This window comes from Flavobacterium johnsoniae UW101, from assembly GCF_000016645.1.
Lineage (GTDB): Bacteria > Bacteroidota > Bacteroidia > Flavobacteriales > Flavobacteriaceae > Flavobacterium > Flavobacterium johnsoniae.
The window spans coordinates 6,053,704-6,096,872 of sequence record NC_009441.1 but is presented as its reverse complement, the minus strand read 5'-3'; the positions used below and the strand labels follow the sequence as shown (position 1 = coordinate 6,096,872).

Below are 43,169 nucleotides of genomic sequence, written 5' to 3'. Positions count from 1 at the left end.
TTTATTTTTGTAGATATAAGTGAATAAATAAAATGAAAAATTGGGTTATCAGAAAGATTGAAAAAGAAGACAATCAATCAGTTGCAAAATTAATAAGATCAGTTTTTAATGAAATGGAAATTCCAAAAGTAGGTACCGCTTATGAAGATCCATATTTAGATTTAATGTTTGAAGAGTACAGCAAACCAAAATCGGTTTATTTTGTAGTAGAAAGTGAAGGTGAAATTTTGGGCTGTGCAGGAATTGCTCCTTTAGAAAATGGAGATCCTAAAATTTGTGAATTACAAAAAATGTATTTTTTACCAAAAGTGCGCGGATTAGGAATTGGAAGCAAAATGATGGATGAATGTTTGGAGAGCGCAAGAAATTTTGGATTTGAAAAATGTTATATCGAGACAATGCCGTTTATGCATGCTGCTCAAAAATTATATAGAAAATCAGGATTTGAATATTTAGACGCTCCGTTAGGTTGCACCGGGCATAATTCCTGCCCTGTCTGGATGTTGAAAAAATTATAAGCCAATGAAAAAAAATGTTTTTGCCATTCTTTTAGTTTCAGTATTGTTTTCTTGTAAAGATGCTAAACAAGAAAAAACGGCAGATAAAGCCGTAGTTGTCAAAGATTCAGTTGTTAAAACTGAGGAAAGTGAAAGTACAGCCGTTACAGAAGAAGTCTTTAAAAATGAATTCGATATTTTAATACCCCAAACGTATCGAACTTATGATAACCAAAATCCTGTAAAAGCTTTAAACCAAAAATGGGTTGAGTTGTACGAGGAAAATGGAGAATTTTTTTTAGGAAAAGCAAATTTTAAAATTGAAAAAGGATACAGTGAATGTTCAGGCGATTCTACGCTTTCTATTATGCCTGAAAAAAAGGTGCTGCTTTTAATGGACGATCCTAAATTGAAAACCGGAAAAATAAAATCGCTGAAAATTGAAAGAGATAAAATCTGGCCCAAAGAAAAAATGAGTTTTACTTTTAATAATGTCAATTATACTTTACGCGGAGAAGGAAAAGTTTTATCTGAAGAAAAAGTAAGCACAGATGATGATAAAATTGAAATCTTTAAAAAAGTAGAAGATTATAAATTATACTTAACCATTGGTAATAATCCTGAAAAACTGATTTTGACCGAAGCATCTTTTAATGACACCTTTGTGGAGTTTCTTTTTGCAGGAGATATTGACGGCGACGGAAAACTCGACTTTGTTTTTGGAGCAAACAGAGATTATGAAGAAGAGCGTGTGATTTTATTTCTTTCGTCAAAAGCTGAAAATGAAAATTCAGTAAAAAAAGTTTCAGAAATAGCAGTACAATTTGACTGCTAACTAACTAAAATATTATCTAATAACAGATATATAAAATGAAAATCAAGCAATATCGTACTCAGTTTATTAAGGAATTATCTTCTTTGTACGATGCGTACGAAGCAGAGAGTTTTTTCTATTTAATTTTAGAAGATAAACACAAACTGCGTCAAATAGATTTAGCATTAAATCACGAATTAGCTTTTACAGAAGAAGATTTTGTTGTTTGGGATTCATTGTTAGCCCAGCTGAAAAAAGAAGTTCCAATTCAATATTTATTAGGAAAAACAAATTTCTACGGTTTGGATTTTGAAGTAAACGAAAATGTTTTAATTCCGAGACCCGAAACCGAAGAGTTAGTCGAATGGATTATTAGTGAAAATAAAGGAATTGATAGAAAAGAAAAAATAAAAATTCTTGATATTGGTACCGGAAGCGGCTGTATTGCTGTCTCACTCGCTAAAAATCTGCCAAATGCAGATGTTTATGCTATCGATGTTTCAAAAAAAGCAATCGAAACTGCGAAGCGAAATGCCATTAGAAATGATGTTAATGTAACTTTTATATTTCAGGATATTTTACAAGCCGAAGAATTAAAATGTAAATATGATGTCATAGTTTCTAATCCGCCTTATATACGCAATCTTGAAAAAGAAGAAATCAAAAAGAACGTTTTGGATTATGAACCTCATTTAGCACTTTTTGTTGATGACAACGATGCTTTACTTTTCTACAGAAAAATAGCTTCGCTGGCACAAAACAATCTTTTGGCAAAGGGACAGCTTTATTTTGAAATCAATCAATATTTAGGAAAAGAAATGATAGAACTTCTGGGTAAAATGGATTTTATCAATATTGATCTCCGAAAAGATATTTACGATAACGACCGAATGATAAAAGTTAATATTTAAATTTTAGTTTTTAGTCGCAGTATTCAGTCACAGTATTCAGTCACGGTTAAGCTGGGAACTGCGACTGCGACTGAAAACTAAAAAAAATTACTCGTATCGCAAAGCCTCAATAGGATCTAATTGAGATGCTTTTATGGCAGGATATAAACCAGAAACTATTGCTACCATAAAACTAGTTGCAAAAGCGGCAAAAATTGCCATCCACGGAATCACAAAAGCAAAACTCATTGCAGCCGCAAAAGCAAAACCAATCAGGATTCCCAGAACAATTCCAACTAAACCGCCAATTTGTCCAATTAATAAAGTTTCGATAAAAAACTGAACAGAAATTGTAATTTTTGTTGCCCCAAGCGCTTTTCTAACTCCAATTTCGCGTGTACGTTCTGTAACCGAAACAATCATAATATTCATTAAAGCAATTGAAGATCCTAAAATTGTAATGATAGAAATAATCCAGGATGCCCAGCCTAAATATTGTGTAATACCTAAAATTCGATTGATTAAATCGTCGCTTCGGCCAATGCCAAAATTATTGTCACGAACTGGACTTAGTTTTCGAACCCTTCTCATTGTGCTGGTTGCATTGTCAACGGCTTCGTCTAAAAGTTCTTTTTTAGAAACCATAACACTGATAGTATAATTGATATTGGGTGCTGTAAATAAAGATCTGGCAACCTGTATAGGAATTAAAACCCGTAAATCCTGACTGTTTCCAAAAGTTGAACCTTTCTCTTTTAAAACGCCGATAACTTTAAAACGGGCACCGCGAATAGAAATTACTTTATCAATTGGGTTGACATCTTTTAATAAGCCCTTTTCAAAATCTGAACCTACAACACAGGTATAAGTATTGTTGTCAATGTCAAATTGATTAAAAGATCTGCCTAAAGTAGTTTCTAAACCTGAGTTAGAAATAAAATGTTCGTCGACACCCAAAATTGTAATTTCAGGATCAGTTTTAGTATCTAAAAATTTTACTTCGGCTTTTGATGTTGCAGTAAACGAAAGAGAAGTCTCGGTAAAAGGGTATTTGTATTTGTTTTTAAAAGCAACGGCTTCCGGATATGAAATAATTGGGTTGATAATTTCACGTTCATTTCCGCCGCGATTTCGAACCGTGTTTTCGTATTGGTTAATGTTAAAAGTATTAGCTCCCATTGATGCAAAATTTGTCGAAACAGTATTTTCAAGTGCTGTTACAACTGTAAGAATTCCAACCAAAGCGGTAATTCCGATCGCAATAATTAAAACCGTAAGAATGGTTCGCAGTAATTGAGTTTTGATGGAACCAAAAGCAATTCGGATATTTTCTTTAAATAATTTTAGCATCATGACCAATTTGTCACGAAAATACGGTTTTTGTTACAAGTTTGTTTTCGAAGTGTTATTATTTATTTTAAAAAGTAAGATATTTGCAGACTTAAATTAAGTCGAAAGCTGGAAGGTCATAAAGTCGAAAGTCTAAAGAACCAGCAATCAAAAAATAATAAATAAATTAATCTTAAAGGTTTTTGAATTTGAGTTTCAAAAGAAATCTAAAATCTAAAATCAACAATCTAAAATAAAGAAGATGGCTTCAAAACCAAGTATACCAAAAGGAACAAGAGATTTTTCACCAGCAGAGGTGTCAAAACGTCAATATATTATTCAGACTATAAAAGCTAATTTTGAAAAATTTGGTTTTCAGCCAATCGAAACGCCTTCGTTTGAAAATTCAGATACCTTAATGGGGAAATATGGAGAAGAAGGAGATCGTCTGATTTTTAAAATTTTAAATTCAGGTAATTTTTTCTACAATAAAAGTAAAATCGAATTGCCAGAATCGATCGAAGAATTACAGCTAAATTCTGCTGAAAAAATAACTTTAGAGCAAAGAATTGAGCTGAATAAATTCACAGGGAAAATTTCTGAAAAAGCGTTGCGTTACGATTTAACAGTGCCGTTTGCAAGATACGTTGTACAACACCAAAGTGAAATCGAATTTCCTTTTAAAAGATACCAAATCCAACCGGTTTGGAGAGCAGATAATCCGCAAAAAGGTCGTTTTAGAGAATTTTTTCAATGTGATGCTGATGTTGTAGGTTCAAAATCTTTATGGCAGGAAGTAGAATTGGTTCAATTGTACGATACTGTTTTTACTTCTTTAGGTTTAGAAGGAGTTACTATTAAAATCAATAACCGAAAAATTTTATCTGGAATTGCTGAGGTAATTGGCGCTTCAGATAAATTAATCGACTTTACAGTTGCCCTTGATAAATTAGACAAAATTGGTGAAGACGGCGTAAAGAAAGAAATGATCGAAAAAGGAATTTCTGAAGATGCTTTAGTAAAAGTGCAGCCACTTTTTAATTTCTCAGGAACTTTTGCAGACAAAATTGCACAGCTTTCGGACTTATTGTCTTCTTCTGAAGAAGGAATGAAAGGAGTTGAAGAATTGAAGTTTATTTGTGACAATGTTGCAGATTTAGGTTTGTCTACTGCAGTTTTAGATCTTGATGTGACATTAGCTCGTGGTTTAAATTATTATACCGGAGCTATTTTTGAAGTTGCAGCGCCAAAAACCGTTGCAATGGGTTCTATTGGCGGAGGCGGAAGATACGACGATTTGACGGGTATTTTTGGTTTGAAAAATATGAGCGGTGTTGGAATCTCTTTTGGATTGGATAGAATTTATCTGGTTTTAGAAGAATTGCAATTATTTCCTGAAACTGTAGCTGCTACTTCAAAAGCAATATTCTTGAATTTTGGAGACAAAGAAGCTTTGTATGCTTCAAAAGCCATTCAGAAATTAAGACAGGAAAATATAAAAGTAGAGTTATATCCGGATAATGTAAAAGTAGGTAAACAATTTCAATATGCAGATAAGCGTTTGATTCCGTTTGCTGTATTAGTTGGAGATCAGGAAATTAATTCAAATTCTTATGCGCTTAAAAATTTAGTGACAGGAGAACAGGTGTCTGTAGATTTTGAAGGATTGAAAAAAACTTTGTTAGGTTAACTGTCTGTAGCGAAGGTTTTTGCTTTAGATTGCGGTCATTTAAAGGATTTTCTTTTTAAATCTCTGCCTAAAATAGTTGCCTGTAAAGAAAAAAAACTTTTAATTTGCCGACCTTAAGTTACGGGCGTAGTTCAAGGGTAGAATAGCGGTCTCCAAAACCGTTGATGGGGGTTCGAATCCCTCCGCCCGTGCAAAATTAAATAGTTAAGTATAAAAAAAAGCTTCGTCTCTATAAAGGCGAAGCTTTTTTTAATATAAGGTAAACTTGAATTAATAATTATTTAGAGGCCGAAGCCAACCCTTAAATTCAATTTTGTTAGGTAATAATTTAATTATACTTTGGTACTCAAATATACGACAACTAAAACGTAATAGTCTTAAAATTATAATAAAATTTCACGGACTGTTTTCTGTTTTTAAAAGTCTCATAACTAATAAAGTGACAATTTGACATTTTATGAGATTTGGCAGTACTTTTGCAATCCAAAAGAAAGAAATAAAAAATGAAGTTTAAGAATATTTTTAAAAATAAAAGTAATATGACTACGGAAAATACAGAATTCGATCAGGAATTAGACGATGTAACGTTAGAGAACAATGCAAACGGAGAGCAGTTAATTGTTGAAGAATTAAGTGTTGAGGAGCAATTAGCCCAAGACTTGGCGAAAGAAAAAGATAAGTTTCTGAGATTATTTGCTGAATTTGAAAATTACAAAAAAAGAACTTCAAAAGAGCGTATCGATTTATTTAAAACGGCAAACCAAGAAGTTTTATTGGCTATGCTTCCTGTTTTAGATGATTTCGACAGAGCAGCTGTAGAGATCAACAAATCTGATGATGAAAATTTGAAAAAAGGTGTTGAACTGATTCACGAAAAATTAAAAAGCACTTTAGTTTCTAAAGGCTTAGAGCAGGTTGAAATTCAGGCAGGAGATGCATTCAATGCTGATATTGCTGAAGCAATTACCCAAATTCCAGCTCCATCGGATAAATTAAAAGGGAAAGTTGTAGATGTTATTGAAAAAGGATACAAATTAGGAGAAAAAATTATTCGTTATCCTAAAGTTGTTGTTGGAAACTAAAAAATGCAATAAATTTCAAAAGCATTTTTTGGATTTTGGAATTTTAAGATTTGGAACTTAATCTAATTATGAAAAAAGATTTTTACGAAATACTAGGCATTTCAAAAAATGCTGATGCTGCCGAAATTAAAAAAGCATATAGAAAAAGTGCTTTAAAATACCATCCTGATAAAAATCCAGGCGACAAAGAGGCAGAAGAAAACTTCAAATTAGCAGCAGAAGCTTATGAGGTTTTAAGTGATCCGCAGAAAAAAGCAAAATACGATCAATATGGACATCAGGCATTTGATGGTTCTGGCGGATTTGGCGGTCACGGCGGTATGAATATGGATGACATTTTCAGCCAGTTTGGTGATATTTTTGGAGGTGGATTTGGCGGTTTCGGAGGCGGAGGCGGAGGTCCTCGCCGTGCAAAAGGAAGCAATCTTCGAATTAAAGTAAAACTTACTTTAGAAGAAATTGCAAATGGAGTTGAGAAAAAAGTTAAAGTAAAACGTAAAGTTCAGGCTAAAGGTGTAACGTATAAAACATGTACAACTTGTAACGGTCAGGGACAAGTAATGCGTGTAACCAATACTATTTTAGGAAGAATGCAGTCTGCATCAACTTGTCCTACCTGTGGTGGTTCTGGTCAGATTTTAGATAAAAGACCTGCCGAAGCAGATGCTCAGGGAATGGTTCAGGAAGATGAAACGGTATCAATCAAAATTCCTGCGGGAGTTGTTGATGGAATGCAGTTAAAAGTTTCTAACAAAGGTAATGATGCGCCAGGAAATAGTATTCCGGGAGATTTAATTGTTGCAATTGAAGAAGTAGAACACGAATTTCTAAAACGTGAAGGTGAAAACGTTCACTTTGATTTATACATCAGTTTTCCAGAAGCAGTTTTAGGAGCTTCAAAAGATATTGAAGCTATTAATGGAAAAGTTCGCATTAAATTAGAAGAAGGAATTCAGTCTGGAAAAATTTTAAGATTAAAAGGAAAAGGAATTCCAAGTTTAAATGGTTACGGAAGCGGAGATTTATTAGTTCACGTAAACGTTTGGACTCCAAAAACATTAAACAAAGAACAAAAACAATTCTTTGAGAATGCCTTAAACGATGAACACTTTGTTCCAAGTCCTGAAAAATCAGAGAAATCATTTTTTGAAAAAGTAAAAGATATGTTCTCATAATCTAAACTTTCTCTAAAAGGTTTATATAAAACAAAAACCCATTCTATACAAATAGAATGGGTTTTTTGCGTATTATAATGCAGATTCGCTATGAATTATTTACTTTTACAGATTGTTGGCTAAAATAAAAAAAGCCGCTAAAAGAAAACCTAAAAAATAAAATGAGCAACTTACTAGAAGTACATAAAGTCGTAAAACAATATGGCGATTATGTAGCGCTTAACGAAGTTTCATTAAATGTGCCAAAAGGCAGTATATATGGACTTTTAGGTCCAAATGGAGCTGGAAAAACATCCCTTATTCGAATCATAAATCAAATTACACTTCCGGATAGCGGTGAGATAATTTTAGATGGAGAAAAATTACAGCCAAAACACGTGCAGACAATTGGTTATCTGCCGGAAGAAAGAGGTTTGTACAGTTCAATGAGAGTAGGGGAACAATGTTTGTATCTTGCTCAAATGAAAGGACTTTCTAAAGCCGAAGCCAAAAAACAATTGGATTATTGGTTTGATCGTTTAGGAATTCAAGGCTGGTGGAACAAAAAAATTCAGGAACTTTCTAAAGGAATGGCGCAAAAAATTCAGTTTGTAGTTTGTGTTTTGCACAAACCAAAACTGCTTATTTTAGATGAGCCTTTTTCTGGATTTGATCCTGTAAATGCCAATGTTATTAAAGATGAAATTCTGGCATTAAAAGAACAAGGTTCTACTATAATTTTTTCTACGCACCGAATGGAAAGCGTAGAAGAGCTTTGTGAAAACATTGCCTTAATCCACAAATCAAATAAATTAATTGAGGGAAAAGTTGTTGATGTAAAACGTCAATTTAGAACGAACAGTTTTGAAGTGGGAATCCTGACAAATAATGTTGAAGGTTTGATGTATGACATTACACAAAAATTTACTGTTTCTCCTGCGAGTTTTAAATCTTTAAATGATGATTTAAAATTGAATATTCAAATAGGAAATGCTTCACCAAACGAATTATTAAATGTTTTGACGCAGCGCGGACAAGTAACACATTTCGTGGAAAAAATTCCAAGCATTAACGATATTTTTATTCAGACTGTTACAGAAAATAAAGTTTAGATCTCAGTCCCGAAGCCTCAGGATAGATTTCAGAATTAATCCTGAAATTTAAAAATCTAAAGTCAACAATCTAAAATCTAAAATCAAGAAATGAGTATTATTTCATTAATTATAAAAAGAGAATTTATTGCCAAAGTCCGCAATAAATCTTTTGTTGTCATGACTTTTTTGAGCCCGCTTTTATTTGTGGCTATTGCTGTTTTTATCGGCTATTTAAGTTCAATGAAAGCCGAAACGAAACGAATAGCGATTCATGATGAAACCGGACTTTTTGCTGCCGATTTTTTGAAAGAAAACAAAAACAGTTCAGAGTTTAAATATTATAATTTATCTGAAATTGATGTAAAAGCTTTAAAAGACAGTATTACAAAAGAAAATTTCAGCGGTTTAATTGTTATCCCAAAAACAAATGATAAAAAAGATTTAGAAAGTAAAATTGAATTTATTTCTAATAACAGCCCAAGTATTTCTTTTATCGAAAACACACAGGATATTATTGGAAATAAAATTACAAAACTAAATCTCGAAGAAGCTAAACTAGATACGCTGGCAATTCAAAAAGCACAGTCAAATGTTAATATCCATTTGGTGAAAGCTTCCGGAGAAGAAAGTCTAAAAGGATTAAACGAAATTAAAATTGGAATTGGCGGTGCATTTGGATACTTGATTATGATGTTTATTATCATTTATGGAAATATGGTAATGCGAAGCGTAATCGAAGAAAAAACAAATAGAATTATCGAAATCATTATATCATCAGTAAAACCATTTCAGTTAATGATTGGTAAAATTGTAGGAACTTCACTGGCCGGAATTTTACAGTTTATGATTTGGGCTATTATTGGTTTGGGATTAATGTTTGCTGCTTCGGCATTTTTTGGCGTAAATGTAGGGCCAACGGCGAGAATTTCGCCAGAAATGATGCAGTCAGCACAGCATGAGTTTTCAGGATCGGCGCAAATGTATATTGCCGAATTATGGAATCTGCCAATAGCAAGTATTATAATTGGTTTTGTAATTTATTTTATTGGAGGATATTTTCTATACAGTTCATTCTATGCAGCAATTGGAGCAGCAGTTGATAATCAAACAGATTCACAGCAGTTTTTACTGCCAATTTTAATGCCGCTGATACTAAGTGTTTACATCGGATTTTTTACTGTAGTAAACGATCCGCACGGAACTATTGCAGTTGTGTTTTCAATGATTCCGTTAACCTCGCCAATAGTTATGTTAATGCGTATACCGTTTGGCGTGCCGTGGTGGCAAATCGCAATTTCGGTATCATTATTGTTTGCTTCATTTTTCCTTGTTGTATGGTTCGCAGCTAAAATTTACCGAGTAGGTATTTTAATGTACGGCAAAAAACCAACCTGGAAGGAATTGTATAAGTGGTTGAAGTACTAGTTCTTTAAAGTTGCAAAGGTCCAAAGAAACAAAGGTTCAAAGATTTTTGGATTTTTAGAAACTTAGGATATACAACTTTTAGAATTACGCTAAGCATAAAAGAGATATTACTAATAACAGGTTAAAAGGTAAATGACGACAAAGATTTAAAACTTTGCACCTCTGTGCCTTTGTAACTTTGAACCTTAGAAAAAAAATGAGTAAAATACTAATTATCGAAGACGAAGCAGCGATTAGAAGAGTTTTGGTAAAAATTTTATCAGAAGAAAATGATTCCTATCAGGTAGATGAAGCCGAAGATGGGGCTGCAGGACTTGAAAAAATAAAAAACAACGATTACGATTTGGTTTTGTGCGATATCAAAATGCCAAAAATGGACGGTGTTGAGGTTTTGGAAGAAGCAAAAAAGATAAAACCAGAAATTCCGATGGTCATGATATCGGGTCACGGCGATATGGAAACTGCGATTCAGACTATGCGTTTAGGAGCTTTTGATTATATTTCGAAACCGCCGGATTTGAATCGTTTATTGAATACTGTCCGCAATGCTTTAGATAAAAAACAATTAGTAGTTGAAAATAAAATTCTAAAGAAAAAAGTCAGCAAAAATTACGAAATGATTGGTGAGAGCGAATCAATCAATCATATAAAAGTGATGATTGATAAAGTTGCTCCAACAGAAGCCAGAGTTTTAATCACGGGACCAAACGGAACCGGAAAAGAATTAGTAGCACATCAATTACACGAAAAAAGCGAACGTTCTGGTTTTCCTTTAATCGAAGTAAACTGTGCGGCAATTCCGAGTGAGTTGATTGAAAGTGAGTTATTCGGACACGTAAAAGGTGCTTTTACATCTGCGGTGAAAGATCGTGCCGGAAAGTTTGAAGCTGCAGATAAAGGAACTATTTTCTTAGATGAAATTGGTGACATGAGTCTTTCGGCGCAGGCAAAAGTTTTGCGAGCGTTGCAGGAAAGCATGATTACAAGAGTTGGTGCCGATAAAGACATTAAAGTTGATGTTCGTGTTGTTGCGGCAACTAATAAAGATTTAAAAACAGAAATTGCCGAAGGTCGTTTCCGTGAAGATTTATACCACCGTCTGGCAGTAATTTTAATTAAAGTACCGCCTTTAAATGAAAGACGTGATGATATTCCAGCTTTAATTTCGCATTTTGCAGAGAAAATTGCATCAGAACAAGGAAATGCGGTTAAAGGATTTTCGGCGCAGGCGATACAATTATTGCAGGAATATGATTGGACCGGAAATATTCGTGAACTGCGAAATGTTGTAGAAAGATTAATCATTTTAGGAGGCAGTGAAATCTCCGAAAATGACGTGAAAATGTTCGCAAGCAAGTAAAGTGCTTCGCGCTTTAGGCTATAAGCTTTGGGCTTTAAGCTTTTATAGAAACTAAATAATTTTTGCTTACAGCGTTCAGCTTAAAGCTTAAAGCATAAAAAAAATGAAACTAAAAAAGATAAACGAGAAATTACAAGACGGATTAATTGAAAATGGTTTAACAGAAGCAAATGTTTTGCAGATGGAAACTTTTTCGATCATAAAAAGCGGTGCAGATTGTATAATTATTTCTCCTGAAAAAAGCGGAAAAACCACTACAATTGTCCTGAATGTTATTCAGCAGTTAGCTGGAAAAAATGAAGAATCGCCTCGTGCTTTGATTATTGTTGAAGACAAAGAAAAGGTGCTTGAAATGGAAGAACTTTTTGAGAAATACGGAAAATATACCAATCTCGAAGTTTACGGTGTGCATGATAAAGGCGATATGGATTACGATAAAAATTATGTTTCTACCGGAATCGATGTTTTAATTGGAACGCCAAATAAATTAAGCGAAATGTTTTCAACGGCTGGTTATAACGTAAATCGTTTAAGAATGTTTATCTTAGATGATGCTGATCCTATTTTAAAACTGCGTCATGAAACGAAGATCATGCGTATTTCAAACAGTATTGCTAAAACACAGCGTTTAATTTTTGCTGAAACATTGTCAGAGCGTATCGAAATATTGGCAGATAAAATGCTAGTAGAGCCATATTTATTTGATATGGATGAAGAAGGCGAGGAGGAACTTGACGAAGAAGACGACGATATTGAGGAAGAAGAATAATATGTAGAGAAACTTGAAATTGTAATAAACATCGAATGAGAAAACATCTTTTATATTTTTTGCTTACAATGTTTATTACAACTAGTTTTTTAAGTTGTGCCAGCTTTTCAAAAAAAACTTTTGAAGCGTCACTGCAAGATTTAGAAAGAGAAAATATTTCCAAGCTTGAAGGGAATTATGCTCTTAATCCGATTATAAGATATAAAGAAAAAGTTCCGGAAGAAATCACATCAAATGATAAGCTTCCGGATTCCTTATTTCTGGATGATGCTTATCAATTTATGGTAATACCAAATGTCAGCATCAAAAAGAAAATATACCGAAAAAGCGAAAATAGTAATCGCAGCATTGCTCTTAAATTTCAATCGGAAAAATTACTTTTGATAAAAGTGTATCAGGATTCTGAAGTAATTAAGGATACGCTGTTGTCGGGAAAACTCAAAAAAGGAATGTTTTATCTGGATAATAAGTTCTCAAAATGCACTGGAATTCCTTATTTTTTGGGAGGATGCCAAAGCAATAAAAGAAGAATTGGCTTGTCTAAAAATGGAAATCTTCTGATTAATGAAGCTGATAGTAATAACGGTGCTTTTTTGTTTTTGTTTTGGGCAGGAACAGATTATAACCTGACTTATGAATATCAGAGGAAATAAGAATATAAAATTTTATAATTCGATTAATGGAAATTATTAAAACATTTAAATTTTTGATTATTGCGCTTTTGTGTTTTTTTCTGGTAATTTATATTTTAATAATTTCCTATGTTTATTTTAATCAGGTTGAACTGGTTTTTCATAGTTCAAGACTGCCTAAAGATTATAAATTTGGATATCAGCAAAAGTTTGAAGAAATTAATATTACATCGTTTGACGGAGTAAAGTTAAACGGGCTTTTATTTAAAGTTGAAAAATCGAAAGGACTTGTTTTTTATTTACATGGAAACGCTGGGACACTTGAAACTTGGGGAAGTATTGCAAAAAGATATACTTCTTTAGGTTATGACATTTTTATTCTTGATTATAGAAGTTTTGGAAAAAGTGAGGGAAAAATTGAAGACGAAGAACAATTATCAAAAGATATTTCGATCGTTTACAACTCTATTTCTAAAAGGTATTCAAAAGATAAAATTATAATTACCGGATATTCTATTGGGTCTGGGTTTGCTGTAAAACTAGCTGTAGAGAACAAACCTAAAGCTTTAATACTTCAGGCTCCCTATTATAGTTTTTTGGAGCTGTCAAGTTCACGAGTTCCATTTTTTCCGGATTTTATGAAAAAGTTCAGTTTGGAAACTAATGTTTATCTTCCAGAAGTAAAAGCTCCAATTTATATTTTTCACGGAACAGATGATCAATTAATTCCTTTTAATAATTCAGTTAGATTAAAGGAACTTTTAAAGTCAAAAATAAATTTTTATCCTTTAAAAAATCAAGGACATATTGGAGTAAATGAGAATGAAGATTTTCAAAATCAGTTAAAAATCATATTAGAATAAAATTAATAATTATAAAAAATAAATGCCATGGGATTAATGAAAGTGTATTCAGGAAGCGAAATACTTGCAATTGCTTTGCAGGAAAGATTAGAAGAAGCTGGAGTAGAAACAGTAAAAAAAGATAATATTCAATCGGCTCGTTTAGGAGGTTTCGGCGGTACAGATCTGGCTGTTGAGGTTTTTATTCAGGAAACAGATTTTGCAAAAGCAAATCCGGTTATTGAAGAATTTAGAATGAGTCTTTAAGAGTTTTCAGTTTACAGTCACAGTTTTCAGTAATTACTGAGGCTGTGACTGTAAACTGCAACTGAAAACTAAAAAAAAAAATGCAATACAAAATGCTAGTTCTCGACATGGATGATACCTTGTTGACAGACGACCACAAAATTTCTGATTTAAATAAAAAAGTATTATTAGAAGCGCAGGCAAAAGGTGTTCATGTTGTTTTGGCGTCCGGACGCCCAACTTCGGCAATGACAGTTTATGCCAAAGAACTGGAATTAGATTTAAACGATTCCTATATGATTTCGTTTAACGGAGCCATTATCAGCCGTGTTAAGGATGATTTGGTTTTGTTTGAACAAAAACTTACTATCGAACAAATTCATGCATTGTACGATTACAGTGTTAAAATGAAAACGCATATTATAACTTATTTAGATAATGAAATTATAAGCGAAACAGATTCTGAGTATATAGAAGTTGAGAAAGAAATTACCGGCATGGTGCATCGCAAAGTGCCTAGTTTTAAAGATTATGTTGACAGACCGGCTGTAAAATGTATTTTATTAGAAAATCCAGTTTATTTAAAAGAAGTTGAAAAAGATTTAAAACCAACAATGCCTCATTTAAGTGTTTCAATGTCTAAACCCTTTTTTCTGGAAGCGGCACAGCAAGGCATTGATAAAGCGGCAAGCTTGAAACTTTTGGCAGAAAAACTTTGTGTGCTTCAAAGCGAAATTATTGCAGTTGGTAATGCAGGAAACGACTTGACAATGATAGAATATGCAGGACTTGGTGTTTGGGTTGATAATGTAACGCCGGAATTACGCGATAAGGCCGATTTAATTGTGGCTTCAAATAATAATGACGGAGTGGCAGAAGTAGTGCAGAAATATATTTTAAATTAAATTTTGATGAAAAATCCAATTGAAACTGAGCGTTTGATATTGCGGGAATTACTTCTTTCTGATGTTGATGGAATGTTTGAATTAGATTCAAATCCAAATGTGCATTTATTCGTTGGAAATAATCCTGTAAAAAATATTGAACAAAGTGTGGAATATATTCATTTTGTTCAAAAACAATATAAAGATTTTGGAACAGGACGCTGGGCTGTTATTCTTAAAGAAACTAATGAATTTTTAGGCTGGTCAGGAATAAAGTTTATTACCGATGAAATTAACGGACATACTAACTTTTATGAAATTGGTTACCGTTTGATTGAAAAACATTGGGGAAAAGGATATGCAACAGAAGCGGGAAAAGCTTTTGTTAATTATGCTTTTAATGAAATGAAAGTGGATGCACTTTATGCATATGCGGACGCAGGTAACGAAAATTCAAGAAAAATTCTCGAGAAACTAGGCTTACGTTATGTAAACTCTTTTGAACATGAAGGAGAAATTGAAGTCTGGTACGAAATCAAAAATCCAAACTTATAGATTTTAAAAAGAAATGCGTTCCAAATCTTTGTAAGCTTATAAAACCTGCAAAGATTTGGAAAACGTAGTTTCTTTAATTATTTTTTTGCTACAGAAACAAAATACTTGTTTCCGTCACCCATTGTAAGTTTTACACGCTCGTCGCAAAGATCGATTGCAAAATTTGCACTTTCGTAACAGCTGCAAGTTGTGTTTTTATCTTTAGACATTTCAGTTTTACAATTGTTGTTTTTAAAAGTAGCCAATTGCGGTGTATATAAACTTACTAAATCTGTAGAAGCAGTTACTAATGAAATGATACTTGCTGAGTTGTTGTTTGTAATTCTGTAAACAATTCTATCAGTATAATTTACTTCGTTTACAGTTACTTTACGAATGTAAGTATAGGCTGTAGATCCTTCACCTGGTTCTTTTACTTCAAATTTAAATCCAACTGCACGAATAGCAACATCAAATTGCTGCTGCGAATTTAAACTTGCCCAAGTTGTTAAAGTGCTGATAGAAGGAAATGGATTTGCAACTGGGGCATTAGTAGTTTGCGCTTGCGAACTAAAAACGGTTAAGAACATCAAGCAGATTGTGGGTAAAAATGCTTTCATAAAGCGTGGTATTTGTATTTTAATTTTGCCTACTCTCTTTGGTTTTCGGCTTTCCCATTTCATTTTGTAACACAAAACAACAACATAACGAGTAAAATTCAAAATTGTTATGTTCGATTTATTATTAAATTAATCAAAACCATCTAAAATTCTCAAAACCGAATAAATTCAGCACTAGAATTTAGACAAAGGTAAATGTAAGATTTTTTGAATTTAAATCTATAAAAAATGCATTTAATCGATAAAATTTGCACTTAATCGATGTTTTTGTCATTTTATTCTTATCGAATTGTAGAGATAAAGATCGTGAAAAATATTGTCTTATCAAAATAAGATATCATACTATACAGCGTTTTTATTTGAATATTTTAATCAATAATGCAAATTGTTGAAACGAAGTGCCTTAATTGGTTTTCTTTTACCAATTTTGTTTGTAAATTTGCAGCCTTAAATTTTTTGACAACGATTTCATTAATTTAAGAAAATTATGGAAAATAGAAAAAAAGTTGCCTTTTACACTCTGGGTTGTAAACTGAATTTTTCAGAGACTTCAACAATCGCCAGAAATTTTAATGACGAAGGTTTTGATCGCGTCGATTTTGAGGAAGTTGCCGATATTTATGTTATTAATACCTGCTCTGTTACAGAAAATGCTGATAAACAATTTAAGCAGGTTGTAAAAAAGGCAATGAAATTAAATGAAAAGGCCTTCGTAGCAGCAGTTGGCTGTTATGCTCAGCTGAAACCAGAAGAATTAGCTGCTGTAGACGGTGTCGATTTGGTTTTGGGAGCTACAGAAAAATTTAAAATCACAGATTATATTCACGATTTGAGCAAAAACGATATGGGTGAAGTTCATTCATGCGAAATTGCCGAAGCTGATTTTTATGTAGGGAGCTATTCTATTGGTGATCGTACACGCGCTTTCCTGAAAGTTCAGGACGGATGCGATTATAAATGTACGTATTGTACAATTCCGCTGGCTCGTGGAATTTCAAGAAGTGATGCTTTAGAAAATGTTCTAAAAAATGCTAAAGAAATCTCTGCTCAAAATATTAGAGAAATTGTTTTAACCGGAGTAAATATTGGAGATTACGGAAAAGGGGAGTTTGGAAACAAAAAACACGAACATACTTTTCTTGATTTAGTTCAGGCTTTGGATAAAGTTGATGGAATTGAGCGTCTTCGTATTTCCTCTATCGAACCTAATTTATTGAAAAATGAAACAATAGATTTTGTTTCAAAAAGCCGAACTTTTGTACCGCATTTTCATATTCCGTTACAATCAGGAAGCAATGATATTTTAAAATTAATGAAACGCCGTTATCTGCGTGAAGTATATATTGACCGAGTAAATAAAATTCGCGAAGTTATGCCCCATGCTTGTATTGGTGTAGATGTAATTGTTGGTTTTCCTGGCGAAACAGATGAACATTTCTTAGAAACGTATCATTTTTTAAATGAGTTGGATATTTCTTATTTACACGTTTTTACCTATTCTGAAAGAGATAATACAGAAGCTGTAGATATGCCTGGAGTTGTTCCTTCAAATGTAAGGGCAAAACGCAGTAAAATGCTGCGAGGTTTATCCGTTAAAAAACGCCGTGCTTTTTATGAAAGTCAGTTAGGAACAAACAGAACCGTACTTTTTGAAAGTGAAAATAAAGAAGGATATATTCACGGTTTTACTGAAAACTATGTTAAAGTAAAAACACCTTGGAATCCAGAATTGATTAATACGTTACACGAAATCAATTTAACAAAGATTGATGAAGATGGAAGTGTTCGTATGGAGTTTCTAAATAAATTAGCAGAAGCTTAAAAATAAACTCAAAGTATTTGTCATTGCGAGGAACGAAGCAACCGCACTAATAATGAGTAAGCTTGAGGTTTAAAGCAATACATAATGAGATTGCTTCGTTCCTCGCAATGACTAAAAGCATAAATAAAAAGCCCTTTTTTAAAAGTGCTTTTTATTTTATAACTATTTTGGATTCTCAGTAATTACCAGTTTCAAAGAATTTATATAATCCGTATCAAATTCAATAACTCTGATTTTCTCAGGATTAAAACTCAATTCTCCGCCAAACTGGCCTCTTGTATCCAGAAAATCGATTAAAAGTTCTTCATCTGTCAAAGAAATTAATTTTCCTAAATAAGCTGATTTTGCAGACTTTTTAGAAATCTGAAAAATTCCATGCTTATTATTTATAAAGCTTAAAATAGAACTTAAATCCCGGATTGGAATAATATCTTCGGCATTTGTTTTTAAACCTTTTAAACGGATTACTTTTTCGGTGAAAGCCAAATCCTGATCTCTGTGTACGGCTTCAATGTTCTTGTTTCTCAAAATTACATAACCGTCCAAAATATAATCAACAGGATTGTTTCGAAGTAAAATCCAATCATCAGAATAATCAATAAGAAAACCGGTAAAAATTTCTTTTTTATCCTGAAATTCTATAGCAATTAATTGTCTTAAATATTGTTCCATTTGATTTTATGTTAAAGGCTGTTAAGAACTTTGTCAAAGTTTTAAACTTATACAAAGCGTAGAAAAAGGTTTTACGGATTTGTAGACCAAATACTGCTGTTTTTAATAAACACTCTGCGGTTTAATTTTAACTGAGCAATAATTAAATCTGCCATATCTTCAGACTGCATCACTTTTTCAGGATTTCCATCGGTTAACTTTAAGTCTTTTGCCATATCTGTCGCAACTGTACTTGGTGTTAAAGCAGTAACACGAATATTGTGTTTTCTCATTTCCTGCATTAAAGAATCCGTTAAACCTAAAACAGCAAATTTAGAAGCACTGTACGCACTTGTTAAAGCGTTTCCGTTTAAACCTGCAGTTGATGAAATATTGATAATATCACCGGTTTGTCTTTCAATCATATTCGGAATAATAGCACGTGTTGTATAATACGTTCCCATTAAATTAACCTGAATAATTTTTTCGAATTCGGCAGTTTCTAATTCTAAAAATTTTCCAAAAGAAGCAATCCCGGCACTGTTAATTAAAATGTCGATATGTTTAAATTCGGCTAAAGCTTTTTCAACAGCTGAATTGATAGAATTGATATCAGAAACGTCAGCAGATAATGCCAAAGATTTTACGCCCAATTTATTGGTTTCTGCTGCCAGTTGATCAACATCGGCCTGCGTTCTTGAAACTAAAATTACATTTACACCTTCTTTTGCCAAAGCAATTGCAACTGCTTTTCCAATTCCTTTTCCAGCGCCAGTAATAAACGCATTTTTATTTTTTAAGTCTGTCATGATTTGTTTTTTAGAAATGCAGAAAGCATCATTTTAAGTATAACAAAAATAAAACTTTTGCCAGCTAAAATGATGCTTTCTTATGTTTTCTTAATCTAAGTTTAACAACTTTCTTATTCCTTTAGAACCATGTCGATACACATTACTGCTGCAAGGATTAATTGTCTAAGCGGACTATCTGATGGTACGGTTTCTTCAATTTTCAATACATAATTATCTGCACTTGTAAAAAACTCTTTACCTAATCCTGCCCATTTTTTGCTTACCTGAGCAAGCTGTTTGTTTTCATGCGAGAATTTAAAATCCCAGCCGGTCCATTTTCCCTGTAATGTTGCAGCCGGTCTTTCATTTTTATCTAAGATGTCAAATTTACCGCCAATAGAAAAGAACTTTTGTTTGAAGGTTCCAAGTAATCTGTCTTTCTCGTCAAAAACTTTAACTGTTGAGCGAAAAATGGCAACTCCTCTTTTTACAGAAATTAATTTCTCGCCAGAAGCCGTTGTAATTTCAATGTCAAAAGGCGTTGCTCTTTTATAATCTGTAAAACGAAATATTTTAGTAAAGAAACCAAGATTGTTTTCTCGGCAGTTCATTATAATTTGATTCGTTTCTGGATCATAAATATCATAGTTGTTTGCGGCTTTAAACATTCCGATGTGTTCTTTAACTAAAAATAGATTTTGGCTTAAAATTGGGTTCATACGTTTGTAAAAAATTAGTGTTTCGAATAAAGCGCAAATGTAATAAAATATTTATTAATTGTATTGCTCAGAAGTTTCGACAAGACGAATAAATTCGGCTTTGTAACCGCCTTTGTCAAATGACATTCCTTGTTGTGCCAATTCAGCAATACTCTCTGAAGATTTATCAGTAATTAATTTTGAATCTCTTAATTTTAACCCGAACCAGGCCACGGCTGTGCTGAATTTAAAGTCATCACTTGCTTGGTCTAAACTAACCGATTTAGTATTGATTACCTGAACCATTTCGATGCTTTTGTCTCCGTCAGGTTTTTTATAACGGAATTTTATTGTCGCAAGTTCATTGCTGTAATTGGCAGAATTGGTTTCGGTTTTAGTGTATTTTAAATCATCTGGCTGTACATTTAAAAAATCGCTTTTTACACCAGCCGGAATAATTTCATACAAAGCCGTAACAGTATGATTACTTCCTAATTCTCCGGCATCAATAGCATCATTTTTAAAATCTTCCGGACGAAGTTTTCTGTTTTCATAACCAATCAATCGATACGCCTGAACTTGTTTCGGATTAAATTCAATCTGGATTTTTACATCTTTTGCAATTGCAAACATAGAACCTTTAAATTCTTTTCCTAAAAAACGATTGGCTTCCTGAATGTTATCGATATAAGCATAATTTCCGTTTCCTTTATCAGCCAGGATTTCCATTTTGCTGTCTTTGTAATTTCCCATTCCGTAGCCTAAACAAGTTAAGAAAACACCAGTTTTTCTTTTTTCCTCGATTAGTTTTTCCATATCAGAATTAGACGAACTTCCTACGTTAAAGTCTCCGTCGGTTGCCAGAATTACACGATTATTACCGCCTTTAATGAAATTTTCTGTGGCAATTTTATAAGCTAGTTCAATTCCTGCACCTCCGGCAGTACTTCCTCCGGCTTCTAATTGATCTAGAGCCTTAATTATTGTTTTTTTCTCATTTCCAGATGTTGGAGGCAGAACCATTCCTGCTGCACCTGCATATACTACGATAGATACTTTGTCGGTTGGGCGTAATTCATTTACCAATATTTTCATGGATTGTTTTAGCAGAGGCAGTTTGTTCATGTCTTCCATTGAACCCGAAACATCGATTAAAAAAACAAGATTTGATGAAGGAAGATCGTTTGTTGCAATGTTTTTTCCCTGTAAACCAATTTTTAGAATCTTATTTTGTGAGTTCCAAGGCGAATCGCTGTATTCTGTATTAATAGAAAACGGATGTTCATTTTTTGGCTGCGGATAATTGTATTTAAAAAAGTTTACCATTTCTTCTACACGCACAGCATCTTTTGGAACTTCTTGTCCGCTGTTTAAAAAACGTCTGATGTTAGTATATGAAGCATTATCTACATCAATAGAAAAAGTAGAAAGCGGTGCCGTTTTCGGGCTTTCGAAAGCATTTTCTACAAAAGTATCATAATCTTCCTGAGTTGGCAGAGTTGGATTTGGTCTGATAATATTTAGTTTTTTATCTAATTCCTGCTCCGAAAGATTTTTGTAAAGTCCTTTTTTTGTTGCAATAATAACGGCACCATTTGCAGCTTTGCTTCCGTAAATTGAGGCAGCCGATTCATCTTTTAAAACTTTTACATCGTCAATATCATTCGGATTAATTTTAGCCATTTGATCTGCTTTTATAGGAACTCCATCTACGATATACATTGGTTCGTTTTTAGGCGCAGCAGATTCAGAAGCAGGCATAGAAACATTTGGAGCCGGAGTATATTGGTTGTTTGATGAGATTTGTAAACTTGAGACTTTTCCTTGTGCCATCATTCGGGATTCTTTTACCATTTTCTTTCTGGATTTTGAAGTCCCATAACCCACTGTAACAACTTCTTGCAGCTGATTCCCACTTTCTTTTAGTGTAATATTGATGATATTAGAATCTTGTACCGTAACGGTTTGCGTGTTCATTCCAACATAACTAAAAACAAGAATATCTCCTTTTTGAACCTGAATGCTGTATTTGCCGTCAAAATCGGTTGTGGCAGCAGTTTTTGTTTTTTGCATGTAGACATTAACTCCAGGAAGCGCAATTGAATTTTCATCTGTAACAGTTCCTGTAATGGTTCTTTGCTGCGCCATTGTTACGAAACATATAAGCATAGCAATGGCTGATGAAATAAGTTTTAGACTTTTCATGATAGTAAGTTTTAAATTAATGTTCGGATTTTTTTCTTTACCAAAGCTCAAAACTTTGACAAAGATTTACTGTTTTCGGCTATTTTTTCTGAGCCGGTTTTCCTGTTTTTGTAGTAATAATGACAACTCCTTTTTTTCCTTTTTCGCCATATTTTTCTGTGGCTTCCAGATCCTGTAGAATTGTTATGGTTTTAATTTCCTGCTCGTTTAGTGGAGCATATGGACTTGTTGGATTTTTTCCGAATAAATCATTTTCTGAATAATATATTCCGTCAATAATATAAAGCGGATCATCTAATATAACAAGAGACTCAACATTTGAAGGTTCCAGATTAGGAAGCTCTCTCTGCATCATTCTGTCTCTTTTTACATCATCGGTGTGAGAAATTGCATTGCCGTTCAGTACAACTAATGGAGCACTTTTTCTAGGAGATTGTGCTGCTTTTTCGGCAGAAGAACTAAAAGATTCTTTTGATGCTTTTTTAGCATAACCAAAACCAGGTTCTGTCTGCACTTTAGATTTTGAAAGCATAATTTCTTCGTCTTTCGCTTCTTCTTCTGCGCGAACTGGAGAAGGTACTGCCATTATAGCATCATAATTTGCTCTTTCAGTTACAACAGGTGGAGTTAAAACTGCATTTGGTGCTGCTTGTACTTCCTGAACCGCTACTTTTTCTTGCTGTTTAATTTGTTTGTCCAGAATTTTAACGGCTTCTTCTTTTGGAACCAATTGCGAATCTGAAGAAACTACTGCTTTGTTTTCTTCAAAAGACGGGTCTTCTGTTGTTGGTTTATCATCTTCGTTAACTACAACTTTTGGCGTTTCGATAACGGCTTTTTTATCGGTTTTTAAAAATTGGTATCCTAAAGAGATTACTAATAAAAGAGAAGCCGCAACCGCAATTTTTTTCCAAAGTGAAATGGTTTTTCTGTCTTCTTTTCTGTCGAGTTTTTCTTCAACGCGCGACCAGACTTTTTCCATTCCCGGAAAATCTTTGGTTTCTGCACTATCTGCAGCTTCCTTAAATCTGTTGAATATTTTATCTTGATTGTCCATGACTATTTTGCTTTTTGATAATACAATTTATTTACTAATTCCTTCAGCTTGGTTTTTGAGGCATTCAATTGTGATTTTGAAGTGCCTTCAGAAATGTTAAGCATAGCTGCAATTTCTTTATGTCCGTAACCTTCAATAACAAAAAGGTTAAAAACAGTTTTACAGCCGTCTGGAATATGGTTTAATAAATTGAGTAAATCTTCTTCTTCTAATGCGTTCATTTCTTCTGTAAAAGGCTGCGAAAGAACCTTAACATCATCAAGATACATATTGAAGTTTGTGTTTTTCTTGATTGATGCCAAACAATAATTAACGGCAATTTTTCTGGCCCAAGCTTCAAAGGCTTTTTCTTCCTTAAGCTGATCTAATTTTGTAAATATGGTATAGAAAGCATCGGCAAGCGCCTCTTCGATTTCTTCTTCTTTCTTTAGGTATCGTTTGCAGACGCGATACAATTTTGGAGCCATGTGCTCATAAACCTGACGCTGGGCATCACGGTTCATTTTTTTGCAGTTAGAAATTAGAGTTTCGTTTATCACAATTTTGGTCTTTAATTATAAAGAGTGCTAAAAAGATAAAAAGGTTGGGACGCAGATGAAAAAAAGTTTAATTTTTTTATTTATTATTTTGCGAAGACGCACTACAGCACGTCTTCGCAAGCATTTATAGAATCTTATAAAAAAGCAAAAATTTAAAAGTTATGGTTTAATTTGAAATTTTGTATTTCCAACCTGCCACAATGCAAAGGCATACATGTCAGCTTCATCTCCAAAGGTAACATCCAAATCATTAGAATGATGACCATTGGCATAATTAACATGCAGTAAAACCGGATTATCAGAGCTGGTGGAATTTTGTAAAATAGCTGCAAATTTACCAGGCTCCCAAGGGGTAACTCTAGGGTCGTTAATACCGGTGCGAATTAAAACCGCAGGATATTTTACTCCTTTCTTTACCTTGCTTTGCGAATCCATTTCTAATATATGTTTTACATCTTCTTCATTTTTTAGAGAGCCAATTTCAGGTATTTGGTTTGGACCATTAGGAGTAGTTTCCATTCTTAAGGTGTTTGTGCAGCCTACTTCTACAAGTGCCACTTTGTAAAGATCAGGGCGTTCGGTAATTGCTCTTCCAATCAATACACCTCCCATGCTTACTCCATTTCCAATAAGTTTTTCTTTAGAAGTATATTTTTCTTTTATCAAATATTCAGAACAGGCAATAAAGTCTTTCCATGTATTTGGTTTTTTAGCTTTCATTCCGTCTACATGCCATTGATTGCCTTTTTCACCTCCGCCTCTTATGTGTGTAAAAGCTACAATAGTATGCTGTTCTAATAAAGTCATTAAACTAGGGCCGACAAAATACGGATATTGGCTAATTCCATAGGCACCATATCCTGTAATAAAGCAAGATGTAGAACCATCCATTTTGATGTTTTTAGGATAAATTATAGATAAAGGCACCATTACTCCATCATGACTTGGTACTTCTATTTCTTTTACAACATAATCTTTGCTAAAGTCAGGGAATGTACCATTAGATGTTAATTCTTTGCTTTTTTCTAATTTACCTGTTAAGCCGTTATAATCATAATCTGTTGATGGTGTAACCCAGCCATTGTTAAAAAGCATCAGATCATCGTTGTAACGTGGACTTAGTGGATATCCGGCATTAGAACCCGCAGGTATTGGAATCTTTTTGATTTCTAAAGTTTTGGCATTAAGTTGAAAAATTTCCTGATTGATTCCGTCACTCAAATTATAGTAAATGAAGTTTTTAGACTTTCTTAATCTTCGTACTATTTTATTGCTTTCAGGAACAAGAATCGTTGGATTGTTGAAATCTGGATTTTTTAGACTTGTATATGCTAGTTTATAATTAGGTGTATTTTTATGAGTAAGGAAAAATATTTTGTCGCCAATAATTTGGCTGTCAGTTATTTCATCTTCATATTTTATTAATGGTTTCCAATTAATTTTTGATTTTCCCAGTTCTGAAAACGGGGCATAAAAAGAAAATTCTTCATTTTTTGTAGATCCAATATCCAAAATGACATACGAATAATCATCAGGAAGCTTAACAGAAGGAAATTGTGCCGCTAAAATTTCTAACTCAGGATTGTTTTCTTTTGAAGCAAGTATTTTATCTGTTTTGGGATCAGTGCCAATTACATGTATAAGCGATTTCATGTTCTTCAAAAAATCGTCACTTGTATTATTTCTAGTGACCATTTGAGTGTAGGTTATGGCTTTACTGTCTGGAGTAAATTCAAAAGGGAATTCGCTCCAAACAGGCGTAAGTTTATCTGAGAGGAATTTTTTTGATTCAAGATCCATAATTTTAAGATCGCAAACTTCTGCGCCATCTTCAGATATAGTTACTGCCAATTTTTTATTGTCAGGACTAATATTAAAACTGGTTATAGTGGCACCTTTAGTTATTGTGCTGGGATCTAATAATAAAATTTCAGCTCCGTTTCTATTTTTACGGAAATACAATTTATATATGTTTTCTTTCTTTTTATTTTTTGTATAGTAATAAATATCTCCAACTTGTCTAATAGTTCCGTATTGATCTCCACTCAAAGCTTGAATTTCTTTCATTCTGTTAAAAAGAGCATCACGTCCAGAAATTGTTTTCACAATAGAGTTGGTATAATCCGATTCGTCTTTGAACCATTTTTGAACTTCAGGATTGTTCATGTCTTCAAGCCATCTGTATGAATCTGTGATTTTTGTTCCAAAATAATCCTCTACAACAGGACGTTCAGGAGTTGCAGGGTATTTGTACTGGGCTTGTGAAGCTTGACTTGTAATAAAAACTAAAAGAGCGAAAGCGGTTTTTTTGATCATTATTTTTAAATAAATTTATAATTATTGGTTCTTGGTTTTGGTATAAAAGACGTTATTTTAAGAAAAATGTTACATTTTATTTAATTGGAAGAGTCAATTTGAAAATTTTGGTTTCTAACAATTCCGTATCATTATCCTCGCAAAGTAAAAACTCGATTTTATTGTTTTCTTTTTTATAGAAAGTCAAACCTTCAAATTTATTAGTTGAAGTAATTTTTTGAGTAAAATCAATTTTCATCGTTTTAAGATCAATTCTGCCAATAAAGCTTCCTAAAATTTCACCATCATCATAAGTTGATTTTGTGTTTTCGACGGTTGAAAGAAAATAGATTTTGTCTTCGACTAAAACAGCATCAGTAAAACTGGAACGAATGCCTTTTATTTTTGGAAGTTTATAATTGGTCGCAACCAAAGCAAATTCATCACCGAGACTTTTGGCGTGAATGGTAAAAATGGTGTTTTTATTTGATACGCCATTTCCGCGGTTAAATAAATACCAGTTTTCACCATCAAAGACAGCTCCTTCCAGATTAAAATCTTCTGGTTTTATTGAACCGAAATTCTGCATTACGGCATATAAATCGACTAAATTGTTTTTTTGTAAAACGTTTTTATTTTTAATATCAAACTCAATCATTTTGTTTCGGTTTTCGGTAGAGCCGGAACCAAAAACATAAAGCGTATCGTTGTGATGTGTTAAAGATTCAAAATCTGGTTTTAAATTTTTGGGGATATTCTGCGTTGGATTATCAATTAAAGCATGCTGATTCAACTGCTGATTCTGCATGTTGTATTCGTATAAAAATCCGCTGTTGTCGCCAATAATGTAAAGGGCATCATTGTTGTAAAATAATCCTGATGCAGAACCGATTCCGATGATTTGAAATAATATCTCTAATGTAAATTTTTCCATGAATGTTATTTTGAAAAACAGGCAGCTAATAGTGATGCCGATAGCTGACAGAATTCGTAAAAGTAGTATATTTATGATATAAATGTGAAAAATATGAAATCAATAGATCCGAAAGATTTTAAAGTTACTGACAAAATCAAATTAAGTAAACTTCCTACTTTATTAAAAGTCGATGCTGATGCTGATGAAAAAGAAGAAAAATTAGACAAAGTCCAGGCGAAATTGAGTGATTTGCAGGATGTAATGTATGCACACAATAAATATGCTGTTTTAATTTGTCTGCAGGGAATGGATACTTCCGGGAAAGACAGTTTAATCAGGGAAGTTTTTAAAGAATTTAATCCGCGCGGAGTTGTGGTGCATAGTTTTAAAACGCCAAATTCTTCAGAACTGGAACACGACTATTTATGGCGTCATTATATTGCCCTGCCGGAAAAAGGAAAGTTTGCCATTTTTAACCGTACGCATTATGAGAATGTATTGGTAACACGTGTGCATCCGGAATATATTTTGGCAGAGAATTTACCCGGAATTAATTCTGTTGACGATATTAAACCTAAATTCTGGAAAAATAGAATTGAACAAATCAATAACTTCGAAAAGCATATTGCCGAAAACGGAACTATTGTCATGAAGTTTTTTCTGAACTTAAGTAAAGAAGAACAGCGTCAGCGTTTATTACGCCGTTTAGAAGAAGGAAAACACAATTGGAAATTCTCTCCGGGCGATCTTAAAGAGCGTGGACATTGGGATGAATATCAAAAGTATTACGAAGAAGCTATAAATGAAACTTCTAAAGAACATGCCCCATGGTACATTATTCCGGCCGATGATAAAGATATGGCGCGTTATATTGTAGCCAAAATTATTTGGGAAGAAATGAAGCAGTACACAGATATTAAAGAACCGGAACTGGACGATAAGATAAAAGCCAATTTTGCGCTTTATAAAGAACAGCTTGCAAAAAAATAGTTTTTTTAAGCTTCAGAAAAGCAAAATATTTATAGCAAAGAATAAACGTTTGCATTATAAAGCTTCATAGGAGTGACATATATTTAGATTACAGAAAAATATATGTCACTCCTCTGGAGCTTTTTTGTTTTAAGGATTGTTTTTCATTTAGATACCTTCAAAAATTCCGTTGGTCAAAACAATAGTGTAGTTCATCAAACTAATTTTAACAGCAATTGTGGTTTGTGCTCCTTTGCTGTTTGTTTAAAATATATAGGTTAATTTTGAATGTAAATCTTATAAATTATTTAGATGGTTGCAAATTATAAAAATAGCCATTGGATATTTTTAGTCTTTTTCTGGAGCTTATTAGGCATGACAATCTGGGCCCAGATGATTGAAGATTACGATTTTTTGACGGCCACGATTCAGGCAGTTTTAGTTTTGTTTTGTTCTGCCGTTTTAGCTCATATTTTAAGTGATGTTATACTGCCTAAAGCACTAAAACAAAATAAAATGAACTGGTTTGCGGTACAAAGCGTTATTGTTGTACTGCTTTTGGCATTTTGTCTGTCACTGATTTATATTGTTTTTTCTGATTCGGTTTTGAGAAGGAAAGCATATCCCGGAGAAGCTGATGTGGAGTCTCTTCATTTTCTGTGGTCACGATTTTACGGCAACATTCCATCGGCGATTTTAATCTGCGGTACTGCCTGCGGACTTCGGTTTTATCAGGAGCATAATGTCATCGAAAGAAATCATGCACAATTGCAGCAAGTTCACCTTGAAGCGCAAATCAAGATTTTGCAGGATCAGATAAATCCGCATTTGATGTTTAATATTTTGAATCATATTCATATTCTAATGCAGAGTAACGTACAATTGGCGTCAGTTTTATTGGTTCAGTTTTCAGATATTCTGCGTTATCAATTGTATGAATGCAACAAAGAATATGTGCCGCTGCATCTTGAAATTAAATATTTGAAAGATTTGCTTGCTGTTGAAGAAACCCGCTGGGGAAATGAACTGGAAGTAAAAAGTAAATGGAATATTGAAGACGGACAGCTTCAAATCGTACCATTGCTTTTGGTTCCTTTAATTGAAAATGCTTTTAAACACGTGTCCCGACTTCCAAATCAAAAAGGATACGTGCATTTATCGTGCGAGCAGATAAATCATCAATTGAATTTTAGAATCGAAAACTCGTATACAGAACAATATAAAATTCCGTCTAAAAGTCAGGGATTAGGACTTGAAAACGTACAGAAAAGATTAGCGATTCAATATCCGGAAAAACATCAATTCAATATCAATAAAACCGATTCTGATTTTACGGTTATTGTGGTTTTAGATTTAAAATGATTTTTTTTGCCACAGATTAAAATGATTAAAAAGATTTTATTTTTGCCACGACCCGAGCGATAGCGAACAGGTGAAGCAATTGCACTAATTAGCACGAATTTTTAATCTAATGCTTTGTGTCTGCATTCTTATTAAACTTAAAACTTTGCGAACTTTGCGTATCCCGACAGCTATCGGGATTGCGTCCTTTGCGGTTAAATTTTTTAGCCACAGATTACACAGATTAAAAGGATTAAAAAAATATTAAACCTGAAACAAAGAAAACCTGAAACAAAAACAATATTATGAACATGAAATGCCTCGTTATAGACGATGAACCTATTGCAAGAAACGGAATCGTAGATTTTATTTCTAAAATTGATTTTCTGGAAGCTGCAGGCACATGTGCTTCGGCATTAGAAGCGACTTCGTATCTTCAGGAAAAGCAAATCGATTTGATGTTTCTCGATATCAATATGCCTTATCTTACCGGATTAGAGTTTCTGGAAGCATTAGATAATCCGCCATTGGTGATTTTTACAACTGCTTATTCAGAACATGCTCTAGACGGATATCGGTTACAGGTTGTAGATTATTTATTAAAACCTATTACGTTTCAACGCTTTTATCAGGCATCTTTAAAAGCCAGACAATGGCATCAAATGATGCACGCTCCAAAACAAAATCAATTAGATCCGTTTTTATATGTGCGTCAGGAAGAAGGATTTCAGAAAATTTCCTGGGTAGATATTTTATATATTGAAGGAATGCAGAATTATGCTAAACTTCATTTTAAAGAAAAAGTCATTGTAATTCATCAAACCATGATTTCATTAGAAGAAACACTTCCGGCAGAGATTTTCTTTAGAATTCATAAATCATTTTTAGTAAACATCACTCATATCGATTCTGTTTCGGGCGGACGATTATTTATAAAAGGACAAGAACTACCAATTTCAAGAACCCGCCGCGAGGCATTATTGAAAGAGGTAGTCTATAAAAACTTATTAAGCAGGTAGCTCTAGAATTTCCATTTTAGAGCTATTGCTCCGTAAAAAGTAGTAGTAAATCTTGGATCGGCTATATCTTTTTCTTTAAAAATATCTTTAATCTTTCTATTAGTAGTAGAGAAACTGCGAAGAAGAGTAGTTCCAGCAGTAGGTTCAAGAGTCCAATGCTCGCCAAACTTAAGCTGAGGTCGTAAACCTGCAAGTATCTGCTGATATCCCAATAACGAAGATTTATTTCCAATTTTGGTTTCGGCCGTCATACCGCTTAATTCTCCCACAAGCTTTAAATCAAGATTGTCAGACATTTTATAGCCAAACTCCACACCTTCAGGAAAAGCAACTTTAAAATGCAAGGCGCCTCTGAATTCCCAATTAAAATAAATTCCGGGCAATACCATTGGCACACCAAAACTATTGGTTAAAACCGGGCCTATACCTAAAGCCAGATTAGGATTAAATTGTTTGATAAAAAGCACTCCTCCTTGTATCAGGACATCATCTTTGTTAATTTCGACCATATCTGTATAAACTCCAACAGAAGCCAGGATTAATAAAGACCAGGATGGAGAAATAGATCGTAAATGTTTAATACCAACTTGTGTGTTCAATAATTCAGTTGGAAATCCTGTCTGAAATTCTGTCGGGAGATCTTGAATATTGTAGTTTCTGTTTTCCATTCTCGCATAACTTCCATTTACAAAAACAGACCAGAGTCTGGGATTATTGTATTTGTCTGTTTCTAACGAAATTGGCACTTCAAAAACAATCTGGGCTCTTTTAAAATTGCTTTCGGCATTTGTTCTGGTGCTGTCCATTGGCCGGACATATTTAGAAAAAGGAACATAATCGACTTTAAACTCGCCTGAAATTCCGGATTGTGATTGTGCTGCAGCAGAAACCAATAAAAGAAGAAAAAGCTGCGATAGATAAAAAACTGTTTTGTTCATGATTTGATTAATTTTTCTGCGAATTACCGCGATCTAAATCAATCCTGAAAAATCATTTGACTAATGGTAATTTTGTTTTGACCAATGGCATAAAATACAAAACCCGGAAGACTATGAAAACTTCCGGGTCTGTTACCAAAAACAAAAAAATAAAATAAACCTTTCTTTTTATAGATCAAAACCATAGGCTAAACGTAAAGCCACTTGGTTGGTTTTGAATTTGTTGTAGTCCTCGTAGCGGACACTTATATCAATGTATTTGTTGGCGTACCCAATTCCAGGCGCCCATAAAAAAGTAGTGTCGTTATAACCGTTTGTTACAGCAAAACCGGCACCTACTTCACCTAAAACATAAAATTGATCTTCCCAGATAAAAGCTTTAAAACCAGCTTTTGCAGGAATAAATCCTAAATCTTTTATGTCATTTCCTAAATCATCTTTTCCTAAAAATAAATTTGTAAAACCTGTTGTTAGCGTTAATGATGTTTTTTTAGATAAATCATATTGTAAACGAACGTCTCCTCCAAGTGACCAGTCATAATCATTATCGGTTGGAATACCGCCATTTAACCCAAAACCTAATCTAAATCCCTGATTGTAATTTGTTGCGGCGTCTTGAGCGAAAGTTGTGTTGGAGTATAAAAAAGCAAAGGCAGCTAGGCATATAATCTGTAATTTTTTCATGGCAAATATTTTTGAATTATTAATAATGTAAAAGTAAAATAGAGGTCTTTTGAGCTTGTTATATAATTTTTAAAAATCGTTATATAATATTATGGTATGCTGATTTTAGTCTTAATATTGGCTTATGTTTTTATAAATAGATCAGAATTCGAAGCTTCTGATTATCTTTGCGCACTAAAAAAGAATACAAGTGAATTTAAAGCAGTACACAAAAGAATTTTCATATAATTTTAAACTTGCCTATCCTGTTATTTTAGGAATGGTTGGCCATACTTTAATTGGTATTGTCGACAATATAATGGTAGGGAAAATTGGCAGTACAGAATTAGCAGCAGTTTCATTAGGAAACAGCATGATTTTTATTGCAATGTCTCTGGGAATTGGTTTTTCTACTGCCATAACTCCAATTGTAGCCGAAGGCGATGCAGAAAAAAATGACAGTAAAATTCGTTCTGCTTTTCACCACGGATTATTTTTATGCACCATTTTAGGACTAGTGCTTTTTACTGTAATCATGTTTGCAAAACCTATAATGGAATTATTAAAACAGCCTGCAGATGTTATTGTTCTGGCAAAACCTTATTTGGGCTGGGTAGCTTTTTCGTTGATTCCTTTAATTATGTATCAGGGATATAAGCAATTTGCAGACGGAATGTCTCTTACCAAATATTCTATGTATGCCATGGTTATGGCAAACGTGCTGCACGTAGGGTTAAACTATGTTTTAATTTACGGAATCTGGATTTTTCCAAAAATGGGAATTATTGGGGCGGCATTGGGAACTGTGATTTCGAGAATATTTTTGGTAATGTTTATGCATATAATGTTGTCAAGAAGAGACGATTTAAAACGTTTCTTTAAAGGTTTCAGTTTTGATGAAATCAAAAAAGCAACGATCAAAAAAATCATCAGCATTGGATTTCCATCGGCAATGCAAATGTTGTTTGAAGTAGTTTTGTTTACCGCTTCTATATGGCTTTGCGGTAATATTGGAAAAACCAGTCAGGCCGCTAATCAGATTGCTTTAAGTCTGGCTTCGATGACTTTTATGTTTGCAATGGGATTGAGCGTCACTTCGATGATCAGGGTCAGCAACCAAAGAGGATTAAACGATTATAAAAAGCTGATTGTCGTAGCCCGTTCTATTTTCTTACTGGCAATTATACTCGAAACTTTCTTTGCACTTCTATTTATAGTATTCCATAATTATCTGCCGCATATGTTTTTAAATATGGAAAATACAGGACAGGTTCTGGATAATACCGAAGTAATTGCAATTGCATCAAAACTGCTTTTAATTGCGGCTGTTTTCCAAATTTCTGATGGAATTCAGGTTGTAGTTTTGGGCGCTCTGCGTGGCTTACAGGATGTAAAAGTGCCTATGTATATTACATTTGTGGCTTATTGGATCATTGGTTTTCCTATTTCATATTATTTAGGAGAGCATACAGAACTAAAAGCGCAAGGCGTTTGGATAGGACTTTTGGCAGGTTTAACAGCAGCAGCAATTTTTCTGTATATTCGCTTTCATTTTCTAACGAAGAAGTTAATCGCAAATTCACCTTTAAATAATTAAGTTTGAAGCTTGAATAATAATATAAAACAGATTTTAGGATTGAAAAATCATTTTAATCTGTAACAAAAAACGAGTCTGATAACAGACAATTGTAACATCTAAAAATAAACTTAAATAATATGGAATTACCTAAATTTTTACTCGGAGATAATACTGATTTTCCAGATGATATTTTTATCATTCACCTGGATTATCCTAGATTTATAATTAACCTAAAAGATGATGAGGTTGAATTTTTGGAAGAAGCTGAAGATCTTGATGAAGCAGAATTAAATGCGGAAATGGAAGGCTTAATTGAAAAAGCAAACGAGTTTTATGACAGAGAAGTAAATCGTTACGAAGAGTAACGATACAGTATTTTTCAACCAAAAATTAATTTAAATCATCTAATGAAAAAATTAAGTTTCTTAAAACCTATTTTCAATTTTATATTGATCGGATTACTGATTACGACTTTAAGCCGAATCTTTTTGTTTTTTCTTTTTAAAGAAAGAGTAGAGCAGACACCAGATTTCTGGTATATTTTTCCAATCGGTTTGCGAATGGACTTAATTTTACTTTGTTATTTGTCATTTCTGCCGGCTGTTTTAATCACTTTTCTGCCAAACAACTGGATTAAATTCACCAATAAGTTTCTGGTAATTTACAGTTTCTTGTTTCTGTTTTTAATACTTTTTGTAGAACTGGCTTCACCAGATTTTGTAAAACAGTACGATACACGTCCAAATAAGATTTTCTTAGATTATCTTATTTATCCAAAAGAAGTAGTGGGAATGCTTTTAAAAAGTTACTTGACTTCTATTATCGTGACTTTTTTGATTTTGGGAGTTGTGATTTATTTTGCCTTCAAAAAAGGGAAAAAATATTTTCATACTACAAGCACTCAATATAAATTCAAATTAATGGTTTTTCCATTAGCTGCTTTTTTATTGTTTTTTGGAGCGCGTTCAAGCCTTACTTCAAAACGCCCTATTAATGCCAGTAATGCCGTTTTCTCAACAGATCAATTAACAAATACTCTAGGATTAAACTCATTTTATACGGTTGCTTTTGCCGCTTATTCAATTAAGAACGAAGGAAATACTAAAATGTACGGTAAAATGGATGAAGCCGAAGCGATTGCGCGTGTGAAAAAATACATGATCGCCGGTCCAAATGATTTTACAGATGCAGCAATTCCGTTTTTGCATGTACAGCAGCCAGATTCTGTTATGAAAAAGCCATATAATTTGGTAATATTTCTACAAGAAAGTTTAGGTGCAGAATACGTTGGAATTTTAGGCGGAAAACCATTAACACCAGAATTTGATAAATTATCAAAAGAAGGATTATTGTTCACCAATTTATATTGTACAGGAACCAGAAGTGTACGCGGTATCGAAGCCGTTGTAACCGGATTTTTACCATCACCATCAGAAAGTGTTGTAAAACTTGGAAACTCACAGCAAGGATTTTTTACACTTGCCGACGCTTTAAAACATAAAGGTTACGATACCAGTTTCATTTACGGCGGAATGGCTAATTTTGATAATATGGCTTCGTTTTTCAATGGAAATGGTTTTACAGACATCGTAGACCAGACCGATTTTGAATCAGACGGAAATAAATATGCTTTCAAAGGAACCTGGGGTTATTCTGATGAAGATTTGGTTACGAAAGCCAATAATTATTTCAAATCAAAAGGCGATAAACCGTTCTTTTCTTTAATGTTTTCAACTTCTAATCATGAGCCGTTTGAATATCCTGCGGGAAGAATTAAACCTTATGATGCAAAACCGGCAACAGTAAACAACGCTATGAAATATGCCGATTTCTCGATTGGGAAATTCTTTGAAATGGCTAAAAAAGAACCCTATTTTAAGAACACAATTTTTATTGTAATTGCTGACCACAACACCAGAACATACGGAAAGAATTTAGTGCCAATTAATAAATTCCATATTCCGGCATTTATTATGGGGCCGGGAGTTCCAAAAGGTGCCGTTTATGACAGACTGGCAAGTCAGATTGATATTCCGCCTACATTATTGAGTTATTTAGGAATTCCTTTTGAAACGCCAATGGTAGGAAGAAATTTAAGCAGATTAGATCCAAAAGTTCAGGGAAGATCTATTATGCAGTTTAATGATATTAATGCTTTTAGAGTTGAAAATCAGGTTGTCATTATGCAGCCAAATTTGAAGCCGCTTCAGTTTGAAATCAAAAACGATACAACTTTAATTCCGGTAAAATTAAATGAAGAATTGGCAAAAGATGCTTTGGCACACGTAATTACGGCTGGAAATTTATATAAAGAAAACAAATATAAGCTTAGAGACACGAAAAAATAATTTTCAATTCATTTCAAAAGAAAAGCTGTTAGGTGTGTAATTTCATACTTAGCAGCTTTTTTTTGTATTAAAATTCAAACGAAAAGGGTAACAAAAAATAAATTTAATTGATATACACTAAACCAAAAGGCGTAACCTGAAAAGCCAGTAATAGAGTAAGGTCAATTAAATTAATTTATTATGGAAAATTTACAACAAACAAAATTGAAAGTATTACAAGCAATTTTAGTTTTTGCGTTTGTCGCTTTTTTTATAAGCTGCAACAACGATTCTAGTGAAGATCAAAATGCTCAATCAAACACAGAGCAGGAAAATCAACCCAATACTCAAAGATATTTACCGCACTATGAAGGTGTTATTGTGCAAGCCTGGGGAGCGCATAATATTGACTGCAGTCAGCCGGAAGGGTTTTGTAATTTTGTTTATTACGAATGGAGAACCTATGGCTTTGCGAAACCAAATCCTGGCGGTACACCAGTACGTGTTACAAATGAAAAAGGGAATTTTGTTATGGAAATTCAAAAAAGTGCTTTAACCGCAGAACATAAAAAAGTATTATTGCAAAATGGAGACGTTTATGTAATTCCGGAAGGACAGACTATAGCTCCGGAATTAGTTAAATCCCTTAAGTTCAATTCAGACATTTTAATTCCTGGTAAATATCGTATTTTAGAAAGTGAAGATACTTATACAATTTCAATGAATGTAAAATAAATGAAATAGTAAAAAAGCTTTAAGGAATTAGAAGCTCTTTTTATATTCGTTTAATAAAAGCTGAGCGGCTGCAAAAGGTGATATTTCATTATTTTGCACCGCTTTTTTATTTTGTTCCAATAATGAAATGATTTCAGGCTGATTGTAGAAATTTTGTTTCAGCTGTTCGTTAATAGTTTCCATCATCCAAAACTGGTTTTGTTCGTTTCTCTTTTCCTGAAAAAAGCCAGACTCTTTAGTCATTTCAAAATAATCAGAAATGGTATTCCAAATTTCCGAAATTCCGTCTTTTGTAATCGCACTGCAAGTGGTCACTTTTGGCTGCCAGCTTGATTTTTTTGGAGGAAATAAATGCAAAGCACGGTTAAATTCAAGTTTCGCCTGATTTGCTTTTTTAATATTATCACCATCTGCTTTATTGATGACAATGGCATCTGCCATTTCCATAATACCGCGTTTTATTCCCTGAAGTTCATCACCCGCACCGGAAATTTTCAATAAAAGGAAAAAATCTACCATGCTGTGAACCGCAGTTTCGCTTTGGCCAACTCCAACAGTTTCAATAATTATGGTGTCAAAACCTGCCGCTTCACACAAGATAATAGTTTCGCGGGTTTTACGGGCAACACCGCCTAAATTTTCGCCAGACGCACTTGGTCTGATAAAAGCATTTTCATCTTTTACCAATTCTTCCATTCGGGTTTTATCACCCAAAATACTTCCGTGAGAGATTGAACTGCTTGGGTCAACAGCCAAAACAGCGACTTTTTTTCCTGTCTGAGTTAAAGAAGTTCCAAAAGCCTCAATAAAAGTACTTTTTCCAACTCCGGGAACTCCTGTAATTCCTATTCGGATAGATTTATTGGCATAAGAAATACAGCCATTTATAACTTCTTCTGCCTTTGCCGTATGCTCGGGATTAGTGCTTTCAACAAGTGTAATAGCTCGACTTAATGCAGTTCTATTTCCTGCCAGAATTCCATTGATTAATTCTGCTGTCGAAGGCTGTTGTCTGCGTTTGTTTTTAATTTGATTGATAGCCGAAACATTGGTAATTTCAGGAGATGAAATTCCAGCTTTTTCAGTTAAACTTCCCGACTGTTTTTTTAAACTTGACAAAATACTTTTTTAATATTGTAAAAGTACAGAAAACAAAAACAGTTTCAAAAGGTTAGTTATTCAGTAATTGCACGAATTTACACGAATTTGTTATCCTATTTTTTGTTTCTAAACGAAGTAGAAGAATTGATACAAAAAGACCCGACAAAGATTGTTTAGCAGTAATTTTTAACATAAAGAAACCCGACAGGTTTTTAAAACCTGTCGGGTTTGAGTAGTATTGCAGCGTTTCCAGCTCAAAATCATATAAAACTTAGCATCTTAGAACCTTAGCACCTTTTAAATAATTAATAAGCCGCTGTAAATCTAACCTGGTGGTGTTTTGGATTTTCTGCTTCATCAGCAATAACAACTGCTAAATCCTCTACAGATAAAATACTTCTTTGCTCATCATTAAAAACAGGATTTTCTAAACCTAAACGGTATTTTCCTGTTCTTCCGGTTGTAATTCCCTGATGCATTTCAAATGCCGGGCTGAAAAATGCCCAGTCTAATTCTTTTTCTTCTTTTAGGATATTTAAATAATCTCTTGCTGCCGTAGCACCTGCGTGATATTCTTTTGGAAAATCTGGTGTGTCAACCGCTTGTAAACCCGGAGCTACAAATAAACTGCCCGCACCGCCAATTGTGATGTAACGTTTTACACCTGATTTTTTTACCGCTTCCTGAATGGCTTTTGATCCGGCAATAAAATCATCATAAATGTTTGGGTTTGTCCATCCTGAATTATACGCATTGATAACAGCATCATTTCCTTTTAAAATTTCTGCCAATTCATTTACATTAAATATATCAGCACTTTTCCATGTCACATTTGCTGTGTCTTTTGGGTTTCTTGCAATAGCTGTAATATCATGTTTTCTGTCTGCCAATTCGTTTAAAATTGCTGAGCCAACAAATCCTGTTGCTCCAATAATTGCGATTTTCATAATATATAAATTTATTTAGTAATAAAAAATGTTACAGTTTTGGGTAAAAAAATAGTTTTTAAAATTGGTTCGAAAAATCCTCTAAAGAAATTCCTTCTAATTGTGCGCTCACTTTCTCATTCATATCAGCATATAAATTCGCCAGATGCTGATTAATATTTTTTCCAACAGGACAATCCGGATTAGGCTGATTTTTAGCATAACCTAAACCAATGGTCTCAAAAGTCATTTCAAAAATCTCTTTTAAAGTCAGTTTAGAAGAATCAACGGCCAGTTTCGTTCCGCCATTTTTTCCTTCTTTACTTTCTACAATATGATGTGCTTTTAGGTTGGCAATTTCTTTTCGAACCAAAACCGGATTTAAATTAATACTTCCGGCAATAAACTCAGATGATAAATAATCATTCGGAAATTTATTGAGCAGAGTAAGAATGTGAATCGTTATGGCAAATTTACCTGAAAGCATACTGTAATAAAATATGTTACAAATGTAATGGTTTTTTTTATATGATGGAGCAATTTTAGGTTTTTTTTAGTAATTAGTCCTTAGTCCTTAGTGATTAGTTTTTGGAGAATAAGTAATTTGTTACAGATTTTTTTCCAGAACTAAATGAATATATCTTTGCGTGAAATCACCAAATACTAACCATTAGAAAACTAAGGGCTAAGGACTAATTACTAAGCACTAAAAAACATGAATAACTTTATTATAATATTCTTCTTTTTGTTTTTAGGATTGCTTTTGCAAAATGTAAAGCGGTTTCCAACTCATATTTATAAAACAATTAATAAAATTGTCATTTACATCTGCCTTCCGGCGATTACTTTATATCATATTCCGAAAATAAAATGGAGCAACGAATTGCTGTTTCCAATAGGAGCGGGGTGGATTAGTTTTTTTCTGGCTTTTGTATTTTTTCATTTTTTAGGAAGAAGGCTGGGCTGGTCTAATAAATTAATAGGATGCTTAGTTTTAACAGCCGGATTAAGTAATTCCTCCTTTTTGGGTTATCCAATTGTAGAAGCTTTATTTGGAAAAAAAGGTTTAGAAACTGCTGTTCTGGTAGATCAGCCGGGAACTTTTGTGGTGGTTTCGACTTTAGGAGTTTTTGTAGCGGCTTTTTATTCAAAAGGAAGTCCTGATTTTAAAAGTATAGCGAAAAAGATAATTCTATTTCCGCCTTTTATTACGTTTGTTGTTTCGTGTTTATTAAATGTTTTAGATTACGATTTAGATCTCAATATACAGTCTTTATTATTAAAATTAGGAAGTCTGGTTACGCCTTTGGCTTTGTTTTCGGTTGGGCTGCAGCTGACTTTTGACCGAAAAAGCAAACATTGGAAATTCTTAAGACTCGGACTTTTCTTTAGACTGATCGTAACACCGCTTATCATTTTTATTCTGTATGTTTTTATTTTCAACCAGCATTCTGAAGCTATAAAAATTACGATTATTGAAATTGCAATGGCACCCATGATTACAGGTGCAATTCTCGCTTCTACCTATGGCTTAAAACCAAAATTAAGCAGTATGATGATTGGTTTTGGAATTCCTATTTCGTTTGTAACCCTTGCCATCTGGTACTTTGTAGTTGGCTTTATTTAATTTATAATAGTAATTAGATAGAGCTTATAGAATTTTAACTTTTTTTTAATTCTTACGTGTTTTCTAAATGTATTTTTTAGTTAATTTTAGAGGAACTAAAAAATATAAATTATGTCAACATTAAGATTAGGCGATATAGCTCCGGATTTTCACGCAGAAACCACACAAGGACCAATCAATTTTCATGAATGGTTAGGAGATTCTTGGGGCGTTTTATTTTCGCATCCTGCAGATTTTACTCCTGTTTGTACAACTGAGTTGGGAACAGTAGCGAATTATGTTCCGGAATTTACCAAAAGAAATACTAAGGTTATTGCTTTGAGTGTAGACGGATTAGATTCTCACAAAGAGTGGATTAAAGACATTAATGAAACTCAAAATACAGAAGTGAATTTTCCAATTATTGCCGATGAAGATAAAAAAGTAGCGAATTTATACGATATGCTTCATCCCAATGCAAGCGATAAATTTACAGTACGTTCTGTTTTTGTTATTGGACCAGATAAAAAAATCAAATTAACATTGACTTATCCAGCTTCGACAGGAAGAAATTTTGATGAATTACTTCGCGTAATTGACAGTTTACAATTAACTGCAAATTACAGCGTTGCAACTCCTGCAAATTGGAAAGATGGAGAAGATGTAGTAATTGCACCTGCAATTCCTGACAGCGATATTCCGGCAAAATTCCCAAAAGGACACAAGCCTATTAAACCTTACTTAAGATTGACACCGCAGCCTAATAAGTAATTTGAGGTTCTGAGTTGCTAAGGTACTAAGGTTCTAAGTTTTTTTCTTAGAATTTTAGTATTTTTTTTCTGAAAATAAACAAAGCGCAAGATTTCAAAATTGAAATCTTGCGCTTTTATATAAAAAAAACTTAGTCCCTCAGAACCTTAGTGTCTCAGAACCTTAGCACCTTAGCGCATCTCAGCACCTTTATTTTGCCGTCAACAAAGCGGTCATTCTTTTTTTGTCTCCTACAACCCAAAGAATGTCGTTTTTCTCTAAAATTAAACTAGATTCAGGATTTAAGATACGATTTCCGTTTCGTTCAATTCCCACAACCATTCCGTTTGTTTTGGCTCTAAACTGGCCGATGCTTTTTTGAATAAATTCTTCCTGAGAAACTTCAAGCTGACGCAGTACAATGTCGGTTTCCTCTACTTTTGGCGGAGCTTCCGTTTCATTGTGGTTTAAATACTTGGTAAACTCAGTAATTTGGGCATCAGTACCAATAACACAGATTTCATCTCCGGGAAACAAACGTTCAGTTTTCATAGGAATCGGAATGGTTACTTCACCTCGTTTAATGTAGGCAATATTGATTCCTAATTGTTCACGAATCTTTAATTCTTCTAATGTTTTGCCTGCTAAATTAGATTCTTTTCCAATATCAAAAAATGACATGTGACCGTCCCATGGCATTAAATTAGCATATCGTCTGTCGATCTTTTTGTTTTCACGATCGTTTAGGTTTTTCAAAAAGTGATTTTCAATTCGGTGGTATTGTTCGTTTAGTTTTTTAGGGAAAATTTGATACGCTCCAATTGCAATAATCAAGGCTACAAAAGCCACTAAAGGTGAGAAGAAAATATTCAATAAGAATCCAACGAAAAATAATCCAAGGCTCATTCGAATTAAAATAAGCATTAAAAGTGCGCCTCTGTATTTACGTTCTTCCCAAAGTGCTTCGACTTCGTCAACTTTTACACGGCGTAGTGAAAGCGCCCATAAAAACGGAGCAATTACAACCAATGTCAATAAAGCGGCCAATGTATTTCCAAATCGTGTATCGGCTACTAATGGTGCTACAAATTTTGACGATAATAAAATTATAGCCGTAATAATTATAGTGTGCAGTATAATTTGTGTAATTGATGATCTTAATACAATCTGCCAGGTGCTTACAGATTTAATAGCCTGCGCATTTACGCTGTAACGGTTAATGTTTTTAACCCATCTTTTTGGCATTTTTTGTTCCAGAAACTGGGCAAAAGATTCGGAATATTTAATTAAAAATGGTGTAGTAAAAGTTGTAATAGCAGATACGGCAACTATTATAGGATACAAGAAATCGCTTGTAACTTTTAAGGTCATACCCAGTGTTGCAATAATAAAAGAAAACTCTCCAATTTGTGCTAAACTCATTCCGGTTTGAACAGATTGTTTTAAAGGCTGTCCGGAAATTAAAGCTCCGATAGAAGAACTGAACGCTTTTCCGAAAATGGTTAAAAGTGTAATTAAAGCCACCGGAAGGGCATAAGTTACCAATGTTTCCGGGTTAATTAACATTCCCACGGATACAAAGAAAACAGCACCAAATAAATCTTTTACGGGCTGAATTAAATGTTCGATTTTTTCTGCCATTGTAGTTTCAGCAATAATAGAACCCATTATAAAGGCTCCTAAAGCGGGAGAGAAACCAACATTTGCTGCAAAAATCACCATCATTAAACATAATGCCAATGAAATAATAAGCAGCATTTCATCGGTTAAAAGATGTTTGGCTTTTTTCAAAATGGTAGGAATAATAAAGATTCCGCCCAAAAACCATATAATTAAAAAGAAAACTAATTTTAAAACGGATTGTAATAATTCGCCTCCAGATACCTGGTCGCTCACTGCAATGGTCGATAATAATACGAGCATTAAAATGGCTACGATATCTTCAACAATCAGGGCTCCAAATACAATCCCAACGAACTTTTTTCCCTTTACACCTAATTCGTCAAAAGCTCTGATAATAATAGTTGTTGAGGAAATCGAAAGTGTTGCACCAAGAAAAATACTATCCATTTGTCCCCAGCCCATCCATTGGCCCACACAATATCCAATAAGTGTCATGAATAAAATCTGGGTTATTGCGGTGACGGAAGATGTCCCGCCGACTTTCATTAATTTTTTAAAGCTGAATTCGAGTCCTAAACTGAATAATAAAAATATAACCCCAATTTCTGCCCAAACTTCAACACTTTTCATGTCGGTTATTGAAGGGAAAAAATCAAAATGGTTTCCGGCTAAAAAACCTGCAATCAGGTAACCCAAAACCAAGGGCTGTTTCATTTTTTTAAATATAAGAACTGCGATTCCGGCAGTCATCAAAAT

The 43,169-nt window shown here is 33.5% G+C and carries 41 protein-coding genes and 1 tRNA gene (1 of these 42 running past the window's edge); 26 read left to right on the top strand and 16 right to left on the bottom strand.

Going from position 1 to position 43,169, the window contains the following annotated elements:
- The first annotated feature begins 32 nt into the window (after positions 1 to 32).
- The 3 genes from FJOH_RS26115 to prmC are packed head-to-tail and all read left to right on the top strand — an operon-like array spanning position 33 to position 2,222.
- A complete protein-coding gene (locus FJOH_RS26115; protein ID WP_012027018.1) occupies positions 33 to 518 on the top strand; it encodes a GNAT family N-acetyltransferase in 486 nt (161 codons plus the stop codon).
- A 4-nt stretch (positions 519 to 522) separates the two neighbouring features.
- Complete coding sequence (locus FJOH_RS26395; RefSeq protein ID WP_012027017.1) at positions 523 to 1,332, top strand: FG-GAP repeat protein; 810 nt, start codon at positions 523 to 525, stop codon at positions 1,330 to 1,332.
- 35 nt (positions 1,333 to 1,367) lie between these two features.
- Positions 1,368 to 2,222: a peptide chain release factor N(5)-glutamine methyltransferase gene (gene prmC, locus FJOH_RS26105; RefSeq protein ID WP_012027016.1), complete on the top strand. Its 855-nt coding sequence runs from the start codon at positions 1,368 to 1,370 to the stop codon at positions 2,220 to 2,222.
- A gap of 87 nt (positions 2,223 to 2,309) precedes the next feature.
- On the opposite strand, the gene FJOH_RS26100 is transcribed toward prmC, so the two are convergent.
- Positions 2,310 to 3,554, bottom strand: coding sequence for an ABC transporter permease (locus tag FJOH_RS26100; protein ID WP_012027015.1), 1,245 nt, complete (start codon positions 3,552 to 3,554; stop codon positions 2,310 to 2,312).
- Positions 3,555 to 3,792: 238 nt separating this feature from the next.
- On the opposite strand from FJOH_RS26100, the gene hisS reads away from it, so the two are divergent.
- From hisS to FJOH_RS26035, 13 genes are all read left to right on the top strand, one after another.
- On the top strand, positions 3,793 to 5,220 hold the full coding sequence (hisS, locus tag FJOH_RS26095) for a histidine--tRNA ligase (protein ID WP_012027014.1): 1,428 nt from the start codon (positions 3,793 to 3,795) through the stop codon (positions 5,218 to 5,220).
- 120 nt (positions 5,221 to 5,340) lie between these two features.
- Positions 5,341 to 5,411: transfer RNA gene (locus FJOH_RS26090), tRNA-Trp, on the top strand.
- 312 nt (positions 5,412 to 5,723) lie between these two features.
- Positions 5,724 to 6,302: a nucleotide exchange factor GrpE gene (locus tag FJOH_RS26085; RefSeq protein ID WP_012027013.1), complete on the top strand. Its 579-nt coding sequence runs from the start codon at positions 5,724 to 5,726 to the stop codon at positions 6,300 to 6,302.
- 68 nt (positions 6,303 to 6,370) lie between these two features.
- Complete coding sequence (gene dnaJ, locus FJOH_RS26080) at positions 6,371 to 7,477, top strand: molecular chaperone DnaJ (RefSeq protein ID WP_012027012.1); 1,107 nt, start codon at positions 6,371 to 6,373, stop codon at positions 7,475 to 7,477.
- Positions 7,478 to 7,638: 161 nt separating this feature from the next.
- Positions 7,639 to 8,568, top strand: a complete 930-nt coding sequence (locus FJOH_RS26075; RefSeq protein ID WP_012027011.1) for an ABC transporter ATP-binding protein — start codon at positions 7,639 to 7,641, stop codon at positions 8,566 to 8,568.
- 90 nt (positions 8,569 to 8,658) lie between these two features.
- Positions 8,659 to 9,975, top strand: a complete 1,317-nt coding sequence (locus FJOH_RS26070; RefSeq protein ID WP_012027010.1) for an ABC transporter permease — start codon at positions 8,659 to 8,661, stop codon at positions 9,973 to 9,975.
- A 196-nt stretch (positions 9,976 to 10,171) separates the two neighbouring features.
- The gene (locus FJOH_RS26065) at positions 10,172 to 11,335 is read left to right on the top strand and encodes a sigma-54-dependent transcriptional regulator (RefSeq protein WP_012027009.1); all 1,164 of its coding nucleotides are present in this window, start codon (positions 10,172 to 10,174) and stop codon (positions 11,333 to 11,335) included.
- A gap of 103 nt (positions 11,336 to 11,438) precedes the next feature.
- Positions 11,439 to 12,104 (top strand): DEAD/DEAH box helicase, encoded by a 666-nt coding sequence (locus FJOH_RS26060; protein WP_012027008.1) that lies wholly within the window; start codon positions 11,439 to 11,441, stop codon positions 12,102 to 12,104.
- A 35-nt stretch (positions 12,105 to 12,139) separates the two neighbouring features.
- Positions 12,140 to 12,757, top strand: coding sequence for a hypothetical protein (locus FJOH_RS26390; RefSeq protein ID WP_012027007.1), 618 nt, complete (start codon positions 12,140 to 12,142; stop codon positions 12,755 to 12,757).
- Between the two features lie 26 nt (positions 12,758 to 12,783).
- Complete coding sequence (locus FJOH_RS26050) at positions 12,784 to 13,599, top strand: alpha/beta hydrolase (protein ID WP_012027006.1); 816 nt, start codon at positions 12,784 to 12,786, stop codon at positions 13,597 to 13,599.
- A gap of 27 nt (positions 13,600 to 13,626) precedes the next feature.
- A complete protein-coding gene (locus tag FJOH_RS26045) occupies positions 13,627 to 13,845 on the top strand; it encodes a putative signal transducing protein (protein WP_012027005.1) in 219 nt (72 codons plus the stop codon).
- A 92-nt stretch (positions 13,846 to 13,937) separates the two neighbouring features.
- Positions 13,938 to 14,729 (top strand): Cof-type HAD-IIB family hydrolase, encoded by a 792-nt coding sequence (locus FJOH_RS26040; RefSeq protein ID WP_238381503.1) that lies wholly within the window; start codon positions 13,938 to 13,940, stop codon positions 14,727 to 14,729.
- A 6-nt stretch (positions 14,730 to 14,735) separates the two neighbouring features.
- Positions 14,736 to 15,263, top strand: a complete 528-nt coding sequence (locus FJOH_RS26035; RefSeq protein ID WP_012027003.1) for a GNAT family N-acetyltransferase — start codon at positions 14,736 to 14,738, stop codon at positions 15,261 to 15,263.
- Positions 15,264 to 15,340: 77 nt separating this feature from the next.
- On the opposite strand, the gene FJOH_RS26030 is transcribed toward FJOH_RS26035, so the two are convergent.
- On the bottom strand, positions 15,341 to 15,862 hold the full coding sequence (locus FJOH_RS26030) for a hypothetical protein (RefSeq protein WP_044048609.1): 522 nt from the start codon (positions 15,860 to 15,862) through the stop codon (positions 15,341 to 15,343).
- Between the two features lie 487 nt (positions 15,863 to 16,349).
- Here FJOH_RS26030 and mtaB point away from each other — a divergent pair, with 487 nt between their 5' ends.
- Positions 16,350 to 17,684: a tRNA (N(6)-L-threonylcarbamoyladenosine(37)-C(2))-methylthiotransferase MtaB gene (mtaB, locus tag FJOH_RS26025; RefSeq protein ID WP_012027001.1), complete on the top strand. Its 1,335-nt coding sequence runs from the start codon at positions 16,350 to 16,352 to the stop codon at positions 17,682 to 17,684.
- A gap of 162 nt (positions 17,685 to 17,846) precedes the next feature.
- Here the strand turns inward: mtaB and FJOH_RS26020 are convergent, their stop codons facing one another.
- The 8 genes from FJOH_RS26020 to FJOH_RS25985 all read right to left on the bottom strand — a co-directional run bounded on the left by FJOH_RS26020 (position 17,847) and on the right by FJOH_RS25985 (position 26,854).
- A complete protein-coding gene (locus tag FJOH_RS26020; RefSeq protein WP_012027000.1) occupies positions 17,847 to 18,356 on the bottom strand; it encodes a hypothetical protein in 510 nt (169 codons plus the stop codon).
- Positions 18,357 to 18,427: 71 nt separating this feature from the next.
- On the bottom strand, positions 18,428 to 19,144 hold the full coding sequence (locus tag FJOH_RS26015; RefSeq protein WP_012026999.1) for a 3-ketoacyl-ACP reductase: 717 nt from the start codon (positions 19,142 to 19,144) through the stop codon (positions 18,428 to 18,430).
- Between the two features lie 113 nt (positions 19,145 to 19,257).
- Entirely contained in the window at positions 19,258 to 19,845 is a 588-nt protein-coding gene (locus FJOH_RS26010) for an LURP-one-related/scramblase family protein (protein ID WP_012026998.1), read from the bottom strand.
- Between the two features lie 54 nt (positions 19,846 to 19,899).
- Positions 19,900 to 22,029 (bottom strand): vWA domain-containing protein, encoded by a 2,130-nt coding sequence (locus FJOH_RS26005; protein ID WP_012026997.1) that lies wholly within the window; start codon positions 22,027 to 22,029, stop codon positions 19,900 to 19,902.
- A 79-nt stretch (positions 22,030 to 22,108) separates the two neighbouring features.
- Positions 22,109 to 23,086 carry a hypothetical protein gene (locus tag FJOH_RS26000; RefSeq protein ID WP_012026996.1) on the bottom strand — a complete coding sequence of 326 codons (978 nt, stop codon included), beginning with the start codon at positions 23,084 to 23,086 and terminating at the stop codon, positions 22,109 to 22,111.
- A 2-nt stretch (positions 23,087 to 23,088) separates the two neighbouring features.
- Positions 23,089 to 23,589, bottom strand: coding sequence for an RNA polymerase sigma factor (locus FJOH_RS25995; protein WP_012026995.1), 501 nt, complete (start codon positions 23,587 to 23,589; stop codon positions 23,089 to 23,091).
- Between the two features lie 195 nt (positions 23,590 to 23,784).
- Complete coding sequence (locus FJOH_RS25990) at positions 23,785 to 25,941, bottom strand: prolyl oligopeptidase family serine peptidase (protein WP_012026994.1); 2,157 nt, start codon at positions 25,939 to 25,941, stop codon at positions 23,785 to 23,787.
- Between the two features lie 76 nt (positions 25,942 to 26,017).
- Positions 26,018 to 26,854: a DUF6929 family protein gene (locus FJOH_RS25985; protein WP_012026993.1), complete on the bottom strand. Its 837-nt coding sequence runs from the start codon at positions 26,852 to 26,854 to the stop codon at positions 26,018 to 26,020.
- 93 nt (positions 26,855 to 26,947) lie between these two features.
- Between FJOH_RS25985 and FJOH_RS25980 the strand changes: the two genes are divergently transcribed.
- From FJOH_RS25980 to FJOH_RS25970, 3 genes are all read left to right on the top strand, one after another.
- Positions 26,948 to 27,826 (top strand): PPK2 family polyphosphate kinase, encoded by an 879-nt coding sequence (locus FJOH_RS25980; protein WP_012026992.1) that lies wholly within the window; start codon positions 26,948 to 26,950, stop codon positions 27,824 to 27,826.
- 354 nt (positions 27,827 to 28,180) lie between these two features.
- Complete coding sequence (locus tag FJOH_RS25975; RefSeq protein WP_012026991.1) at positions 28,181 to 29,167, top strand: sensor histidine kinase; 987 nt, start codon at positions 28,181 to 28,183, stop codon at positions 29,165 to 29,167.
- A gap of 284 nt (positions 29,168 to 29,451) precedes the next feature.
- Positions 29,452 to 30,165 carry a LytR/AlgR family response regulator transcription factor gene (locus FJOH_RS25970; protein ID WP_012026990.1) on the top strand — a complete coding sequence of 238 codons (714 nt, stop codon included), beginning with the start codon at positions 29,452 to 29,454 and terminating at the stop codon, positions 30,163 to 30,165.
- Between the two features lie 2 nt (positions 30,166 to 30,167).
- Here the strand turns inward: FJOH_RS25970 and FJOH_RS25965 are convergent, their stop codons facing one another.
- Both FJOH_RS25965 and FJOH_RS25960 read right to left on the bottom strand, forming a co-directional pair.
- Positions 30,168 to 31,103 carry a DUF6268 family outer membrane beta-barrel protein gene (locus tag FJOH_RS25965; protein ID WP_012026989.1) on the bottom strand — a complete coding sequence of 312 codons (936 nt, stop codon included), beginning with the start codon at positions 31,101 to 31,103 and terminating at the stop codon, positions 30,168 to 30,170.
- A gap of 168 nt (positions 31,104 to 31,271) precedes the next feature.
- Complete coding sequence (locus FJOH_RS25960) at positions 31,272 to 31,787, bottom strand: hypothetical protein (protein ID WP_012026988.1); 516 nt, start codon at positions 31,785 to 31,787, stop codon at positions 31,272 to 31,274.
- A gap of 190 nt (positions 31,788 to 31,977) precedes the next feature.
- Here FJOH_RS25960 and FJOH_RS25955 point away from each other — a divergent pair, with 190 nt between their 5' ends.
- The 4 genes from FJOH_RS25955 (at position 31,978) to FJOH_RS25940 (ending at position 36,407) form a co-directional block, all read left to right on the top strand.
- Entirely contained in the window at positions 31,978 to 33,363 is a 1,386-nt protein-coding gene (locus FJOH_RS25955) for an MATE family efflux transporter (RefSeq protein ID WP_012026987.1), read from the top strand.
- Positions 33,364 to 33,482: 119 nt separating this feature from the next.
- A complete protein-coding gene (locus FJOH_RS25950; protein WP_012026986.1) occupies positions 33,483 to 33,710 on the top strand; it encodes a hypothetical protein in 228 nt (75 codons plus the stop codon).
- A gap of 42 nt (positions 33,711 to 33,752) precedes the next feature.
- Positions 33,753 to 35,693, top strand: a complete 1,941-nt coding sequence (locus FJOH_RS25945; protein WP_012026985.1) for an LTA synthase family protein — start codon at positions 33,753 to 33,755, stop codon at positions 35,691 to 35,693.
- A gap of 180 nt (positions 35,694 to 35,873) precedes the next feature.
- On the top strand, positions 35,874 to 36,407 hold the full coding sequence (locus FJOH_RS25940; RefSeq protein WP_012026984.1) for a hypothetical protein: 534 nt from the start codon (positions 35,874 to 35,876) through the stop codon (positions 36,405 to 36,407).
- 27 nt (positions 36,408 to 36,434) lie between these two features.
- Here the strand turns inward: FJOH_RS25940 and meaB are convergent, their stop codons facing one another.
- The 3 genes from meaB to FJOH_RS25925 all read right to left on the bottom strand — a co-directional run bounded on the left by meaB (position 36,435) and on the right by FJOH_RS25925 (position 38,921).
- Positions 36,435 to 37,526: a methylmalonyl Co-A mutase-associated GTPase MeaB gene (gene meaB, locus FJOH_RS25935; protein ID WP_012026983.1), complete on the bottom strand. Its 1,092-nt coding sequence runs from the start codon at positions 37,524 to 37,526 to the stop codon at positions 36,435 to 36,437.
- A 287-nt stretch (positions 37,527 to 37,813) separates the two neighbouring features.
- A complete protein-coding gene (locus FJOH_RS25930; RefSeq protein ID WP_012026982.1) occupies positions 37,814 to 38,455 on the bottom strand; it encodes an NAD(P)-dependent oxidoreductase in 642 nt (213 codons plus the stop codon).
- A 58-nt stretch (positions 38,456 to 38,513) separates the two neighbouring features.
- Positions 38,514 to 38,921 carry an RrF2 family transcriptional regulator gene (locus FJOH_RS25925; RefSeq protein WP_012026981.1) on the bottom strand — a complete coding sequence of 136 codons (408 nt, stop codon included), beginning with the start codon at positions 38,919 to 38,921 and terminating at the stop codon, positions 38,514 to 38,516.
- A 228-nt stretch (positions 38,922 to 39,149) separates the two neighbouring features.
- Here FJOH_RS25925 and FJOH_RS25920 point away from each other — a divergent pair, with 228 nt between their 5' ends.
- Together FJOH_RS25920 and FJOH_RS25915 are read left to right on the top strand one after the other, a co-directional pair.
- Positions 39,150 to 40,061: an AEC family transporter gene (locus FJOH_RS25920; protein ID WP_012026980.1), complete on the top strand. Its 912-nt coding sequence runs from the start codon at positions 39,150 to 39,152 to the stop codon at positions 40,059 to 40,061.
- A gap of 111 nt (positions 40,062 to 40,172) precedes the next feature.
- Positions 40,173 to 40,811 (top strand): peroxiredoxin, encoded by a 639-nt coding sequence (locus tag FJOH_RS25915; protein ID WP_012026979.1) that lies wholly within the window; start codon positions 40,173 to 40,175, stop codon positions 40,809 to 40,811.
- A 189-nt stretch (positions 40,812 to 41,000) separates the two neighbouring features.
- Here FJOH_RS25915 and FJOH_RS25910 read toward each other — a convergent pair whose 3' ends face one another.
- On the bottom strand, positions 41,001 to 43,169 hold the 3' portion of the coding sequence (locus FJOH_RS25910) for a cation:proton antiporter domain-containing protein (RefSeq protein ID WP_012026978.1). Its footprint extends 69 nt past the window's final position; only the last 2,169 of its 2,238 coding nucleotides appear in the window; the start codon falls outside the window, past its right edge; it ends in the stop codon at positions 41,001 to 41,003.

Coding starts and splice junctions, on each gene's coding strand:
- FJOH_RS26115 (WP_012027018.1), top strand. CDS start 33: ATGAAAAATTGGGTTATCAGAAAGATTGAAAAAGAAGACAATCAATCA.
- FJOH_RS26395 (WP_012027017.1), top strand. CDS start 523: ATGAAAAAAAATGTTTTTGCCATTCTTTTAGTTTCAGTATTGTTTTCT.
- prmC (WP_012027016.1), top strand. CDS start 1,368: ATGAAAATCAAGCAATATCGTACTCAGTTTATTAAGGAATTATCTTCT.
- FJOH_RS26100 (WP_012027015.1), bottom strand. CDS start 3,554: ATGATGCTAAAATTATTTAAAGAAAATATCCGAATTGCTTTTGGTTCC.
- hisS (WP_012027014.1), top strand. CDS start 3,793: ATGGCTTCAAAACCAAGTATACCAAAAGGAACAAGAGATTTTTCACCA.
- FJOH_RS26085 (WP_012027013.1), top strand. CDS start 5,724: ATGAAGTTTAAGAATATTTTTAAAAATAAAAGTAATATGACTACGGAA.
- dnaJ (WP_012027012.1), top strand. CDS start 6,371: ATGAAAAAAGATTTTTACGAAATACTAGGCATTTCAAAAAATGCTGAT.
- FJOH_RS26075 (WP_012027011.1), top strand. CDS start 7,639: ATGAGCAACTTACTAGAAGTACATAAAGTCGTAAAACAATATGGCGAT.
- FJOH_RS26070 (WP_012027010.1), top strand. CDS start 8,659: ATGAGTATTATTTCATTAATTATAAAAAGAGAATTTATTGCCAAAGTC.
- FJOH_RS26065 (WP_012027009.1), top strand. CDS start 10,172: ATGAGTAAAATACTAATTATCGAAGACGAAGCAGCGATTAGAAGAGTT.
- FJOH_RS26060 (WP_012027008.1), top strand. CDS start 11,439: ATGAAACTAAAAAAGATAAACGAGAAATTACAAGACGGATTAATTGAA.
- FJOH_RS26390 (WP_012027007.1), top strand. CDS start 12,140: ATGAGAAAACATCTTTTATATTTTTTGCTTACAATGTTTATTACAACT.
- FJOH_RS26050 (WP_012027006.1), top strand. CDS start 12,784: ATGGAAATTATTAAAACATTTAAATTTTTGATTATTGCGCTTTTGTGT.
- FJOH_RS26045 (WP_012027005.1), top strand. CDS start 13,627: ATGGGATTAATGAAAGTGTATTCAGGAAGCGAAATACTTGCAATTGCT.
- FJOH_RS26040 (WP_238381503.1), top strand. CDS start 13,938: ATGCTAGTTCTCGACATGGATGATACCTTGTTGACAGACGACCACAAA.
- FJOH_RS26035 (WP_012027003.1), top strand. CDS start 14,736: ATGAAAAATCCAATTGAAACTGAGCGTTTGATATTGCGGGAATTACTT.
- FJOH_RS26030 (WP_044048609.1), bottom strand. CDS start 15,862: ATGAAAGCATTTTTACCCACAATCTGCTTGATGTTCTTAACCGTTTTT.
- mtaB (WP_012027001.1), top strand. CDS start 16,350: ATGGAAAATAGAAAAAAAGTTGCCTTTTACACTCTGGGTTGTAAACTG.
- FJOH_RS26020 (WP_012027000.1), bottom strand. CDS start 18,356: ATGGAACAATATTTAAGACAATTAATTGCTATAGAATTTCAGGATAAA.
- FJOH_RS26015 (WP_012026999.1), bottom strand. CDS start 19,144: ATGACAGACTTAAAAAATAAAAATGCGTTTATTACTGGCGCTGGAAAA.
- FJOH_RS26010 (WP_012026998.1), bottom strand. CDS start 19,845: ATGAACCCAATTTTAAGCCAAAATCTATTTTTAGTTAAAGAACACATC.
- FJOH_RS26005 (WP_012026997.1), bottom strand. CDS start 22,029: ATGAAAAGTCTAAAACTTATTTCATCAGCCATTGCTATGCTTATATGT.
- FJOH_RS26000 (WP_012026996.1), bottom strand. CDS start 23,086: ATGGACAATCAAGATAAAATATTCAACAGATTTAAGGAAGCTGCAGAT.
- FJOH_RS25995 (WP_012026995.1), bottom strand. CDS start 23,589: ATGAACCGTGATGCCCAGCGTCAGGTTTATGAGCACATGGCTCCAAAA.
- FJOH_RS25990 (WP_012026994.1), bottom strand. CDS start 25,941: ATGATCAAAAAAACCGCTTTCGCTCTTTTAGTTTTTATTACAAGTCAA.
- FJOH_RS25985 (WP_012026993.1), bottom strand. CDS start 26,854: ATGGAAAAATTTACATTAGAGATATTATTTCAAATCATCGGAATCGGT.
- FJOH_RS25980 (WP_012026992.1), top strand. CDS start 26,948: ATGAAATCAATAGATCCGAAAGATTTTAAAGTTACTGACAAAATCAAA.
- FJOH_RS25975 (WP_012026991.1), top strand. CDS start 28,181: ATGACAATCTGGGCCCAGATGATTGAAGATTACGATTTTTTGACGGCC.
- FJOH_RS25970 (WP_012026990.1), top strand. CDS start 29,452: ATGAACATGAAATGCCTCGTTATAGACGATGAACCTATTGCAAGAAAC.
- FJOH_RS25965 (WP_012026989.1), bottom strand. CDS start 31,103: ATGAACAAAACAGTTTTTTATCTATCGCAGCTTTTTCTTCTTTTATTG.
- FJOH_RS25960 (WP_012026988.1), bottom strand. CDS start 31,787: ATGAAAAAATTACAGATTATATGCCTAGCTGCCTTTGCTTTTTTATAC.
- FJOH_RS25950 (WP_012026986.1), top strand. CDS start 33,483: ATGGAATTACCTAAATTTTTACTCGGAGATAATACTGATTTTCCAGAT.
- FJOH_RS25945 (WP_012026985.1), top strand. CDS start 33,753: ATGAAAAAATTAAGTTTCTTAAAACCTATTTTCAATTTTATATTGATC.
- FJOH_RS25940 (WP_012026984.1), top strand. CDS start 35,874: ATGGAAAATTTACAACAAACAAAATTGAAAGTATTACAAGCAATTTTA.
- FJOH_RS25930 (WP_012026982.1), bottom strand. CDS start 38,455: ATGAAAATCGCAATTATTGGAGCAACAGGATTTGTTGGCTCAGCAATT.
- FJOH_RS25925 (WP_012026981.1), bottom strand. CDS start 38,921: ATGCTTTCAGGTAAATTTGCCATAACGATTCACATTCTTACTCTGCTC.
- FJOH_RS25920 (WP_012026980.1), top strand. CDS start 39,150: ATGAATAACTTTATTATAATATTCTTCTTTTTGTTTTTAGGATTGCTT.
- FJOH_RS25915 (WP_012026979.1), top strand. CDS start 40,173: ATGTCAACATTAAGATTAGGCGATATAGCTCCGGATTTTCACGCAGAA.